General features: G+C 70.8%; 51 protein-coding genes and 1 riboswitch (2 of these 52 running past the window's edge). Of the genes, 43 read left to right on the plus strand and 8 right to left on the minus strand.

What is annotated here, in order from left to right; translation table 11 throughout:
• The 5 genes from ACQ0O7_RS01330 to ACQ0O7_RS01350 form a co-directional block, all read left to right on the plus strand.
• Positions 1-532, plus strand: the 3' portion of a protein-coding gene (locus ACQ0O7_RS01330) for an error-prone DNA polymerase (protein ID WP_430779849.1). 2,774 nt of this gene lie to the left of the window's left edge; only the last 532 of its 3,306 coding nucleotides appear in the window; its start codon lies off the left edge, out of view; the stop codon is at positions 530-532.
• A 65-nt stretch (positions 533-597) separates the two neighbouring features.
• On the plus strand, positions 598-945 hold the full coding sequence (locus ACQ0O7_RS01335) for an SSI family serine proteinase inhibitor (RefSeq protein ID WP_430779850.1): 348 nt from the start codon (positions 598-600) through the stop codon (positions 943-945).
• A 32-nt stretch (positions 946-977) separates the two neighbouring features.
• Positions 978-1,721, plus strand: a complete 744-nt coding sequence (locus tag ACQ0O7_RS01340) for a methyltransferase domain-containing protein (RefSeq protein WP_430779851.1) — start codon at positions 978-980, stop codon at positions 1,719-1,721.
• Positions 1,718-3,040 (plus strand): alkaline phosphatase family protein, encoded by a 1,323-nt coding sequence (locus tag ACQ0O7_RS01345; protein ID WP_430779852.1) that lies wholly within the window; start codon positions 1,718-1,720, stop codon positions 3,038-3,040. The genes ACQ0O7_RS01340 and ACQ0O7_RS01345 overlap by 4 nt, the downstream gene beginning before the upstream one ends.
• 317 nt (positions 3,041-3,357) lie before the next feature.
• Positions 3,358-3,747 carry a DUF3040 domain-containing protein gene (locus ACQ0O7_RS01350; RefSeq protein WP_430779853.1) on the plus strand — a complete coding sequence of 130 codons (390 nt, stop codon included), beginning with the start codon at positions 3,358-3,360 and terminating at the stop codon, positions 3,745-3,747.
• A 1,289-nt stretch (positions 3,748-5,036) separates the two neighbouring features.
• Here ACQ0O7_RS01350 and ACQ0O7_RS01355 read toward each other — a convergent pair.
• Genes ACQ0O7_RS01355 through ACQ0O7_RS01365 form a run of 3 tightly spaced genes read right to left on the minus strand, consistent with a single transcriptional unit; the run spans position 5,037 to position 9,816 of the window.
• The gene (locus tag ACQ0O7_RS01355) at positions 5,037-7,481 is read right to left on the minus strand and encodes a transglutaminase TgpA family protein (RefSeq protein ID WP_430779854.1); all 2,445 of its coding nucleotides are present in this window, start codon (positions 7,479-7,481) and stop codon (positions 5,037-5,039) included.
• Entirely contained in the window at positions 7,478-8,773 is a 1,296-nt protein-coding gene (locus ACQ0O7_RS01360) for a DUF58 domain-containing protein (protein ID WP_430779962.1), read from the minus strand. The genes ACQ0O7_RS01355 and ACQ0O7_RS01360 overlap by 4 nt, the downstream gene beginning before the upstream one ends.
• A gap of 2 nt (positions 8,774-8,775) precedes the next feature.
• Positions 8,776-9,816 (minus strand): AAA family ATPase, encoded by a 1,041-nt coding sequence (locus tag ACQ0O7_RS01365; protein ID WP_430779855.1) that lies wholly within the window; start codon positions 9,814-9,816, stop codon positions 8,776-8,778.
• Between the two features lie 438 nt (positions 9,817-10,254).
• On the opposite strand from ACQ0O7_RS01365, the gene leuS reads away from it, so the two are divergent.
• The gene (gene leuS / locus ACQ0O7_RS01370) at positions 10,255-13,047 is read left to right on the plus strand and encodes a leucine--tRNA ligase (protein WP_430779856.1); all 2,793 of its coding nucleotides are present in this window, start codon (positions 10,255-10,257) and stop codon (positions 13,045-13,047) included.
• Positions 13,048-13,507: 460 nt separating this feature from the next.
• On the opposite strand, the gene ACQ0O7_RS01375 is transcribed toward leuS, so the two are convergent.
• From ACQ0O7_RS01375 to ACQ0O7_RS01385, 3 genes are read right to left on the minus strand one after another with little or no spacing between them, the layout of a single operon-like run.
• Complete coding sequence (locus tag ACQ0O7_RS01375) at positions 13,508-14,203, minus strand: TVP38/TMEM64 family protein (protein WP_430779857.1); 696 nt, start codon at positions 14,201-14,203, stop codon at positions 13,508-13,510.
• 36 nt (positions 14,204-14,239) lie between these two features.
• Positions 14,240-14,953: a type 1 glutamine amidotransferase gene (locus ACQ0O7_RS01380; protein WP_430779858.1), complete on the minus strand. Its 714-nt coding sequence runs from the start codon at positions 14,951-14,953 to the stop codon at positions 14,240-14,242.
• On the minus strand, positions 14,943-16,163 hold the full coding sequence (locus tag ACQ0O7_RS01385; protein WP_430779963.1) for a MurT ligase domain-containing protein: 1,221 nt from the start codon (positions 16,161-16,163) through the stop codon (positions 14,943-14,945). The genes ACQ0O7_RS01380 and ACQ0O7_RS01385 overlap by 11 nt, the downstream gene beginning before the upstream one ends.
• A gap of 368 nt (positions 16,164-16,531) precedes the next feature.
• Positions 16,532-16,724, plus strand: a riboswitch (cyclic di-AMP (ydaO/yuaA leader).
• Positions 16,725-16,763: 39 nt separating this feature from the next.
• Here ACQ0O7_RS01385 and ACQ0O7_RS01390 point away from each other — a divergent pair.
• The 28 genes from ACQ0O7_RS01390 to ACQ0O7_RS01525 all read left to right on the plus strand — a co-directional run bounded on the left by ACQ0O7_RS01390 (position 16,764) and on the right by ACQ0O7_RS01525 (position 49,240).
• A complete protein-coding gene (locus tag ACQ0O7_RS01390; RefSeq protein WP_430779859.1) occupies positions 16,764-17,549 on the plus strand; it encodes a C40 family peptidase in 786 nt (261 codons plus the stop codon).
• 580 nt (positions 17,550-18,129) lie between these two features.
• A complete protein-coding gene (gene mraZ / locus ACQ0O7_RS01395; protein ID WP_430779860.1) occupies positions 18,130-18,561 on the plus strand; it encodes a division/cell wall cluster transcriptional repressor MraZ in 432 nt (143 codons plus the stop codon).
• Positions 18,562-18,707: 146 nt separating this feature from the next.
• Entirely contained in the window at positions 18,708-19,844 is a 1,137-nt protein-coding gene (rsmH, locus tag ACQ0O7_RS01400; protein ID WP_430779861.1) for a 16S rRNA (cytosine(1402)-N(4))-methyltransferase RsmH, read from the plus strand.
• A 152-nt stretch (positions 19,845-19,996) separates the two neighbouring features.
• Positions 19,997-20,767, plus strand: coding sequence for a hypothetical protein (locus ACQ0O7_RS01405; protein WP_430779862.1), 771 nt, complete (start codon positions 19,997-19,999; stop codon positions 20,765-20,767).
• 72 nt (positions 20,768-20,839) lie between these two features.
• Positions 20,840-23,263, plus strand: coding sequence for a penicillin-binding transpeptidase domain-containing protein (locus ACQ0O7_RS01410; protein ID WP_430779964.1), 2,424 nt, complete (start codon positions 20,840-20,842; stop codon positions 23,261-23,263).
• 56 nt (positions 23,264-23,319) lie between these two features.
• A complete protein-coding gene (locus tag ACQ0O7_RS01415) occupies positions 23,320-24,837 on the plus strand; it encodes a UDP-N-acetylmuramoyl-L-alanyl-D-glutamate--2,6-diaminopimelate ligase (RefSeq protein WP_430779863.1) in 1,518 nt (505 codons plus the stop codon).
• A complete protein-coding gene (locus ACQ0O7_RS01420) occupies positions 24,834-26,213 on the plus strand; it encodes a UDP-N-acetylmuramoyl-tripeptide--D-alanyl-D-alanine ligase (RefSeq protein WP_430779864.1) in 1,380 nt (459 codons plus the stop codon). Before ACQ0O7_RS01415 ends, ACQ0O7_RS01420 begins: the two co-directional genes overlap by 4 nt.
• A 4-nt stretch (positions 26,214-26,217) precedes the next feature.
• The gene (mraY, locus tag ACQ0O7_RS01425) at positions 26,218-27,336 is read left to right on the plus strand and encodes a phospho-N-acetylmuramoyl-pentapeptide-transferase (protein WP_430779865.1); all 1,119 of its coding nucleotides are present in this window, start codon (positions 26,218-26,220) and stop codon (positions 27,334-27,336) included.
• A gap of 100 nt (positions 27,337-27,436) precedes the next feature.
• Positions 27,437-28,306, plus strand: coding sequence for a collagen-like triple helix repeat-containing protein (locus ACQ0O7_RS01430; protein WP_430779866.1), 870 nt, complete (start codon positions 27,437-27,439; stop codon positions 28,304-28,306).
• Positions 28,307-28,511: 205 nt separating this feature from the next.
• Positions 28,512-29,324, plus strand: coding sequence for a hypothetical protein (locus tag ACQ0O7_RS01435; RefSeq protein WP_430779867.1), 813 nt, complete (start codon positions 28,512-28,514; stop codon positions 29,322-29,324).
• 144 nt (positions 29,325-29,468) lie between these two features.
• Complete coding sequence (locus tag ACQ0O7_RS01440; RefSeq protein WP_430779868.1) at positions 29,469-30,881, plus strand: FtsW/RodA/SpoVE family cell cycle protein; 1,413 nt, start codon at positions 29,469-29,471, stop codon at positions 30,879-30,881.
• Complete coding sequence (gene murG, locus ACQ0O7_RS01445; protein ID WP_430779869.1) at positions 30,881-31,984, plus strand: undecaprenyldiphospho-muramoylpentapeptide beta-N-acetylglucosaminyltransferase; 1,104 nt, start codon at positions 30,881-30,883, stop codon at positions 31,982-31,984. Before ACQ0O7_RS01440 ends, murG begins: the two co-directional genes overlap by 1 nt.
• Before the next feature lie 25 nt (positions 31,985-32,009).
• Entirely contained in the window at positions 32,010-33,446 is a 1,437-nt protein-coding gene (murC, locus tag ACQ0O7_RS01450; RefSeq protein WP_430779870.1) for a UDP-N-acetylmuramate--L-alanine ligase, read from the plus strand.
• Positions 33,447-33,451: 5 nt separating this feature from the next.
• Positions 33,452-34,219, plus strand: a complete 768-nt coding sequence (locus tag ACQ0O7_RS01455; protein ID WP_430779871.1) for a cell division protein FtsQ/DivIB — start codon at positions 33,452-33,454, stop codon at positions 34,217-34,219.
• Positions 34,220-34,570: 351 nt separating this feature from the next.
• Entirely contained in the window at positions 34,571-35,701 is a 1,131-nt protein-coding gene (ftsZ, locus tag ACQ0O7_RS01460; protein WP_430779872.1) for a cell division protein FtsZ, read from the plus strand.
• Between the two features lie 57 nt (positions 35,702-35,758).
• Positions 35,759-36,466, plus strand: coding sequence for a YggS family pyridoxal phosphate-dependent enzyme (locus ACQ0O7_RS01465; RefSeq protein ID WP_430779873.1), 708 nt, complete (start codon positions 35,759-35,761; stop codon positions 36,464-36,466).
• Between the two features lie 222 nt (positions 36,467-36,688).
• Positions 36,689-37,450, plus strand: coding sequence for a cell division protein SepF (locus ACQ0O7_RS01470; protein WP_430779874.1), 762 nt, complete (start codon positions 36,689-36,691; stop codon positions 37,448-37,450).
• Between the two features lie 55 nt (positions 37,451-37,505).
• Positions 37,506-37,808, plus strand: coding sequence for a YggT family protein (locus tag ACQ0O7_RS01475; RefSeq protein ID WP_430779875.1), 303 nt, complete (start codon positions 37,506-37,508; stop codon positions 37,806-37,808).
• Between the two features lie 49 nt (positions 37,809-37,857).
• Positions 37,858-38,673: a DivIVA domain-containing protein gene (locus ACQ0O7_RS01480; protein ID WP_430779876.1), complete on the plus strand. Its 816-nt coding sequence runs from the start codon at positions 37,858-37,860 to the stop codon at positions 38,671-38,673.
• A 33-nt stretch (positions 38,674-38,706) separates the two neighbouring features.
• A complete protein-coding gene (locus ACQ0O7_RS01485; RefSeq protein WP_430779877.1) occupies positions 38,707-39,489 on the plus strand; it encodes a hypothetical protein in 783 nt (260 codons plus the stop codon).
• Positions 39,486-39,815 carry a DUF167 domain-containing protein gene (locus ACQ0O7_RS01490; RefSeq protein WP_430779878.1) on the plus strand — a complete coding sequence of 110 codons (330 nt, stop codon included), beginning with the start codon at positions 39,486-39,488 and terminating at the stop codon, positions 39,813-39,815. The genes ACQ0O7_RS01485 and ACQ0O7_RS01490 overlap by 4 nt, the downstream gene beginning before the upstream one ends.
• Before the next feature lie 258 nt (positions 39,816-40,073).
• Complete coding sequence (locus ACQ0O7_RS01495) at positions 40,074-40,490, plus strand: TraR/DksA family transcriptional regulator (RefSeq protein ID WP_430779879.1); 417 nt, start codon at positions 40,074-40,076, stop codon at positions 40,488-40,490.
• Complete coding sequence (gene lspA / locus ACQ0O7_RS01500) at positions 40,463-41,062, plus strand: signal peptidase II (protein ID WP_430779880.1); 600 nt, start codon at positions 40,463-40,465, stop codon at positions 41,060-41,062. The genes ACQ0O7_RS01495 and lspA overlap by 28 nt, the downstream gene beginning before the upstream one ends.
• A gap of 41 nt (positions 41,063-41,103) precedes the next feature.
• Positions 41,104-41,988: an RluA family pseudouridine synthase gene (locus ACQ0O7_RS01505; RefSeq protein WP_430779965.1), complete on the plus strand. Its 885-nt coding sequence runs from the start codon at positions 41,104-41,106 to the stop codon at positions 41,986-41,988.
• A 16-nt stretch (positions 41,989-42,004) separates the two neighbouring features.
• Positions 42,005-43,012 carry a hypothetical protein gene (locus ACQ0O7_RS01510; RefSeq protein ID WP_430779881.1) on the plus strand — a complete coding sequence of 336 codons (1,008 nt, stop codon included), beginning with the start codon at positions 42,005-42,007 and terminating at the stop codon, positions 43,010-43,012.
• Positions 43,013-43,199: 187 nt separating this feature from the next.
• Positions 43,200-44,774, plus strand: a complete 1,575-nt coding sequence (locus ACQ0O7_RS01515; RefSeq protein WP_430779882.1) for an AAA family ATPase — start codon at positions 43,200-43,202, stop codon at positions 44,772-44,774.
• Between the two features lie 50 nt (positions 44,775-44,824).
• Entirely contained in the window at positions 44,825-48,361 is a 3,537-nt protein-coding gene (gene dnaE, locus ACQ0O7_RS01520) for a DNA polymerase III subunit alpha (protein WP_430779883.1), read from the plus strand.
• Between the two features lie 30 nt (positions 48,362-48,391).
• Positions 48,392-49,240 carry a hypothetical protein gene (locus tag ACQ0O7_RS01525; RefSeq protein WP_430779884.1) on the plus strand — a complete coding sequence of 283 codons (849 nt, stop codon included), beginning with the start codon at positions 48,392-48,394 and terminating at the stop codon, positions 49,238-49,240.
• A gap of 103 nt (positions 49,241-49,343) precedes the next feature.
• Here the strand turns inward: ACQ0O7_RS01525 and ACQ0O7_RS01530 are convergent, their stop codons facing one another.
• A complete protein-coding gene (locus tag ACQ0O7_RS01530; protein WP_430779885.1) occupies positions 49,344-50,057 on the minus strand; it encodes an LON peptidase substrate-binding domain-containing protein in 714 nt (237 codons plus the stop codon).
• A 109-nt stretch (positions 50,058-50,166) separates the two neighbouring features.
• Between ACQ0O7_RS01530 and hisD the strand changes: the two genes are divergently transcribed.
• From hisD to priA, 7 genes are read left to right on the plus strand one after another with little or no spacing between them, the layout of a single operon-like run.
• On the plus strand, positions 50,167-51,528 hold the full coding sequence (gene hisD, locus ACQ0O7_RS01535) for a histidinol dehydrogenase (RefSeq protein WP_430779886.1): 1,362 nt from the start codon (positions 50,167-50,169) through the stop codon (positions 51,526-51,528).
• A complete protein-coding gene (locus tag ACQ0O7_RS01540; protein WP_430779887.1) occupies positions 51,525-52,676 on the plus strand; it encodes a histidinol-phosphate transaminase in 1,152 nt (383 codons plus the stop codon). The genes hisD and ACQ0O7_RS01540 overlap by 4 nt, the downstream gene beginning before the upstream one ends.
• Complete coding sequence (gene hisB, locus ACQ0O7_RS01545) at positions 52,673-53,284, plus strand: imidazoleglycerol-phosphate dehydratase HisB (protein ID WP_430779888.1); 612 nt, start codon at positions 52,673-52,675, stop codon at positions 53,282-53,284. Before ACQ0O7_RS01540 ends, hisB begins: the two co-directional genes overlap by 4 nt.
• Positions 53,281-53,442, plus strand: coding sequence for a hypothetical protein (locus ACQ0O7_RS01550; RefSeq protein ID WP_430779969.1), 162 nt, complete (start codon positions 53,281-53,283; stop codon positions 53,440-53,442). The genes hisB and ACQ0O7_RS01550 overlap by 4 nt, the downstream gene beginning before the upstream one ends.
• Positions 53,439-54,056, plus strand: coding sequence for an imidazole glycerol phosphate synthase subunit HisH (gene hisH / locus ACQ0O7_RS01555; protein ID WP_430779966.1), 618 nt, complete (start codon positions 53,439-53,441; stop codon positions 54,054-54,056). Before ACQ0O7_RS01550 ends, hisH begins: the two co-directional genes overlap by 4 nt.
• Positions 54,057-54,074: 18 nt before the next feature.
• Positions 54,075-54,395, plus strand: a complete 321-nt coding sequence (locus ACQ0O7_RS01560; RefSeq protein WP_430779889.1) for a hypothetical protein — start codon at positions 54,075-54,077, stop codon at positions 54,393-54,395.
• Positions 54,396-54,431: 36 nt separating this feature from the next.
• Positions 54,432-55,151, plus strand: coding sequence for a bifunctional 1-(5-phosphoribosyl)-5-((5-phosphoribosylamino)methylideneamino)imidazole-4-carboxamide isomerase/phosphoribosylanthranilate isomerase PriA (gene priA / locus ACQ0O7_RS01565; protein ID WP_430779890.1), 720 nt, complete (start codon positions 54,432-54,434; stop codon positions 55,149-55,151).
• On the opposite strand, the gene ACQ0O7_RS01570 is transcribed toward priA, so the two are convergent.
• Positions 55,117-56,025: a LysR family transcriptional regulator gene (locus tag ACQ0O7_RS01570; protein WP_430779891.1), complete on the minus strand. Its 909-nt coding sequence runs from the start codon at positions 56,023-56,025 to the stop codon at positions 55,117-55,119. The two genes, priA and ACQ0O7_RS01570, sit on opposite strands and share 35 nt — an antisense overlap.
• 73 nt (positions 56,026-56,098) lie before the next feature.
• Here ACQ0O7_RS01570 and ACQ0O7_RS01575 point away from each other — a divergent pair, with 73 nt between their 5' ends.
• Together ACQ0O7_RS01575 and hisF are read left to right on the plus strand one after the other, a co-directional pair.
• A complete protein-coding gene (locus tag ACQ0O7_RS01575) occupies positions 56,099-56,974 on the plus strand; it encodes an EamA family transporter (RefSeq protein WP_430779892.1) in 876 nt (291 codons plus the stop codon).
• Positions 56,971-57,671, plus strand: partial view of an imidazole glycerol phosphate synthase subunit HisF gene (gene hisF, locus ACQ0O7_RS01580; RefSeq protein WP_430779893.1) — the 5' portion only. Its footprint extends 61 nt past the window's final position; 701 of the gene's 762 nt are visible here — the first part of the coding sequence; it begins with the start codon at positions 56,971-56,973; its stop codon lies off the right edge, out of view. Before ACQ0O7_RS01575 ends, hisF begins: the two co-directional genes overlap by 4 nt.

Below are 57,671 nucleotides of genomic sequence, written 5' to 3' on the forward strand. Positions count from 1 at the left end.
CGCGGGTTTCGGGCTCTCCCGCCGGGAGGCGCTGTGGGCCGCCGGGGCGGCCGCCCAGGACCGCCCGGACCGCCTCCCGGGGACGGTGACCGGCACCGAGGCGCCCACCCTGCCCGGCATGAGCGACGTGGACGTGCTGGTCGCGGACGTGTGGGCGACCGGGTTGTCGCCGGAGACGCATCCGGCCCGGTTCCTGCGGGCCGAGCTGGACCGGGCCGGGGCGCTGCCGATCGACCGGCTCGCCGGGGTGGAGGGCGGCACCCGGGTCCGGGTCGGCGGGATCGTCACGCACCGGCAGCGGCCGGCCACCGCGGGCGGGGTGACGTTCGTGAACCTGGAGGACGAGACCGGGATGCTCAACGTGACCTGTTCGCCCGGCCTGTGGCAGCGGTACCGGAAAGTGGCCCGGACCAGTGTGGCGCTGCTGGTGCGCGGCCGGCTGGAGAAGGTGGAGGGGGTGCTCAATCTGGTGGCGGACCGGCTCGACGCGGTTTCCCCACCGGTCGCCACGACATCCCGCGATTTCCGATAATTTGCCCGATTTATCGTATAGGGTGCACATCCGAAGTCATCCGGGGGTGCATCATGATCCGAACGATGATCGGCCTCGCCACGGCCATCGCGGTGCTCGGCGGCACCGCGGGACCGGCGGCGGCAGCGGCCGACTCGAAACTCACACTCACCTACGCGTCCAAGACCGTCCGGCTCACCTGCGGCCCGGTCGGCGGCGGACATCCCAAAGCCGGCGAAGCGTGCGCCACCCTGCGCGGCATCGGCGGCAACCCGGCCAAACTCAAAGGCGGCGACTCCCTGTGCGTCCTGCTCTACCGGCCGGTCACCGCACGGCTGAAAGGGACCTGGCGCGGCAAGGTGGTGAACTGGCAGCGCACCTACGGCAACAGCTGCGAGATGGGGCGCGCCACCGGGGTGCTGTTCCAGTTCTGACCGGTGGACGGCGCTGCGGTTAGGCTGCTCGCGTGGAAACTTCTGCGCGCACCGGCCGCCCGCACGTCACGGCCCGCACCGCCGCCGTCTGGGCCGTGCTCCGGCGTGAACTGCACCGGCAGGACGGCCGCGAGCTGACCGTGCTCGACGTCGGCGGCGGCACCGGCGGCTTCGCCGTACCACTCGCCGAAGCCGGGCACACCGTCACCGTCATCGACGCCAGCCCCGACGCGCTCGCCGCCCTCACCCGCCGCGCCGCCGACGCCGGAGTCGCCGACCGGGTCCGGGCCGTGCAGGGCGACGGCGACGCGCTCGCCACCCTCGTCGAACCCGGCAGCGCCGACCTCGTCCTCTGCCACTCCGTCCTCGAAGTCGTCGACGACCCGTCCGGCGTGGTCACCGCCATCGCCGCCGCACTCCGCCCCGGCGGCGCCGTCAGCGTCCTCGTCGCCAGCCGGGCCGCGGCCATCCTCGGCCGGGCCGTCAACGGGCATCTGCGCGCGGCGGCCGCCCTGGTCACCGATCCGGCCGGCCGGGCCGGGCCGCGCGACACCCTGCTCCGGAGATACGACGCGGCCGGGGCGGGCGACCTGCTCACCGCCGCCGGATTCCAGGTCGAGGAGACCCATGGGGTACGCGTGATCGCCGACCTGCTGCCGGCCGCCGTCCTGGAGGAGGACTCGCAGGCGGTTCTGGAACTGGAGATGGAACTCAGCTCACGGGAACCGTTCCGGGACATCGCCTCGCAGCTGCACCTGTTCGCGCGCCGGTCATGAGCGGGGCGCCCGGCTCGCCGTCACCGTCGTCCGGGCTTCCCGCCCTGCCACCCTCCGATGATCTTCCGGACGAGGCGTTCCGGGCCGTCGCGCCCGCCTACGGCAGCGGCAGCCTCGCCGACCTGCTGCCGAGCGTGTGCGCGGTGCTCGGAGTACCCGGAACCGCCGACACCCTGGGACTCCGGGCCCGGCTCGACGGGGTGGACCGGATCGGCGTGCTGCTGGTGGACGGGATGGGGGCGTACCAGCTGCCCCTGATGAAACCGCTCGCACCGGTCCTCGGTGACCTCACCGGCGGCACCCTGACCGCAGCCTTCCCCTCAACCACGCCGGTCAGCCTGGTCACCGTCGGCACCGGGGCGCCGCCCAGCGCGCACGGCGTCCTCGGATTCACCGTGCGCCGGCCGGACGGGCGGGTCCTCAACCACATCGCCTGGTCCGACGACCCCGACCCGCGTCAGTGGCAGCCGGTGCCGACCGTGCTGGAGACCGCCGCGGCCGCCGGAGTGCCGGTCACCGTGGTCAGCCGCGGCCTCTACCAGGGCACCGGGCTCAGCGTCGCGGCCCACCGGGGCGGCCGCTACCAGGTCGCCGACGACGGTCCCGCCCTCGCCGAGGCGATGCTCACGGCCTTGAGATCAACACCCGGATTGGTGTACGGCTACCATCCCGACCTCGACAAAGCCGGCCACGAGGACGGAGTCGGCGCCCCGTCCTGGGCCGAGGCAGCCCGCGGCGTCGACCGCATCCTGGACCGTCTGGCGCACGGGCTCCCGCCCCGGTCGGCCCTGCTGGTGATCGCCGATCACGGGCAGTTCAACGTGCCCGCCTCCGCCCGGTACGACGTGACCGCCCTCGGCCCGGCCGTCATCGGCGTGGCCGGTGAACCGCGGGCGCGCTACCTGTGGGCCGCCGACGGTGCCCGGGACGATCTGATCGCCACCTGCCGGTCGGTGCTCGGCGACGACGCCTGGGTCCTGACCCGCGACGAGGCGATCGCCGACGGCTGGTACGGCCCGGCCGTCTCCCCCGGTCCTTCCGCCGGCCCTTTGCCGGGTCCTTTCTTCAGTCCTTCCGCCGGTCCTCTGCGCGGTCCTTCCGCCGGTCCTTTTTCGCCGGGCTCACCCGGCTCCTTCGGCCGGCCCGGTGCGATGTCGAGCGCGTACGCGTCCCGGATCGGCGACGTGGTGATCATTTGCCGGAACCGGGCGATCGTCACGGCCTCCGCCTGGGAACCGGAACGAGCCGGCCAACTCGTCGCCTACCACGGGTCGGTGACGGCGGCCGAGATGACGGTGCCGCTGCTGATCGTCCGGTAAGGTGGATTTGCGTCAGTCGATTTGGCCGCCGTCCGCCGCCGACTTTCCGGATCATGTGTTGGAGCAGGTCACAGGCCGTGATCAGGGCCACAAGCTGCCGTGACGGACCCGTTGTGCGGCCGGACGATCGGTCTTTTGGGACGAACCGATCTTACGGACACGGAAAATCACCCGCACTCGGCGGTCGTCCCGCTTTCCGACCCGCCAACCCGCTCGTAGACTTGCGTGATAAGGCAGCCGACGGCTGCCCCGCATCACCACACCTGCACCACCCCGACCCCGCCGCGGGGCCGGACATGCGCCCGGGGAGGAATGCCGTGCCGCTCTCGGAGCACGAGCAGCGGCTGTTCGATCAGATCGAGCGGTCGCTTGCCGAGGACCCCAAGTTCGCCTCGGCTGTGCGGGCCAGCGACCCGCGTTTCCACGCACGGCGCCGGCTTCTCATCGCCGCGTTCGTGATCGTCCTTGGTCTGACAGTGGTCGTCTACGGGACCGTCAGTCAGAACCCGCCGCTCGGCGTGGCCGGATTCGTCATCATGCTCGGCTCGGCCGCTTTCGCGATGCAGTCGCGACGCCGGGTCCAGACCCCCGACCTGAAATCGGTCGGCGGCACGGCATCGAGGCGAACCCGTTCAAGCCGCAAGAGCGGAGGCTTCCTCGATCGTCTCGAGGACCGGTGGCGCCAGCGCCCCGAAGGACATCGCTGACCCAGGCCGAGCCGGCCTAGTAGCCGGCTCCCGACGAACGGCGGCCGTAACCCGGCCGCCTTCGTCGTCTCCACGCCTCGATTCCCTCACGCCTCGATCCTCCGCGTGTCCGCGTCTTTCGCATCTCCGCGTGTCGGCATCCGGAATGTCCGTATCTCCGCATCTCCGCGTGTCCGCATGTCCGCGTGTCCGCGTGTCCGCATGTCCGCGTGTCCGCGTGTCCGCATGTCCGCGTGTCCGCGTCCCGGCATGTCCGCGTGTCCGCGTCCCGGCATGTCCGCGTCTTCGCGTCTCCGGCTCGCCGTTCCTCCGCCGCGGCTGACCATGCCCGGCTGTCCTCGGTACAGCCCCGGCATGCCGTGTACTCACCGGCAACCGCATTCGGCGGGCGTCATGGCCTCCACATTCGCCGGCCGGTCTCGGTGAGCGGGTGTTGACATCGAATAGCAGTGCTGGGCTGGCCGGATTTGGCGGTCGGGTGTTGACATCGACCCGGGTGATGGATCGGAGCGTTCGGGTCAGCGAGTGCTCAGGGCGCCGCCACGATCCGCCCGGATGACACTGACAGCGGCGGTCAGGTCCGTTGGACGTCCACGATCGCGGATTCGTGTTCAGGTACCGGTGTTGGGCGTCCGCGCAGGGCGCACACAATGCGGATCGTGATCGCCTGCGGGGGAGAGTGCGCATGACAGCTCATTGTGCGCGGCTGTCGGGCCGGTGCGTGGCAGCGAACGCTGATGTAGGTCCTGAGCGGGGGGCAGCTTCCGGTGGGTTCTCGCCGACAGGATCGACCGGCACCCGGGAATCGACCGGTAGCCGGGGCAAGAGTGGTTGCCGATATCCGTGGGCAAGGGCGGATGCCGCTTCTGAATGTCTGTGGTGTGGCCCGATCGTTGAGGCGCGAGATGTGGCGGCGTTCTCGGGTTGCTGACAGCGCGGTGGTGGTTCCGCGGCCGGAACGGTGGCCGAACCGGCGGTGGGGAACGGCGGTGGGGACCGGCGGTGGCGCGATGCGGGACGGCAATGGGACCGGCGGTGGGGACCGGCGGTGGCGCGATGCGGGACGGCAATGGGAACTGCGGTGGGGGCCTCGGTGGGTGTGTGCGATGTGGGACGGCGACGGAACTGCGGTAGCTGTGGGGACTGCGGTCGGTGTGGGTGCTGCGGGGCGACGCGGACTGCGGTGGGTGTGTGGGCGATCGGGATGGTGACGGGACTGCGGTGGGGACGGCGAAGCGGCGCAGACCTCGGTGCGAGGTGGGCGCCGCTTCGCCGTTGGTGGATGGGGGTCAGCGGGGCTTGGAGAGCAGGCGTCGTGGGTTGAAACGGGTCAGGAACTCCGCGGTGCGGGTCAGGCGTTCGGCGGCTCGGGTGGACCACTCGCTGATGCCGGCTCGCCAGCTCAGCAGCACCGAGCGGGGGAGCAGGGCGGCCTGTAGACGGGTCCTGGTGGGGGCCGACGCGGACATGCCGGCCCGGACCCGGGTCAGGGCTGTGGTCAGCTCGGCGCCCTGGAGAGGCTGCCGGGCGTAGCGGGCCCGTTCCTCCGCGGTGCCCAGCAACGTCGCCGCCTCGGCTGGGTCGCCGGTCAGGGTGGACTCGCGGATCAGGCGCTGGGCGGTGATCCGCGGGGTCTCGGTCGGGTCGACCGGCACCCGGAAGTCGATCATCGAGTCGATGAGTTCGTCCCAGGCGGCGTGGGCGTCCTCGCGGGCCTGACCCACATCGCCGGTGACGGTGATGTCGGCGTCCGGGCCGCCTCCGCTGACCGCGACGACCGACGGGGCGGGCGGTGCGGTGGCGGCATGCCGGCGGCGCCGGACCAGGACCCGGCGCAGGGCCGGGATCAGCAGCAGGGCGAGGAACAGGGAGACGCCGGCGGCGATCCACAGGCCGGTCCAGTCGATCTTCTCCTCGACCGGGCCGGTGGTGCCGGACAGGGCACCCGGGTCGGTGTCGCGGTCCACCCCGTTGGCCGCGCCGGGGTCACCCGACGAGTCGGGGCCGGCGGTGGGGTCGTCGGTCGACGACGTCGGGGCCTGGCTGGGCTGGTCGACGTCGGGCGCCCACAGGGACCGGGCGTTGCCGAACACCCCGGTGGCCGGGGTGGCGTCGAACGGCACCCAGCCGTAGCCCTCGAACCACACCTCGGTCCAGGCGTGCGCGTTCCGGTTGGTGATGGTGTAGACGCCCTGGCCGTTCGGGGTGCCCCGGGTGAAACCGAACGCCACCCGGGCCGGGATGCCCGCCGCCCGGACCATCCAGGCCATCGCCGCCGCGTACTGCTGGCAGTAGCCGACCTTGTTGGTCAGGAACGCGGCGATCTCCGAGGCGTTTCCGCTGTTCTGGGTGGTCAGGCTGTATTGGAACCCGTTCTTCGTGGAGAACGAGTCGTAGATCGCCCGGACCTTGTCGTAGTCGGTCGACTTGCCCCGGGTCAGCCGCGCCACCTCGGACTCGACCTTGTCGTCGGCGGGCGCGGTGGTGTACGCCGCCATCGCGTTTGTCGCATCGATCGGCTCGACCCGCCGTAGTTGGTTCGGGGTGTAGCGGGCGCGCTGGTAGGTGATGTCGTACGACTGGGCGCGCGTGGTGGTCCGGTTGGAGAACAGGACGAGCTGGTTCGGGTCGTACGACCAGGCGCCGTTCAGATCGCTGACCTGGGTGGCGTACGAGTAGAGGGGCGCCATGTTCTGTTGGAGGTTCTCGGTGACCTCGACCCGCGCCTGGTGGGTGCTGAACGTCGCGTCCGGTGCGGTGGACCGCGCCGGATCGGGCAGGCCCTGGGAGAGCGACCCGCCTTTCGGTGTCTCGTTGCCGAAACCGCTCTCGGTCAGCACGTCGGCGACCCCGAACCGCAGGTAGAACGGCTCGGTCTCGTTGGTGGTGACCTTGAGCAGCGGCACCGTGGCGGTCTGGTTGAGCTGGCCACTCAGCGAGGCGAACAGGTTGATCCGCCCGCCACTGCCGTTGCCCTGGCCGGACCCGGCACCGGGGCCGGTCTGGGTGAGCTGGGTGAGCAGGCCTCCGGTGACGGTCGGCACGGCCAATGGCAGCAGCACCGCCACCAGCACGCCGACCACGCCGATCCGCCGGCCGGCCGAGGCCAGCGGAGACGGCTCCCAGACGTCGACGTCGCGCCCGTCGCCGGTGAACCGCCTGCCGAACCGGCGGACCCGGTCGACGTTGTCGGCGACCAGCAGCCACATGAAGCCGGCCGCGCCGACCACGAACGGCAGTGCGGGCACGCTGTCCAGGTAGACGGCGACCGGGATGGAGTAGATGGCGAGCATCGGCAGCCCGGCCAGGGCCGGGCGCCGGAACACCGCGGTCAGCAGGTCGACCACGATGGCGACGGCACCGATGCCGAGGACCGCCACGAACAGCAGGCCGTCCCGGTCGGGGACGGGCACGCCATACGTCCGGGTGTCCTCACCGGCCTGCGAGAGCAGGTCGGCGAAGTGCCCGAAGGTGCTCAGCGACGGGATGATCATCTCGTCGCCGGAGGGGAACATCCAGGTCAGGGCGAGCAGCAGGGCGAGCACCATGCTGACCGCCTGTGCCCAGGTGGGGAACCGGAAGGTCCGGGTGGCGACCGCCGCGCCCTCGATCAGGAACACCGCCAGCAGACACTGGATCATCCAGGTCCACGTCTCGAAGATCGCCGACAGCGGGGCGGCGGCCAGCAGGGTGGCGGCCGCGGCCACCAGCCCGAGACGACGTCGGCCGGTCATCGGATCACCCCACTGACGGTCTCCGCCATCGCCGCGCGGTAGGCGAAACCCTGCGAGCCCCGGCCCACACTCGGCCACAGGGCCGGCAGCGTGTCACCATGCGTCACCGGCACTGATTTCCAGCCGCTGCGCACCAGCGCCAGCGACGCGGCCGCGTGCTCCCGGTCGCCCTCGGCGGTGGAACCGGACGACGGCACCCAGGTGGAGCTGTCGACGGCGAAACCGATGCAGGTCGCACCGTTGCCGCGGATCTGCCCGAGCAGCTCGGCCTCGGCGACGGTGAGCGCGCCGAACAGCCCGATCACCAGCCCGCCGTCGTTGCGCCGCCGGACGTGCTCGACCAGGACCGACACGTCACTGTTCTGATCGGCCTTCACATCGGCCAGGGTGTCCAGGATCAGGCCCTCCCCGCCGGACTCGGCGGCGTCGATGTCGATGCCAGAGCCGGTCACCAGCCGCAGCTTGTAACCGGACTCGCGCAGGTGGACCGCGATGCTGGCGGCGGCCGCGACGGCCCACTCGAAGCTCGCGGTCGGGCCCTCACCCCGGTGCGCGTAGGCCCGGGTGTCGAGGACCACGGTGGCCCGGCTCTCCCAGGGCTGCTCCTCGCGCCGGACCATCAGCTCGCCGGTGCGGGCGGTGGACCGCCAGTGCACCCGGCGCAGGTCGTCGCCGCGACGGTACTCCCGGGTGGCGGCGTCGTCCTCGCCGTGCACCGCCACCGAGCGGGCCCGGCTCTCACCGGTCCCGGCGTACTCGCCGGCCAGCCGCACCCGGGGCAGCGCCGACACCTGCGGGATCACGGTCAGCCGGTCCACGCTGGGGAACGATCGGGTCAGCTCGCACAACCCGAACGGATCGGTGAGCCGGACCATCAGCGGGCCGATCGAGTAGCGGCCGCGGATGTCGGCGCGCACCGTGTAGGCCACCGAACTGGCCTGGTGCGCGCCGAGCCGCTCCAGCACCACCCGGGGGCGGCTGCCCAGCGCATAGGGCAGGCGGTCCTCCAGGAGCATGGTGCCGGTCGGGAGCCGGGACATGTTCTGCAGGCGCAGGATGACCCGGGCGCTGGACCCGACCGGGGCCCGGCCCGGCTCCAGCGACCTGGTGCAGGCCAGCTTGTAGCGGCTGCGCCCGACATACCACGCGGCGAGCAGCGGCAGCACGGCCAGCAGCACCGCGACCCGGAGCAGGTCGCGCTCGCCGAGGATGAGGGCGGAGACCGCGGCGGCGATCGCCGCGGCCAGGAACGAGCGGCCGCGCGTGGTGAGCCCCCGCAGCGCCTCCCGCATGCTCACCGCCCCCGGGACTCGAACGAGGCGCGGCCGTCGCGGGTGTCGTAGGGGTTGCGGTTGCGGTCCTGCGGGAGCGGCAGCCGGTGCACGATCTCCGACACGATCGCGTCGGTGGTGCGCCGGTTGAGCTGCGCGTCCGCCGTCGGGATCAGGCGGTGCGCGAGCACCGGCACGGCCAGAGCCTGCAGATCGTCGGGGAGCACGTAGTCCCGGCCCTCCAGCGCGGCCACCGCCTTGGCGGTGCGCAGCAGCTGCAGCGTGGACCGGGGCGAGGCACCGAGCCGGATCTCCGGGGCCTCCCGGGTGGCGGTGACCAGGGCGATCGCATACTGCTGGACGACGTCGGCGGCGTGCACCGCGCGGGCCGTCTCGATCAGCCGCCGGACCATCGCGGCGTCGGCCACCGCGCGCAGGTCGTTGAGCGGGTCGTGGTCGCCGTGGGTGGTCAGCATGGCCAGCTCGGCCCGTGGGTCCGGGTAGCCCATCGCGATCCGGGCGGTGAACCGGTCCCGCTGCGCCTCGGGCAGCGGGTAGGTGCCCTCCATCTCGATCGGGTTCTGCGTGGCCACCACCATGAACGGCGACTGCAGCTCATAGGTGGTGCCGTCGACGGTGACCTGCCGCTCCTCCATGCACTCCAGGAGGGCGGACTGGGTCTTCGGCGAAGCGCGGTTGATCTCGTCGCCGACCACCAGGTTGGCGAAGACGGCGCCCGGCTTGAACTCGAAGTCGCGCGTCTCCTGGTTGTAGACGCTGACTCCGGTCACGTCGCTGGGCAGCAGGTCGGGCGTGAACTGGATGCGCCGCACCGAACAGTCGATGGAGCGGGCCAGAGCCTTGGCCAGTTTCGTCTTCCCGACGCCCGGCACGTCCTCGATCAGCAGGTGGCCCTCGGCCAGCAGCACCGCCACGGCCAGTCGCACCGTCGCGCTCTTGCCCTCGATGACCTGCTCGATGTTGGCCATGATGGCTTGGGTCGCGGTGCGGAACTCGGCGCTCGTCAGCGGGCCTGCCGGCTCACCCCAGGTCGGCGTTGTCACGGGCCTCCTCCATAACGTGTCTGCCCCGTCATGCGGTGATCACCCACCGTCAACGGGCACCTAAGGTCGCGGGCGCCCAGCGGCCGTTGGCCTCCGGCGCTCGCCGCCCGTCCTGACAGGTTATCCCCGTCCCCACGCATCACCGAAAGCCCTGATCGCGGCCCTGTGGATAATGCTTTCGGGGGAATTCGGACGAACGGGATCCTTTCCGCCGTCCCAGGCCGGTCGCCTGTGGACAGCGGGGAGTATGTCACGCGCCCGCTATACCGGTCGCCGTGAGTGATGGGCGAGGGGTATCATCCATGCCATGGCTCGGTCCGTTCTGCTCCTTAGCCGGCCGTGCTGATCCGCTGACCGCGGGCCAGGCACGGCAACCCCTCCTGTGCGAGGGGCTTTTTTATGCCCTTCGAAAGACGAGACGTAGACGAGATGGTGAAGATGAGCGAGACCGAGACCCCGCCTTTCCGCTACACCGCGACCATGGCCGGCGAGATCGAGCGCCGCTGGCAGGACCACTGGGACGCGCACGGGACGTTCCACGCGCCCAACCCGGTCGGTGCGCTGGCCGATCCTGATCATCCCCGGGCCGGTGCTCCCAAGCTGCACGTTCAGGACATGTTCCCGTACCCGTCGGGTGCCGGCCTGCACGTCGGGCACCCGCTGGGCTACATCGGCACCGACTGTTACACCCGCTTCCAGCGGATGGCCGGTTACAACGTGCTGCACCCGATGGGCTTCGACGCGTTCGGCCTGCCCGCCGAGCAGTACGCGGTGCAGACCGGCACCCACCCGGCGGTCACCACCGCGGCGAACGTGGAGCGCTACCGGCAGCAACTGCGCCGCCTGGGCCTGGCCTACGACGACCGCCGGTCCTTCTCGACCACCGATCCGGAGTACTACCGCTGGACCCAGTGGATCTTCCTGCAGGTCTTCAACTCATGGTTCGACCCGTCGGTGGGCAAGGCCAGGCCGATCAAGGACCTGATCGCGTCGTACGAGTCCGGCGAGCGCGGCCCGGAGTGGGCCGGGCTGTCCGCCACCGAACGCCGCAAGGTCATCGACGGCCACCGTCTGGCCTACATGAGCGAGGCCCCGGTCAACTGGTGCCCCGGCCTGGGCACGGTCCTGTCGAACGAGGAGGTCACCCCGGACGGCCGCTCCGAGCGGGGCAACTTCCCGGTCTTCCAGCGCAGCCTGAAGCAGTGGATGATGCGGATCACCGCGTACGGTGACCGGCTGATCGAGGACCTGGACAGCCTGGACTGGCCGGAGCCGGTCAAGCTGATGCAGCGCAACTGGATCGGCCGCTCCCAGGGCGCGCACGTCGACTTCACCATCGGCGACGACCTGATCACCGTCTTCACCACCCGCCCGGACACCCTGTTCGGCGCCACCTACATGGTCCTGGCGCCCGAGCACGGGCTGGTCGACAAGATCGTCCCGGGCAACTGGCCGGCCGCCACCAAGGAGGTCTGGACCGGTGGGTATGCGACTCCGGTCGAGGCGGTCGTCGCCTACCGGGCCGCCGCGGCCGCCAAGACCGAGGACGAGCGCACCGCCGACGGCAAGGTCAAGACCGGTGTCTTCACCGGCGCCTACGCGACCAACCCGGTCAACGGCGAGCACGTCCCGGTCTTCATCGCCGACTACGTGCTGGCCGGCTACGGCACCGGCGCGATCATGGCGGTGCCCGGTCACGACGAGCGGGACTTCGACTTCGCCACCGCGTTCGCGCTGCCGGTGATCCGGACCATCGAGACCCCGGCGGACTTCGACGGGGCGTACGTGGGCGACGGCGTGGTGATCAACTCGGGCTTCCTGGACGGGAAGAACAAGGACGACGCCAAGGCCGCCATGATCGCCTGGCTGGAGGAGCAGGGCACCGGCAAGGGCGCGACCACGTACCGGCTGCGGGACTGGCTGTTCAGCCGGCAGCGCTACTGGGGTGAGCCGTTCCCGATCGTCTACGACGAGACCGGCCTGCCGATCGCGCTGCCCGACTCGATGCTGCCGGTCGTGCTGCCGGACACCGACGACTTCTCGCCGCGCACCTTCGACCCGGACGACGCGGACACCGAGCCGGAGACCCCGCTGTCCCGCAAGAAGGACTGGGTGCAGGTCGAGCTGGACCTGGGCGACGGGCTGAAGACGTACACCCGCGAGACCAACACCATGCCGCAGTGGGCCGGTTCCTGCTGGTACGAGCTGCGCTACCTGGACCCGCACAACGAGTCGAAGCTGGTCGACCCGGCCAACGAGGCGTACTGGATGGGCCCGCGCGGTGCGGGTGACAGCGGTGGCGTCGACCTGTACGTCGGTGGCGTCGAGCACGCCGTGCTGCACCTGCTGTACGCCCGTTTCTGGCACAAGGTGCTGTTCGACCTGGGTCACGTCTCGTCGTTCGAGCCGTTCAAGAAGCTGTTCAACCAGGGCTACATCCAGGCGTACGCGTTCCGGGACGCCCGCGGCGTGATCGTGCCCGCCGAGGAGGTCGTCGAGCGCGACGGCAAGTGGTTCCTGGGTGACCAGGAGGTGCAGCGGGAGTACGGCAAGATGGGCAAGTCCCTGAAGAACGTCGTCACCCCCGACGAGATGTGCGAGCAGTACGGGGCGGACACCTTCCGGGTGTACGAGATGGCGATGGGCCCGCTGGACGTCTCCCGCCCGTGGGAGACCCGTGCCGTGGTCGGCTCGCAGCGGTTCCTGCAGCGCGCCTGGCGCCTGGTGATCGACGAGGAGACCGGCGCCGTCAAGGTGTCCGACGAGCCGCTGGACCCGAAGAGCCGCAAGGTCCTGCACAAGGTCATCGCCGGTGTCCGGGAGGACATGGCCGAGCTGCGCTTCAACACCGCGATCGCCAAGCTGATCGAGCTGACCAACACGCTGACCCCGCTGCCGGTGGTGTCCCGGGAGGCGGTCGAGCCGCTGGTGCTGATGATGTCGCCGTTCGCGCCGCACATGGCCGAGGAGCTGTGGAGCAAGCTGGGGCACACCGGCTCGCTGGCCTACGCGGACTTCCCGGTCGCCGACCCGGCCCAGCTGGTCGCCGACGCGATCACCTACCCGGTGCAGGTGAACGGCAAGGTCCGCGGCCGGGTCGAGGTCTCCCCGGACACCCCCGAGACTGAGGTACGGTCGGCCGCGCTGGCCGCCGTGGCCGAGGTGCTGGCCGGCAAGGAGCCGAAGAAGGTCATCGTGGTGAGGGGCCGTCTGGTCAGCGTCGTGATCTGACCCGAACCCGGAAACGGCCCGCCCCTCATCGAGGGCCGGGCCGTTTCCGCTGTGCCGCGTTCCGGTGCGTTGCGGACCGCAATGCGGCACGCGGTTGCTGGTTGGCCGTTTCGTGCCGCGTTGTGGTGTGTTGCGGACCGCAATGCGGCACGCGGTTGCTGGTTCGTCGTTTCGTGCCGCGTTCCGGTGCGTTCCGGACCGTTGCGCGGCACGCGGTTGCTGGTTGGCCGTTTCGTGCCGCGTTGTGGTGCGTTGCGGACCGCAACGCGGCACGCGGGTCGTGGTTCGTTGTTTCGTGCCGCGTTGTGGTGCGATTCGGACCGGAAGTTGGCACGCGGGTTTGGGGGGCCGCATTCGCCCGGCGGGCGCCGGACGGTCCGGTGCCGGGACCTCCTCGCGCGGACGAGACAGGGCGGTCCGTTGCGGTCGGGGGCCCCTGGGGCGTACCGGATGAAGAGGGTCAGGCGGGAACGGCGGCGGCCGCGGCGCGCCGGGAGGTGTGGCGCCAGCGCAGGATGATCGCGGTGGAGAGGACGAAGCTGAAGGCGGCCGGGACCAGGGTGACCAGGTTCATCTCGCCGGGGGCGACCACCGCGGCGCCGATCACGGCGTAGGTGATGGTGGACGGGATGGCGGCGATCGTGGTGCCCAGGATGTACCGCTTCTGGCAGACGCTGGTGGTGCCGTAGGCGTAGCCGACCAGGCCGAACGGGGCCAGCGGAAGGAACCGGACCAGCAGCACGGCGGCCAGGCCACGACGGTTCAGCCAGCCGTCCAGCCGGGCCAGACGGCTGCCGGCCCGGGCCTGGAGAGCGCCGCGGCCGGCCCAGCGGCCCGCGTAGTAGGTGGCGACCGCGGCGATCACCGCGGCGGCCAGCGCGGCCGCCATCCCGGGCGCGGCGCCCAGCAGCGCGCCGCAGGTCATCGTGATCAGGGTGCGCGGGACCAGCGCCGACAACAGCATGCCGCCCAGCACCGCCACCGCGACCACGGCGGCCGGGCCGAGCGACACCACCGTGTCACCGATCTCCCGCAGCGGCAGGACCGCCGCACCGACGGCGAGAGCGCCGACACCGAGCCCCAGCAGGGTGAAGCGGACAGCACGCCGCTTCCAGCCGGAGGAACTCGGCGCCGAGGCGTTCAGGTTGTCGGTCATACAGGCCTACCGCCCCATCGTCGTCGATTCAGGAAGTCATGCCGGGCTCGCCGCGGCCAGCCTCTCGTTGCGGAGTTTCTCGCTCCACGTGTCGTCGAGCGGCGTGAGCCTATCCGCGCCGGTGGACCATTTCAGGAGCAGATCGGCGATGGCTGGGTTGCGGGCCAGCGCCGGGCCGTGCGAATACGTCCCGAGGATCTTGCCGGCCCAGGCGCCCTCGGTCTGACCGTCGTTGCCGATGCCCGCGGTGACCCGGGCCAGCGGTGCGGCGTGCTGGCCGACGTGGGTGCGGCCGCCGTGGTTCTCAAAACCGGTCAGCGCCGGCAGCCCCAGCCGGGGGTCGATGTCGCCGCGCAGCTCGCCCACCGCCCGGGTCTCACCCCGGTCCGAGTGGACGTCGAGCAGGCCCAGCCCGGCGCACTTCGCCCCCTTGGCGAAGAACGAGTGACCGAGCAACTGGTAACCCGCGCAGATCGACAATACCGCGGCGCCCTGGTGGACCGCCTGGTGCAGACCGCCGTCGGCGAGCAGGCGCTGGGCGGCCAGCGCCTGCGGGCCGTCCTCGCCACCGCCGATCAGGTAGATGTCGGCCGAGTTGGGCATCCGCTGATCCGAGCGGACCTCGTAGGTCTCCACCGGGATGCCCCGGGCCGCCGCCCGGGCGGCCAGGATCAGCAGGTTGCCGCGGTCGCCGTAGGTCGAGAGCAGATCGGGGTAGATCCACACGATCCGCAGGGCCTCAGTTGACACGGTCCAACTCCGCTCGGATGTCCTGGAACGCCGTGTAGTTGGCGATCACTTCGAGACGGCCGGGCGGCACGGACCGGAGCGCCTCGTCGAAAGTCTGTACGTGCCGGAACTGCACCTGGTTCACCTGGAGGCGGACGGCCAGGTCGTACGCCCGGTCCCCGGTGATCAGCACCGGCCGGTCGCGCAGCGGGGAGAAGTCGACGTCCCAGAGCCACGACGTGTCCAGCCCGTCGGGGTCCCGGGCGTTGATCGAGAGCAGTGTCGGCGCCTGGTCGGCCATGTCGAAGGCCTCCAGCCAGCTCGCCGGGTTCTTCGCCAGCAGCAGCCGGATGTTGCGGCCGTCCTTGTCCACCTGGGCGTAGCGCCCGGCGATCGACGCCACCCCGGCGAGCGGGCGCAGCGCCTCGATCGGGCGGACCCCGAACTCGGCGGCGACGGCCAGCGCGGTGGCCGCGTTGCCCACGTTGACCCGGCCGGGCAGCTGCAGCTTGACCAGGTGCCAGTCACCGCGCGGGTCGATCACACCCTCGTCCTCGACCACCCACTGCGGGCGCGGCCGGCGCAGCGGGCAGCCGGTGCACCACCAGTCGCCCTGGGCGCGCTCGATCGGGTGGCCGCTCTCCGGGCAGACGAACGAGTCGTCCAGCCAGCGCTGGCCGGCGCTGAACCAGGTGGCCTGCGGGCTGCCGCTGGCCGCCCACACCACCAGCGGGTCGTCGCAGTTGGCGACCACCTTGATCTCCGGGTGGGAGGCGAGCTTGGTCTTCCACATCTGCGCCATCATCGCCACCTCCTTCGCCCGGTCCAGCTGGTCGCGGGAGAGGTTGAGCAGCGCCACCACCTTGGGCTTGGTCTGGTCGATGACCTGGGCCAGGTAGTGCTCGTCCACCTCCAGCACGGCGAACGGGGTGTGCCCCTCCTTGGCCAGCGCCGAGGTGTGGCCGGTCGGCATGTTGGCGCCGTAACCGTTGGTGGCGACCCGGCCGAGGACCCCGACGGCGGCCGCGGTGAAGCGGGTCGTGGTGGTCTTGCCGTTGGTGCCGGAGACCAGCGCGACGGCGCGTCCGGCCGCGAGGTGGGCGAGCAGGTCGGGGTCGATCTTGAGGCCGATCCAGCCACCGATCACCGAACCGTCGCCGCGGCCCGCGGCCCTGGAGAGCGCCGCAGCGGTCTTCGACACCGAGGTCGCGACCTTGGCGATGAGAGGCATTCCGTCCGTCACGCCAGCGAGGGTACCGGACTCGAAGGTTACGTCGCGTTGCCAGACCATCAAGATCACGGCCTATTCGGAGTTTTCCCCGGTCCGGGCTTTTCGGACGTGGTGCTCAACTAATTGTGTGTTCTGATTCACCCGTAACCTTCGACTGCTTGTAGTGAACCGATCACTTTGCGTCGCGGCATTTGTTTTCCGGAGCTTACAAATTGGACATGAGCTTTTGTGTCGATTACCTAGGGTGATCGTCCTCATGCTGACGATCATGGGCCGAGTCGGGTACCAAGGATCAGCCGGCAGCACACCGCCGCCGGCCGCACCGGATCGGTTCACGCCGAGCCCTGCCCCGGGCCGGACGGTGCGACACAGCAAGCAAGCCGACAACCAAGGCAATCGGGGGCAGGGACGGGGGACCCATTCGCGGTCTCTCCCCGCGACTCGCTTCACGGCGAGCCGCACCCAGGGAGAAACCTTGGGGTGAAGCCGCCCACCCGCGGCCGGGCAAGCCCTTCCGCCCGAACCCGACAGCTAACCTCGCAGGCGTGCCGGAGGGAAATCTCTACCGTGCACGAACACAGTTCGAGCCGTCGCCGCCGCATGCCCGCATTCGGCCCCGGCACCGTCGCACTGTCTCTGGGTCTCTGCCTCTGTGCCGGCCAGTTGATCGCCGCCTCGCCCGCCGCGGCCGCGTCGACCACCGCCGTCACCCCGGTCGCCGCCTCGTCGGCCGCCGCGAAGGTCACCCCCAAGCTGGCCGCCACGACCAGCACCCGGAACCTCAAATGGGGTTCCACCCTCAAGGTCACCGCCAAGGTGATCGACCCGGCCACCGGCAAGGTCGCCAAGGGCACCGTCCGTCTCCAGGGCTACAGCAACGGCGCGTGGCGCAACCTGGACAGCGGCAAGGTCGGCAGCAAAGCGGTCACGCTGACGGCCAAGCCCAAGAGCACCCTCTACGTCCGGACCGTCTTCACCGGCTCCGGGTACAACCAGAAGGTGACCTCCAAGGTCAAGGTCAAGGTCGTCGCCAGTGGCGCCAAGATCCTCGCCGAGGCCAAGAAGCACAAGGGCGCGCTCTACAAGTACGGCGCGTCCGGCCCGAAGCGCTTCGACTGCTCCGGCTTCACCAAGTACGTGTACAAGAAGGCCGCCGGCAAGAAGCTGCCGCACAAGGCCAACTCGCAGCAGAAGTACGGCAAGTCGGTCGCCAAGAAGAACAAGAAGGTCGGCGACCTGATCATCTTCCGTAACGGCTCGTACGGCTACCACGCCGGTATCTATGCCGGCAACGGATACATGTACGACTCGCCGAGCACCGGCAAGCGCGTCGGCAAGCACAAGATCTGGAGCAAGAACTACGTCGTGAAGCGGCTGGTCGCCTGACCGTCGCGCAGCGGCACGTAGTTGAGCACTGTCGCGCAGCGTCTCTAGTGGGGACTGTCGCGCAGCGTCTCTAGTGGGGACTGTCGCGCAGCGTCTCTAGTAAGTAAGGAATAGCAACGCCTTCTGTGGGGCGTGACCCGGGCGCGGGTCACGCCCCACAGGCATGTCCGGGGGCTGCTTCAACACCCCGATCGGGTACGCGCCCCGAGGGTCCTGTCTCGACCCTCCGGCACTCCACTTTCCTCCCCGGGGTCGCTCCACTTTCCTCCACCCGAGCGTGGGCCCGGACTTTTCCGGGGGACAAGTCGGGGGATTTGCGACCTGGAGCGCTCGATGTCGGAAACTGGACGGAGTGGATCATGGTCCGGGCCCCCATTCCCCTCCACCGCCGTTGAGCTGCGACAACGTCTGCGAAAACGGCTCGGGAGTGGACGCGTTCGGGTTGCAGGTGGAGGGAAGTGGAGTAGAGTGGAGCGCAGTGGCAGGGCGGAGGAGCGACGCCGGACCTGCCGGCCCGAGTTGACACGGCGGTCCACTCCCTCCGCGATGGAGCGGTCGCCACGGCAAAGGGTGGGGGCCGATGTTCCTCGGCACGCACACTCCGCGCCTCGACGAGAAGGGCCGGCTGATCCTTCCGGCTAAGTTCCGTGATGAGCTGGCGGGAGGTGTCGTGATCACGAAGGGGCAGGAGCGCTGTCTTTACGTGTTCCCGATGCCGGAGTTCCAGCGCATCGCCGGTCAGCTACGTGAGGCTCCGGTCACCAACAAGGCCGCTCGGGCTTATAGCCGGGTGTTCTTCGCGAGTGCCCACGATGAAGTGCCCGACAAGCAGGGCCGGGTGACGATTCCGGTCCATTTGCGGGAGTATGCCAGTCTTGGTCGCGATCTAGTGGTGATCGGTGCGAGCACCCGGGTCGAGATCTGGGACAAGCAGTCCTGGGACGACTACCTCTCGGCGAGCGAGGAAGACTTCGCCGACATCGAGGAGGGGGTGCTGCCCGGCGGACTGTAGGGCGTGGCACTCGGTGGGCCGTCGGTTCGGCCCGGAAGCCACTCTCGCCGTACCTCGAGATCTCCAGCCGCTCCCGCTCCTGGCGCCTCTTCCCCGGCGCCAGGCGCGTGTCCGGGCCGGTTCGCCGGCGCGGGTCATGAGAGCGGATGGGGATCTGGCGGTACGGACGGGCGACCGGGCCGGACAGCAACATGGAACAGACGAGTGAGACGCGAGCCGGTACGGCATGGGGGTTTGACATGGGGGAGCCGCGAGGCACACACGTGCCGGTGCTGCTCGAGCGCTGCTTGGAACTGCTCGATCCCGCCCTCAGGCTGCCGGGTGCCGTCCACGTCGACTTCACGCTGGGTCTGGGCGGGCACGCCGAGGCGGTTCTGCAGCGGTACCCGGATGTCGTCCTGATCGGACTGGACCGGGACACCGAGGCGCTGGAGCACGCACGGCACCGGCTGATCCGGTTCGGTGACCGGGCGCACCTGATGCACGCCGTCTACGACGAGCTGCCGCGGGTCCTCGCCGAGCTGGACGTTCCGGCGATCCACAGCGGCCTGTTCGATCTCGGGGTGTCGTCGTTGCAGCTGGACGAGGCGGACCGGGGTTTCGCGTACGCGCAGGACGCTCCGTTGGACATGCGGATGGACCAGTCCCGCGGCGTGACGGCCGAGGAGATCGTCAACTCGTACGAACCGGGTGATCTTGTTCGCGTTTTGCGGCAGTACGGCGAGGAGAAGTTCGCCTCGCGGATCGTCCAGTCGATCGTGCGGGAGCGGGCGAAGGGGCGGATCACCTCCACGGCACGACTGGCCGAGCTGGTGAAGGACGCCATCCCAGCCGCCGCGCGGCGAACGGGTGGAAATCCCGCCAAACGCACCTTCCAGGCACTACGCATTGAGGTCAACGCCGAGCTGGACGCCCTGGAAGGGGCTGTTCCGGCGGCTTTGGACGTGTTGGCACCGCACGGGCGACTTGTGGTGATGAGTTATCAATCGTTGGAGGACAGGATCGTCAAACGCGCGCTCACCGCGAGGGCGCGCAGCACCGGGCCGATCGACCTTCCGGTCGAGCTGCCCGGCAGCGGTCCCAGCCTCAAGCTCCTGACCAGGAGCTCGGAGCTGCCCAGCGAGGCCGAGGTGGCCGCCAATCCGAGGGCGGCCTCGGTGAAGTTGCGCGCGGTGGAACGGATCGACGAGCAGGAGCAGGTGAGGAATTCGGACAGGGCGTTCGGAGCCGGCCGCGAGCGGCCCCGGACGACCGGGCGTCCCCGGCGGGGGAAGCCCGAGTAGCACCGAGTTCCCAACGCATGGGGGACCACGGCGGTTACGCCTCGGGGGCGAACAGAAGAGGGGGAGGGAAGAGCATGAGCGAGCGATCCGAAGCGTCGCGGTCGGGGGGCCGTACGCAGACGCGCGGTACGGCCGGGGGGCCGCAGCGCCGGGTGAGCCGCGATGCCGACACCGGGACCGGTGCGCGGGCGGCGCGCCGATCCGAGGGGGCCGACACGCGCCGGTCAGGGATCCGGGGCGGGGCGGGCCGGGAGACGGTCGCACCCGTCGACGGCGCCACCGCGCTCTCCATCGAGGTGACCGGCGACGCCGCACCGGCTCCACAGGCCCGGCCCCGCCTCTGGGTGGCGCCACCACTGCCGATCCGGGCACCCCGCGCCACCTTCGCCGCCGCGATCATCGCCGTCGTCCTGATCGGGGTCGTCGGCATCCTGCTGGTCAACACCAAGACCATGGAGCAGTCGTTCCGGCTGAACGCCCTCCGCGAGGAGAAGGCCGTCCTCGACAAGCAGCAGCAGGAACTGCAGCGGCAGCTGGTCGAGGCCTCCGGGCCGGGCAACCTGACCGCCGCGGCCCGCCGGCTGGGCCTGGTCCCGGCCGAGGACCCGGCGGTCCTCTGGCTGCCGGACGGCACCGTCGTCGGCCCGCTCAACCCGGCCAAGGGCCGGACCTCCCCGACCACCCGGGACGGCCTGGGTGAGAAGGCCGCCGACGGCGGGACCACCGCGGGTGGCGGCGACTCAGCCACGGCGGGTGGCGGCGACGCGGCCAAAGCCGGTGGCGGCGACCCGGCCACGGCGGGTGGCGGCGACGCGGCCACCGCCGGTGCCGGCGACGGGAACGCCGCCGGGGAGAAGACCCCCGGTGCGGTCGGTGCGGAGCCGGGCACGATCGTCGGGGAACTCACCCCGGCGCAACGGTAGGCCATCGTGTCGCCGCGAGACGACGAGACACCGCGCCGGGGGAATCAGCCCCGGCGCGGTTCGTCACGTGACCTGACCGGAGACGAGCCGGGCGACGGCCGTGAGGTCCGCCGGGGCCGCACCAGCATCGGCGACGCGCGGGCCTACACGCCGCGCGGGCGGACCGTGGCCGAGCGCGGCCGGGTGCCCCGTGACTCCGGCCGCAACGCCGACCCGTTCCGGCCCGCGCTGCAGGTGCTCGACGGTGGCGACGGCGCCCCGCGCGCCACCCGGGGCCGGGGCCGGGCCACCGAACAGCCTCCGGCCCAGCGCGACAGCGAGCAGCCACGCGCCCGGAGCCGCGCCAAGGAGACCGACGAGCCGCGTACCCGTGGGCGGGCCAAGGACAGCGACGAGCCGCGTACCCGTGGCCGGGCCAAGGACACCGGGGAACCACGCGGCCGTGGTAAGGCCCGGGAGACCGCGGAACCGCGGAGCCGCTCGACGGCGCGGGACCGGGAGGACGGCCGTACCCGGGACAGCCTTGCCCGGGACAGCCTTGCCCGGGACAGCCGCGCCCGGGAGAGCCGGCCGAACCGGGAGACCAGGGAACGGCGCGACGATCGGGAGCGGCGCTCCGGCCGGCGCGAGCGCCCCGAGTCCCCGAGTGGTGGCCGCCGGGTCACCGACCGGGGGCGGGGCCCCTCCCCGCGTACGGCGAAGGAGAGAAGGCCGGTCCCCGCCGAACCGCCGAAACTCGCCAACAGCAACCGTCGCCTGCGTCTGGGCACGGTCTTGGCGCTCTCGCTCTTCGTCACCATCGGTGTGCGCCTGGTGGTGCTGCAGGTGGCGACCTCCCCGGCCGAGGCGGCGAGCCTGATCGAACTGCGGGAGAAGCGGCTGAGCAGCGTGACGCTCCCGGCGCCGCGCGGCAGCATTCTGGACCGCAACGGCAACGTGCTGGCGCACAGCGTCGAGGCGCGGTATGTCTACGTCGACCCGGAGAACCTGGAACTGCAGAAGGACATCCCCGGTACGGCCGCCAAGCTCGCGCCGCTGCTCGGGGTGGCCCAGTCCGAGCTGGTCGCGGACATGCAGCGGACCAAGCTGGTGGAGGGCTGGCTGAAGTTCCGCTACCTGGCCCGCGGTGTGAACGTGGCGGTCGCCGACAAGATCGACGCGTTGAAGCTGCCCGGCATCTACACGCACCTGGACGAGCGCCGGGACGTGCCCGGCCGGGACCTGGCGTCGAACCTGATCGGTTTCACCGGCGCCGGTGACGAGCAGCGCGGTCTGGAGGGGCTGGAAGCACGGTACGACGACCTGCTGCACGGCACCGACGGCAAGCGGGTGTTCGAGGTCGGCGCCGGCAAGGGCCTGTCCAACAAGCCGATCCCGGGCGGGTTCCAGCAGGACACCGCGGCCCGGCCGGGCAGTTCCCTGCAGCTCACCATCGACCAGGACATCCAGTACGAGGTCCAGCGGGTGCTGGACGCCGAGGCCAAGAAGCGCAGCGCGACGATCGCCGGCGCGGTGGTGCTGGACGTGCGGACCGGTGAGGTGCTGGCGCAGGCGAGCTATCCGTCGTACAACGCGGCGAACTGGCAGAAGGTGAAGTCCTCGGACCGCATCGACGTGCCGTCCAGCGTGGTCACCGATCCGGGATCCACGCACAAGGCGTTCATCTTCGGGGCGGCCCTGCAGGAGGGGCTGACCCAGCCGGACGAGCTGATCACCATCGGCCGGGGGATCAAGAAGGGGGACACCACCTTCACCGACACCCACCCGCAGGACAACGGCACCCGGATGACCCTGCCGGGGCTGCTCGCCTACTCGTCCAACGTGGGCACGATCCTGCTCGCCGACCGGCTCGGCAAGGAGAAGGTCTACCAGTACCAGCAGAAGTTCGGGCTGGGCCAGGCGACCGGGGAGGGCATGCCCGGGGAGGCGTCCGGTCAGTTGCTCAAGCCGGAGGACTGGAGTGGATCGTCGCACGGGTCGGTGCCGATCGGCCACAGTGTCGCGGCCACGCTGATCCAGATGGCCGCCGGGTACGGCGCGATCGCCAACGACGGCGTCTACATCCAGCCACACCTGATCAAGGCCACCATCTCCGGCGAGGACGGCGAGGTCACCCCGGCCACCGCGCCGCGTACGCACAAGGTGCTGGATCCCGAGGTGGCCGCCCAGCTGCGCCTGATGATGGAGGCGGTGATCGACGTCAAGGACGGCACCGGCAAGGCCGCCGCGGTGAACGGCTACCGGGTGGCGGGCAAGACCGGCACCGGTGACCTGCTCATCGAGGGGCAGTACACCAGCCACGACGCCGGTTCGTTCGTCGGGATGGCGCCGGCCGAGGACCCGCGGTTCGTGATCGCGGTGACGATGGACACCAGCAAGGGCGGCGGCGGTGTGGTGGCGGCTCCGGCGTTCAGCGAGATGATGTCGTACACCCTTCGTCATAACCATGTGCCACCGTCCGGTAGCACGCCGCCTACCTTCAAGATCAAGGAATGACACCTGCCGCATGGCGTTGACAGCAAGCTCCCAGAGACGGGGTAGGGTCTGACGCCGTGTCCGGCATTCCACGTCCCGAGACCGTGGAGCCGTGCCTGGTGGCGCGGCTCGCGGTGCTGTTACCGGCAGATCTGACCGGCGGTGACGTCCCGGTCACCGGTGTCACTCACAGCAGCCGAGAGGTTCGCCCGGGTGACCTCTACGCCGCCCTGCCCGGTGCGAACCGGCACGGCGCCGAGTTCATCGCGGACGCCGCCCGCTCCGGTGCGGTGGCCGTCCTGACCGATCCGGCCGGGCGCGACCGCGCGCTCGACGCCGGGCTGCCCGTCCTGGTGGTGAACGACCCACGGGCGGTGCTCGGTGCGGCGGCGGCGGCCGTCTACGGCGAGCCGTCCCGGCGGCTCACCATGATCGGCATCACCGGCACGGCCGGGAAGACCTCCACGTCGTATCTGGTCGAAGCCGGCCTGCGGGCCGCCGGCCGGGTCACCGGCCTGGTCGGCACGGTGGAGACGCGGCTCGGTGACCTGGTGGTCAAGAGCGTGCGCACCACCCCCGAGGCCACCGACCTGCAGGCCATCCTCGCCGCCGGGGTGGAGCGCGGCGTCCAGGCCGTGGTGATGGAGGTGTCCAGCCACGCGCTGGTGATGGGCCGGGCCGACGGCATCCGGTTCGCGGCCGGCGGCTACACCAACTTCGGCCAGGACCACCTGGACTTCCACCCCACCTCGGAGGACTACTTCGAGGCCAAGGCCCGGCTCTTCGACGGCCGGTCCGCGGTGGAGGTGCTGAACTTCGACGACCCGGCGCTCCGTCCCCTGTTCCGGGAGGGCACGGTGTCCTACTCGGCCGCCGGCGCACCGGACGCCACCTGGTGGGCCGCCGACATCCGGCCGTCCGATTTCGGTCAGCGCTTCACCGCGCACGGCCCGGACGGGCTGACCGTCGACACCGGCGTCGCCCTGCCCGGCCTGCACAACGTGGCGAACGCGCTGCTGGCGCTGGCACTGCTGGTCGCCACCGGGGTGGACCCGGCCGTCGCCGGCCAGGGCATCGCGGCCTGCCGCGGGGTGCCGGGCCGGCTGGAGCAGGTCGCGGCGCCCGGCGACATCCTCGGCGTGGTCGACTACGCGCACAAACCCAACGCGATCGTCGCGGCGCTGGCCGCGCTGCGGGGCCTGGCCGACACCCGCGGTGGCCGGCTGATCTGCGTGATCGGCGCCGGTGGCGACCGCGACCAGGGCAAGCGCCCGCTGATGGGGGAGGCCGCCGCGCACGGTTCCGACCTGGTGATCGTCACCGACGACAACCCCAGGACCGAGGACCCCGCTCATGTACGGGCGGCGGTGCGCGCCGGAGCCGAAGCCGCCCACACCGCCTCGGCGTCGGCCGGCAAGGTCATCGAGGTCGCGGGGCGCCGCGCGGCGATCGACGAGGCCGTCCGGATGGCGTCCGCCGGTGACGTGATCGCCGTGCTCGGCAAGGGCAGCGAGCAGGGCCAGGAGGTGAACGGCGAGGTGCTGCCGTTCGACGACCGCATCGAACTGTCCGCCGCACTGGAGGCCCGCGCATGATCCCTCTCTCCCTGGGCGAGATCGCCGAGATCACCGGCGGCCACGTCGTCGGCGACCCGGCCCTGACCGTGACCGGCGGTGTCGAGTACGACTCCCGCAAGATCGGCCCCGGTGGGCTGTTCGTGGCGTTCCCCGGCGAGAAGGTGGACGGGCACGACTTCGCGGGCACCGCCGTCGACCTCGGCGCGGCCGGGATCCTCAGCACCCGCCGGACCCCGTTCCCCGGCGTGGTCGTCGAGGACCCGCTGGCCGCCCTGGCCGCGCTGGCCCGGGTGGTGGTGACCCGGCTGGACAAGCTGACCGTGGTCGGGCTGACCGGCTCCTCCGGCAAGACCACCACCAAGGACTACATCGGGCAGCTGCTGGCCCGGCTCGGCCCCACCGTGGCGCCGGCCGGATCGCTCAACAACGAGCTGGGATTCCCGTACACCGTGCTCCAGGCGACCGAGGAGACACGGTTCCTGGTGCTGGAGATGGGTGCCCGCGGTCCCGGGCACATCAGGTACCTGACCGACATCGCCCGGCCGTCGATCGGCGTGGTGCTCAACGTCGGTGCCGCGCACCTGGGCGAGTTCGGTTCCGTGGAGGGGACCGCGCTGGCCAAGGGTGAGCTGGTCGAAGCGCTGCCGCCGGACGGGGTGGCGATCCTGAACGCCGACGATCCGTTGGTGGCGGCGATGTCCACGCGTACGGCGGCGTCGGTGGTCCTGACCGGTCTTGCCGGTTCGGCCTCGGTCCGCGCTACGGATGTGGATGTTGATAACTACGGAAAAGCCTCATATTCTCTGATCTCCGGCGAAAAGGTCGGCCAGGTGCGACTCGCGGTAGCGGGCGAACACCAGGTGGCGAACACCCTCGCCGCCGCGGCCGTCGCCCTCGTCGCCGGAATGGAGTTCGGTGACCTGGTCGTCGCACTCGGCCAGGTCGGCATCGTCTCCGGCCGCCGGATGGACGTCGTCACCCGCCCCGACGGCGTCGTCCTCATCGACGACTCCTACAACGCCAACCCGTCGTCGACCGCCGCCGCCCTGCGCGCGCTGGCCGCGATGGGAACGCGACGACGCACCACCGCCGTGCTCGGCTACATGGCCGAGCTCGGCGAACACGAGACCAGCGGGCACGCCGAAGTCGGGCGGCTCGCCGCCGAACTGGGCGTGGACCGGCTGATCGCGGTCGCCGAGAACGCCCGGCCCATCCTGGACGGCGCCGCGAGCGTGCCGGACTGGACGGGCACCGCCCGATTCGCCGCCGACCAGGCCGGCGCCATCGAGATTCTGCAAGCCGACCTGCGCGCCGACGATGTCGTGCTGGTCAAGGGTTCCCGGTACCGCACATGGGACGTCGCCGACTGGCTGCGGCGTTCCGAGGAGGTTTGAGCCCGTGAGGGCAGTAATCGTCGCGGCCGCGGTCGCCTTTCTCATCTCGCTGTTCGGCACCCCGATCGCGATCAAGGTCTTCTCGGCGCTCAAAGCCGGCCAGCCGATCCGCACCATCGGACCGCAGACGCACCTCGGCAAGCGGGGCACCCCCACCATGGGTGGCGTGGCGTTCATCATCGCCACCGTCTTCGCGTACGTGGCCGGTCACCTGGCGCTGACCACCCTGCCCGAACGGCAGATCGCCCAGGAGAAGCCGACCATGACCGCCCTGGTCCTGCTCGGTCTCTTCGTCTTCTGCGGCGCCGTCGGCTTCCTGGACGACTTCCTCAAGGTCCGCAAGAAGAACTCGGACGGCCTCAGCGCCAAGGGCAAACTCCTCGGCCAGCTGCTCATCGGCACCGCGTTCGGCATCGCCGCGCTCAACTTCCCCAGCACCAACGGCCAGACCGTGGTCAGCGAGAACATCTCCTTCATCCGGGACGTCGACTGGCTCAACGTCGGCAAGGTCGGCTCGGTCATGGTCTTCGTCTTCGTGATCATGGCGATGTCCAACGGCGTCAACCTCACCGACGGCCTCGACGGCCTCGCCACCGGCGCGTCCATCCTGGTCCTCGGCGCGTACTCGCTGATCGGCTTCTGGCAGTACCGGCACTGGTGCGGCGACGACGACTACGTGGGCGAGGCCGGCTCCCTCACCGCGCAACACTGCTACCAGGTCCGCGACCCACTGGAGATCGCGATGATCGCCGCAGCGGCGGCCGCCGCCTGCGTCGGCTTCCTGTGGTGGAACACCAACCCGGCCCGGATCTTCATGGGCGACACCGGAGCGCTCGCCCTCGGCGGCCTGATCGGCGGCCTCGCCGTGGCGACCCGCACCACGCTGCTGTCGGTCATCATCGGCGGCCTGTTCGTCATCATCACGATGTCCGTGGTCATCCAGATCATCTCGTTCAAGACCACCGGCAAGCGCGTCTTCCGGATGTCCCCCCTCCAGCACCACTTCGAACTGGCTGGCTGGAGCGAGGTCAACATCGTGGTCCGCTTCTGGATCATCGCCGGCATCTGCGCCGCGATCGGCCTGGGCCTCTTCTACAGCGAACACCTGGCGGTCATGGGCTGATGATTGATTTTGCCCTGTAAGGACGCGATTCGTTCCTAGTCTGGCGATGACTGCTGACCAGCAGTCATCGCCAGACTTTTGTTAGGACGAACCTCCGATGATGCGAAGTGCACTGGTCACCACGACCGGGGTGGCCGCGCTGGCGGTGGTACTGACCGGCGCCTCCGCCGCGATCGGCTCCAGCCGAGGCGCCGAGCCGGCTCCCGGCGCCTCGCCCCAGCCCGGCCTCAGCCCCGGCGCGAACGCGATCAAGGCGGCCGCCGACACCGACGTGATCACGGTCTGCGTGACGGCCAAGGGCGGCGTGGTGCGCTGGGTCCTGCCCAGCACCACACAGTGCCGTCCGGGCGAGGTGCTGCGCTCCTGGATCGACGGCACCCAGCCCGGCCCGCCCGGCCCCACCGGCGAACCGGGCCCCGCCGGTCCACAGGGCACCGTCGGCGAACCCGGCCCCGGTGGCCCGGCCGGTTCCGCCGGACCGCTCGGCCTGCAAGGGCCGCCCGGCCCTGCCGGGCCTGCCGGTCCCCCCGGCCCGTCCGGAGCACCCGGTCCTTCGGGATCGCCCGGTGCGGCCGGCCCTCCCGGCATGATCGGCCCTCCCGGCATGATGGGCCTGCCCGGGATGCCGGGCCTTCCCGGGCCTGTCGGTCCAACCGGTCCGTCGGGTCCGGCCGGACCCTCCGGGCCCGCCGGCCCGTCCGGCCCGGCCGTGGCCCAGTTGATCTATGCCCTCGTTCCGGCGCTGCCGGGCACGCCCACCATCGTGCTCTCCTGTCCAGGTCCCGGCCTTCGGGTGGTGGGAGCGGGCTACGAACTCGGTCTGATCGATGCCGGGAACCCCTCGCTTCGTTTGGTCAGTAGCGTGCCGGATTTGAACGGGACTACGTGGATCATGACCTTCAGCGGCAACCTGAACATCGATTCCACCGGACACGCGGTCTGTGTGCGTGGACAGGATTACGTGCCCTGACCAGGACGGGCGCGGTCGGGCCGGCTCAGCGGAACGCGTTCGGCCGGCCCGGCCGGGCCGCACCCTCACCGGAGGCTCCCGGGGGCCGATATCGGGTCGGCCGTTATGCGGATTTCGGCCCGAGCGAGATTGGTTCGTCCCTAGGCTCGGGGTGACTGAGGGTGATCTCGCCGCAGTCTCAAGACTCGCGAAGGATTAATCTTTCATGATCTCTCGTACCCTGCTCGCGTCCACCGGGGTGACGGCGGCGGTCTTCGCGGTGGCCGGTGTGGCCACCGCGGCCGCCGGTGCCGTCGGCAGCTCACCGGAACCGAAAGTCGCTCCCAGCCCGACACCGGACGCGGTCCAGGCGGCCGCGGACCCGGAACTCATCAAAGTGTGTGTGCTCGCCAAGGGCGGCACGGTGCGCTGGGTCCTGCCCAGCACGACCACCTGTCGTCCCGGTGAGGTGCTGCGCTGGTGGAACGCCGCCGGCGAACAGGGGCAGGACGGCCCCGAGGGCGCTGAGGGCTTGCCGGGCCCGGCCGGTCCGGTCGGTGCGCCCGGTCCCGCCGGGGCGGTGGGTCCCGCCGGCCCCATCGGCCTGGTCGGCCCGCCCGGCCCGGCCGGACCCGCAGGACCCGCCGGCAACGGCTCTGCCGGTCCGTCGGGTCCGGTCGGTCCGTCGGGTCCGGTCGGTCCGTCGGGTCCGGTCGGCCCCTCCGGTCCGGTCGGCCCCTCCGGTCCCGTCGGCCCCTCCGGTCCAGCCGGCCCGGAGAACCTGATGCCGATGAGCGAGTGGCTGCCCACCGCCATGCCCACGGTCACAGCGTCGTGCCCGACGGACTGGGCCGCCATCGGCGCTGCTCACAAGGTGTCCCCGACCGAGACGGTCGGCGTGCTCGGCAGCTCGCAGAATCCCGCCGTCTCCAGGGAGTGGATCGTCACCATCGACAGTCCCGGCTTGGCCGCCGACCAGGAGTCGTATCTGACCGTGTACTGCGCGGCGCCCGGAACCACGCCGCCGATCGTTCCGTAGGTCGGCAGACAGGTGTGACCGGAGACCGGTGGGCGGGGAACCGTCCGCCGGTCTCCGGTTTTTGGTGTCGTACGTGACAAAGGCTCGTGCGACACGCCATCGACGGTGAGTGGCGTCGTGTGGGTGGGCGGCGATGATAAGGGCATGGCGGACGACCGAGCGCAAAAGGACCGCCCGTCGCTGAGCCGGCAACTGTTGCCCGCTGTGCACGGGATGCTGGCACGGCCCCTGTCGTCGTACTACCTGCTGATCGCCAGTTGTGCGCTGTTGCTGCTCATCGGGCTGACCATGGTGTTCTCGGCGACGTCGGTGAAGTCGTTCGCGGCGAACGGGAACGCGTTCACCGACATCAGCAGTCAGTCGGTGTACGCGTTGCTCGGCCTGGTGGCGTTCTGGGTCTGTCAGCGGCTGCCGGCGGTGAGTCTGCGGATGCTCGGCCGGGTGCTGCTGGTGGTGTCGCTGCTGCTGCTGACGTTGCTGGCGGTGCTGACCGCTCTCCAGTCCGCCGGTGTGCTGCCCAGCGGCAAGATCGGGCCGGTCGAGGCGTACAAGGGCAACTGGCTTCTCTTCGGTCCGGTCAGCATGCAGCCCGGTGAGCTGGCCAAGCTGGGCATGGTGTTGTGGGGGGCGGAGGTGCTGGCCCGGAAGGGGCCGGCGCTGGGGCACTGGCGGGAGCTGGCGATGCCGCTGTTCCCGGTGGTCGGGCTGCTGTTCCTGCTGGTCGGCTACAACGACCTGGGCACCATGCTGGTGCTGCTGGCGCTGATCGTCGGTCTGCTGTGGGCGGCCGGGGTGCAGATGCGGGTGTTCGGCGCGCTGGGGGTGCTGGGCCTGGCCGGTGTGGGCCTGCTGATCGCGGCGGCGTCCCGGGGCGCCGGGTCGGGTACGGCCGGTGAGGCGAACTACCGGTGGATGCGGTTGACGGCGTTCACCCAGAAGCTGGAGGACTGTGACACCACCAGTCTGGCCGGCCAGTACTGCTATCAGCTGGTCCAGGGGCGTTCGGCGATTTTCGAGGGCGGCTGGTTCGGGGTCGGCCTCGGTAAGAGCGCGCTGAAGTGGGGCTGGGTGCCGGAGGCCGGTAACGACTTCATCTTCGCGATCGTGGCCGAGGAACTGGGCGTGATCGGGTGCGCGGTGGTGCTGGCGTTGCTGTCGGTGATGGCGTACTCCGGGTTCCGGATCGCCCGCCGGGTCGGTGACCCGTTCCGGCGGCTGGCGGCCACCGCGATCACCACATGGCTGGTCGCCCAGGCCGTGATCAACATGGGTGGCGTGGTCAAGCTGCTGCCCATCACCGGGCTGCCACTGCCGTTCATCTCCGCTGGTGGAACGGCCCTCGTGGTGACCATGGCGGCGATCGGCATGCTGGCCTCGTTCGCCCGTGCGGAGCCGGATGCGGCGCGAGCCCTGAACGCCCGTCCGACCCCTCGATGGGTACGGCTAGTCTGGGCCCCGCTGCCGCCGGTCCCCCCGCCGAGGCGGCCGGGACAACCGCGTTCTTCCTCTTCCCCGAAGAAGGCGCCCGCTGACTCCGGGGTGGGAAGGAGACGGTGATGGCACCGCTGCGGTCGATCGTTCTCGCCGGAGGGGGGACCGGCGGACACATCTATCCGCTGCTCGCCTTCGCCGATGCGCTGCGGCGTCACTTCCCGGACATCCGGATCACCACGCTGGGCAGCCCGAAGGGCATGGAGAACCAGCTGATCCCGGCGGCCGGCTACGACCTGCGGGTGATCCCGGCGTTCCAGCTGCCCCGCTCGCTGAATCTGGATCTGCTGCGCACCCCGGACCGGATGTACAAGTCCGCGGCCGCCGCGGGTGAGATCATCGACGAGACGCAGGCCGAGGTGGTCGTCGGGTTCGGCGGCTACGTGTCGGTGCCGGCCTACCTGGCCGCCTGGCGGCGGGAGATGCCGATCGTGATCCACGAGGTGAACGTGCCGCCGGGTGTCGCGAACCGGATGGGCATGAAGTTCACCAAGCGGGTGGCCGTCGGGTTCCCGCACCAGCTGGAGCAGTCCGAGGCGCTGCGTAACGCGCGCCTGGTCGGGGTGCCGCTGCGGACCGGGATCACCCGGATGGACCGGCCGGCGTTGCGCCCGCAGGCGCTGTACCACTTCGGGCTGCGCCCGGACCTGCCGGTGCTGTTCGTCTCCGGTGGCTCGTCCGGGGCCCGCACGATCAACCTGGCGGTGGCCGCGGCGGCGAAACGGCTGGCGCACGCCGGCATCCAGGTGCTGCACGTGCAGGGTGGGCGCAACGATCCGTTCGATGTGCCGAACGACCTACCGGTCCCCTATGTCGTTGTGCCCTACCTGTCGGACATGCAGCTCGGCTACGCTGCCGCCGACCTGATGCTGTGCCGGGGCGGCGCGATCACGGTGGCCGAGACGACCGCGCTCGGCATGCCGGCGATCTACGTGCCGTACCCGTTCAGCAATCAGGAGCAGCGGCGTAACGCGCTGCCGGTGGTGGAGTCCGGTGGTGGCCTGCTGGTGGACAACAGCGAGCTGACGCCGGAGTGGATCGAGCAGAACATCATTCCGCTGGCCCGCGACCGGCAGCGGCTGGCCGCGATGGGTGGCGCCGCCGCCCAGTACGGCCGCCGGGACGGTGACGAGCAGTTGCTGCGCTTCGTTGTGGAAGCCGTGAGCTGATGATCTTTATAGAGGGAGTGGAACTGTGAACACGGCGGAGCTGACGCCGGCCGGTGTAATGACCGCCGAGGACCTGGGCAGTGTGCACCTGATCGGGATCGGCGGGGTCGGCATGGCCGGCCTGGCCCGGCTCCTGCTCACCCGGGGCGTGCCGGTCTCCGGCAGCGAGCTGCGGGAGTGGCCGGCGCTGGCCGCGCTGCGCGCCCTCGGCGGCACGGTGCACATGGCCCATGAGGCGTCCAACCTCGACGGCGTCGACACGGTCGTCTACTCGACGGCGATCCCGCGCGACCACGTGGAGATGGTGGAGGCGCGCCGCCGCGGGCTGCGCGTGCTGCACCGGTCCGAGGCCCTGGCGGCGGCGATGACCGACCGGCAGACCATCGCGGTGGCCGGCACCCACGGCAAGACCACCACGACGTCGATCATGACGGTGATCCTGCAGCACGCCGGGCAGGATCCGTCGTTCGTGATCGGCGGCGAGATGTCGGCGGCCGGGTCGAACGGGCACCACGGCACTGGGCCGCACTTCGTGGCCGAGGCGGACGAGCACGACCGGACGTTCCTGATCTACCGGCCGCATGTCGCGATCATCACCAACATCGAGGGTGACCACCTCAACAACTGGGGTGACCTGGACACGCTGAAGGCCGGGTTCCTGGAGTTCGGTTCGCTTGCCGACGGGTTCGTGGTGACCTGCGCGGACGGTCCCGGCACCGAGGAGCTGATCGCGGGGCTGAGGGCGGCCGGCAAGACCGTTTACACGTACGGCGAATCGGCGGGGTCGGATCTTCGGATCTTCGATGTCACCTCCTCGACCAGTGGGGTCCGCTACCGGGCCGAGCTGCACGGGGAGCCGCTCGGCGAGTTCAAGCTGGCGCTGCCCGGCACCCACATGGGCCTGAACAGCGCGGCCACCGTGCTGACCGCGATCAAGCTGGGCATCGACGTGACGAAGGTGGGCGAGGCCCTGGAGTCGTTCCCGGGGGTGCGCCGCCGGTTCGAGCGCAAGGGGGTCGCCGCGGGCGTGCGGGTCTACGACGAGTACGCCTACCACCCGACCTCGGTGAAGGCCGCGCTGCGCACGCTGCGCGAGGTGGCCGGGGACGGGCGGCTGCTGGTGGTGTTCCAGCCGTACCGGGTGTACCGCACCCGGGATCTGCAGGCCGAGCTGGCCGACGGGCTCGCGGTCGCCGACGAGGTGATCTGCATGGAGGTGTTCGGTCCGGGGGAGACCCGCGGGCCGGGTGAGGGCGGCCGGGCGCTGACCGCCGCGATCGAGCTGCCGGGCGAGCGCAAGGTCTTCGTGCCGGACTGGGAGGACGTGCCGGCCGAGGTGGTCCGCCGCAGCCGTCCCGGTGACGTGGTGGTGACGATGGGCGCGCCGCCGATCTCGCTGATGGGTGACGAACTGCTGGCCGCGCTCGCCGAGGCGGATCACCAGCCGGGCCTGGTGGAGTAGCACCGGTGGCGGGCGGGGGCACGCGCAACTGGCGGCTGGTACGCGCCGACACCGACGCGGTTCCGCCGTCGGCCCGGCGGTTCATGGCCCGGGCCCGGCAGCGGCGCCTGCGGGCCGCGATGCCGTGGCTGATCGGCGCCGGCGTGCTGCTGGCGGTCGGCGGTCTGACCTGGATGGTGTACGGGACGGCGGTGCTGGGTGTCCGCGAGGTGCGGGTGGTCGGCACCGAGATCCTGACCGCCGATCAGGTACGCGGCGCGGCGGCCGTACCGCCGAAGCTCCCGCTGGCCCGGGTGGACCTGTCCGGGGTGGGCGCCCGGGTGCGCGGCCTGCCCGCGGTGGATCACGTGGTGGTGAGCCGGAGCTGGCCCTCGGCCGTGGTGATCGAGGTGGTGGAGCGGACCCCGGTGGCCGTGGTGCCGGTGGGTGAGCAGTTCCTGCTCCTGGACGGCGAGGGGGTGGGGTTCCGGACGGTGGCGACCCCGCCGGCCGGCCTGCCGCTGGCCCGGCTGTCCACGCCGGGCGGGGCGGACGCGAACACCGTGTCGGCGCTGACCGTGCTGGCGGCGCTGAGCGACGAGCTGCGCGATCAGCTGGTGGCGATCTCGGTGGAGTCGGCGGTGAAGATCAATCTGGAGCTCCGCAAGGGGCGGACGGTGATCTGGGGCGACGACACCGAGAGCGAGCGCAAGAGCATGGTCGCCACCGCGCTGTTGCGCCAGACGGGCGACGAGATCGATGTGAGCGCGCCGTCCGTGGTGACGATTCGTTGAGTTCGGTGTGGCGGATCCGGGGGATTCGCCACATGAACCCGGACCGCCCGGAGCGCGACTTCCGGTTAAACGGACATAGCGTGATGAACGCTACAAACGGTACGAGGTTACGGGTGAGTCGGATACTCACTCGGTTAGCGGACGCGACACGCCGCCTCGGGTCTTTGGCTGAGGCGGCATGTCCGCATACGTTGCCTCGAGAGGTTCGAATGGTTGACATAACTCTGAACCTCTAGTAGAGGGTGAGGGTTTCCTCGCCCTCCCTTGTACGGCAGCGGATGTCGAAGTGCGGTTCCCGGGACCGCAGGGGCCGTCGACATCCGCCAACCCCGGAAGGGAAGGCTGAGCCCGATGACACCTCCGCACAACTATCTTGCGGTCATCAAGGTCGTCGGCATCGGCGGTGGCGGCGTGAACGCTGTCAACCGCATGATCGAAGTTGGGCTCAAGGGTGTGGAGTTCATCGCGATCAACACCGATGCCCAGGCGCTGTTGATGAGCGACGCCGACGTCAAACTGGACGTCGGCCGGGAACTCACCCGTGGGCTGGGCGCCGGCGCCCAGCCCGAGGTCGGCAAGAACGCCGCCGAGGACCACCGGGACGAGATCGAGGAGGTCCTCAAGGGGGCCGACATGGTCTTCGTCACCTGTGGCGAGGGCGGCGGCACCGGCACCGGCGGCGCGCCGGTGGTCGCCAACATCGCCCGCAAGCTGGGCGCGCTGACCATCGGCGTGGTGACCCGCCCGTTCAACTTCGAGGGCAAGCGCCGCCAGGTGCAGGCCGAGGCCGGCATCGACGAGCTGCGCAACCAGTGCGACACGCTGATCGTGATCCCGAACGACCGGCTGCTCGCGCTCGGCGACCGCGGCATCAGCATGATGGACGCGTTCCGCCAGGCCGACCAGGTGCTGCTCTCCGGTGTGCAGGGCATCACCGACCTGATCACCACCCCCGGTCTGATCAACCTGGACTTCGCCGACGTGAAGAGCGTCATGAGCAACGCCGGCAGCGCCCTGATGGGCATCGGCAGCGCGCGTGGCGACAACCGGGCGGTGGAGGCCGCCGAGAAGGCGATCTCCAGCCCGCTGCTGGAGCAGAGCATGGACGGCGCCCGCGGTGTCCTGCTCTCGATCGCCGGCGGCTCGGATCTCGGCCTGTTCGAGATCAACGACGCCGCACAGCTGGTGACCGATGCCGCCCATCCGGACGCGAACATCATCTTCGGTGCGGTCATCGACGACGCTCTCGGTGACGAGGTGCGGGTCACGGTGATCGCGGCGGGCTTCGACGGGGGCTCGCCCTCCTACAAGCCGGCCGAGACGGTGCGTTCCAAGGTTCCGGCGCCGTCCACCGGTGGCACCACGCTGCCGCCGGTGCCGCCGCCGGTCACCCCGCCGCCGGTGGCCACCACCCCGCCGCCGCGCAGCCGGGTGCTCTTCGACGACGTCGACGTGCCGGACTTCCTGAAGAACGGTTCCTGACGACGTCATCCGCGCCCGCGCGCGTTCTCCCCTCGTACCCCTCAAGAAGGTTGAACCTTGACCGACTCCGGACGGCGCGCTGAGCTCGCCGCCTCTCTCGAACGGGTGCGGGAACGCATCACGCGCGCCTGCGTGGCGGCCGGCCGGCCGCCGGACGCGGTCACCCTGACCGCGGTGACCAAGACCTACCCGGCGAGCGACGTCCTGTCGCTCGCCGGGCTCGGCGTCACCGACGTGGCGGAGAACCGGGACCAGGAGGCGTCCGCCAAGGCGGAGCTGGTGCGGGCCGAGGGGGTACGCCTGCGCTGGCACTTCGTCGGTCAGCTGCAACGCAACAAGGCCCGGTCGGTGGCCGGGTACGCCGACGTGATCGAGTCGGTCGACTCGGTGCGGCTGGCCGAGGCGCTGGGCCGGGCCGCGGCCGCTCGGGAGACACCGATCGACGTCCTCCTCCAGGTGAGTCTGGACGGTGATCCGGCTCGCGGTGGCGTGTTCGGAGACGATCTCTGGCGGGTATCCGACGCGGTGACCTCATCGGAGGGTCTGCGCCTGGGCGGGGTGATGGCCGTCGCACCACTCGGCGAGGACCCCCGGCAGGCGTTCGCTCGTCTGGAGGTCCTGGCTGGTCAGATGGCCGTCCGGTATCCCGGCGCGACCACCGTCTCGGCGGGGATGAGCGGGGACCTGGAGGCCGCCGTGGAGCACGGGGCGACACACGTACGGATCGGTACATCTTTACTCGGGATGCGAAACTCGCTGCGGTAGCCTTGCGGCGGGCAGCAAACTACACAGGTGTTGTTTAACGCGACGCGCCGAGCGGGGACATTCGCATCGGCGCGGGCGTGTTCGATGACGCGGCGTCGCAGCGGGTCGAGGGTCCGAAACGGATCCCTTCGACCCGTGTAAGGGGGGACGCGGCACGCCAGGGGGCGCGGGCCGCACAGCGGACGGAGGTGGGGGCATGGACTCTCGACAGGGAGAGGTGGCATGAGCGGCGGCGCGTTTCGCAAGGCGGGCGTCTGGCTCGGCCTCGTCGAGGAGGACGACGACCGCGGGTACGACGACCGCGGTTACCGGGAGAGCTCCTACCGCACCCGGGAGCGCGAGCGTGACCGCGACCGGGATCGTGACCGGGATCGCGACCGTGACCGCTACTCCACCGACCGGTACTCCGACGAGTTCGCCGACGACGAGGACGAGGACGAGCGTTCCGTCCCGCGGGCCCGTGCCGAGCGCCGCGACCGCGACCGCCTCGCCGGCTCCCGCGCCGACCACCTGGACCGCGACCACCACGACCGGGACGAGAGCGAGCGCCACGATCGGGCGAGCGTCCGCTCCATCACCCGGCCCACCACGGCGGCCGAGCAGTCCAACGCGCTGACCTACCCGACCCGGGACAACGTGGCCCTCAAGCCGGAGCCGGTGCGCCCGCAGCCGGTGGTGCACCAGCGCCCGGCCGAGGAGGAGCAGCGCTACCAGATCACCACGCTGCACCCGACCACCTACCGGGAGGCGCGGACCATCGGCGAGCACTTCCGCGACGGGGTGCCGGTGATCATCAATCTCACCGAGATGGACGAGTCGGACGCGCGCCGCCTGGTCGACTTCGCCGCCGGGCTGGCCTTCGGCCTGAGGGGTACGATCGAGCGCGTCACCAATCGGGTCTTCCTGCTCTCTCCGGCGAACGTCCAGGTCACCGCGGAGGACAAGGCCAAGATCGCTGAGGGTGGCTTCTTCACCCAGGGCTGACCGGGCTCTGGGCCGCCTTCGACCGTGATTGACCCGAACGAGGGATCCACCTGACGTGCTGTCGATCGTGTTACAGATCCTCTACATATTGCTGTACCTCTTCACCATCGTGCTGCTAACCAGGTTCGTGCTGAGTGCGGTGCTCCAGTACGGACGCCGTTGGCAGCCGGGCCGGGGCGCGTCCGCCGCCCTGGAGACCGTGTGGAGCGTCACGGATCCACCCCTCAGGGCGTTGAGGCGTGTGATCCCACCGCTGCGCATTGGTAACGTGAGTTTGGACCTGGCTTCCATCGTGCTGCTGGTTATCCTGTTCGTGCTCACGGATCTGGTTCTGGCACGACTGATCCTGCGGCAATAGCGCTAGACAGCAGCCTCAACCGCGGCCGCGACTGACCCGAGGAGTTTCGATGCCGCTGACCCCGGCCGACGTTCATAACGTCGCCTTCAAGAAGCCCCCGATCGGCAAGCGGGGGTATGACGAGGAGGAGGTCGACGCCTTCCTGGACGAGGTGGAGCGCGAGCTCGCCCGTCTGATCGAGGAGAACAACGAGCTGCGCGCCCAGGTGGAGCGCGGCGGCCGGGGTGGCGCGCCCGCCGGTCCCGGTGCCGACCCCCGACTCGCGGCCGAGCTCAACGACCTCAAAGCCCAGCTGGACCGTGTGCAGCGGGACAAGACCGCCGCCGAGCAGGCGGCTCGCCAGATGCAGGCCGAGCTGGAGCAGGTTCGTGCCCAGGGCCCCGGCCCCGGTGCCGGCCCGGCCGGTGCGGACGGCGAGCAGCAGGCCCTGCGCGTGCTGATGATGGCCCAGCGCACCGCCGACGACCACGTCGCCGACGCCCGGCGCGAGGCCGACAAGCTCCTCTCCGACGCCCGCTCCAAGGCGGAGGAGGTCACCCGGGAGGCCCGGGCCAAGGCGGATGCCCTGGAGCGCGACGCCCGTCAGCGTCACCAGGAGGCCATGGGCGGCCTGGACGCGAAGCGGACCGCGCTGCAGAAGCACATCGAGGAGCTGAAGCAGTTCGAGCGGGAGTACCGCACGCGGCTCAAGGCCTACCTGGAGAGCCAGCTCCGCGACCTGGACGGTCGTGGGCAGGGCCTCGAGGCCGAGCTGACCCGCGCCGACTCCAGCCGTGCCGTGGGCGGCTCCGGTGGTCTCGCCGCCGCCGGGCTGGCGAGCTCCTACAGCGGCGGCCGCACCCCCTCCATCGAATCGGGTCGCTGACCACAGCCCCCCGCACCGCGACGAGGATGAGCCATGATCGTTGCTAGTCTCCTGCTCATCCCCGTCGCGGTTCTGTTTCTCGCGCTGGGCCTGGTCAACGGGTCGAGCAGCCTTCTCATAACGTCGATCGTGGTCAGCCTGCTGGCCGCGGTCGCCCTCGTCATCGGCACCCGTCAGGCCGCCGCCCGCCGTGTGGACGCCGACTCCGGCGCCCGGTCCGGCCGCCGTGATCCCGAGTTCGACGAGCCGGTCGTCGCCGAAGATTCTGCCTTCGCCCCGCCCGGCCCCGCAGGTGAATACCGCAGGTGGAAAGAGCCCTCCGAGGCCGAGGTGGCGCGGGCCCGCGCGGCCGGCGCCCGGGACGCCACCACCCGGACGGGTGACCGCCGGGAGCCCGCCGCAGACTATGCCGATTCCGACTCCGCGCCCGATTCCGGCCCGGCCGCCCCCGCTCCCGCCCCGGCCCCGGCCGGTGAGCCGGTGCGGTCCGATTCGGACGAGCAGGCCTGGCGCGCCGCCACCGCGGACACCACCGAGCAGCCGGACGAGTTCGACGAGCCGGACGACGACGATCCCGACGACGAGCCGTTGCCGCAGTCGGTGCGGCCGGCCGACGCGGTGCTGGTCGCCCGGCTGGACACCGAGGTGCTGGTGGTCGACGGGCGGCCGCGCTACCACATGGCCGACTGCCCGCACCTGGTCGGCCGGCTGACCGAGCCGCTGCCGGCCAACGAGGCGGTCGAGCTGGGTTTCAGCCCGTGCGGGCTGTGCCGGCCGGTGGACCGTCTGGTCGCCGCCGTGGCCCAGCAGCGTTGAGCGCCCGCCGTCCGGCGTCGTCCGGAAAGGGCGCGGAGGGGACGTCGGTGGTGGTGCGGGTGCGGCCGGGCGCCGGGCGGACCCGGGTCGGTGGCCGGTACGAGGGCCCGCACGGTCCCGCGCTGATCGTCGCGGTGGGTGCGCCCGCGGTGGACGGCAAGGCGACCGAGGCGGTGCGCAGGGCGCTCGCCGAGGCGCTGCGGGTGCGGCCCGGTGAGGTGTCGCTGCGGCTCGGCGCGACCAGCCGGGACAAGGTGTTCACGGTGACCGCGCCGGCGCCCCAGTGGCAGCCGCGGCTCACCGAACTCCGCGACAGCGCCGGGTGACTATACGGTCACGACGGGTTTATCCGTGGTTATCCGGCATAATCTCGGGTGGTTTACGACGTTCTGCCGCTTCTACCGTCCCGCGTAGGTTGTCGGTGTACTTCACGTTCCGTATCCTTGCCACCCTCGCCCGCCGTTCCCGCTGGTGGGCACCAGTTGACGACCGACCAGGGGACACGACGGACGGCCCGGCGAGCCGCCCGGGAGGTCCCGCAGACCGCTGATCGCCGCGCCCCACGCGCGGCCGAGGGAGCGACGATGGCCAAGGCATCCGACATCCGGCCCGGAACGACCACCGCCGCGGATCGCGACCGCAGCCCGGCGGAGACCGAGGAGATCCGCGTGGCTCTGGTCGCGCGGCTCGACGAACTGCAGGCCGAGTACGATCAGGCGCTCAGCGAGATCACCGAGTTGCAGCGCGAGCGGGTCATCGACTCGGCCGGGGACGACCAGGCCGACACCGGGACCAAGACGTTCGAGCGGGAGCAGGAGATCACGCTGGCCAACAACCTGCTCGAGCGGATCAATCAGGTCGAACGTGCGATCGATCGGCTCGGGTCGGGCAATTACGGTTGGTGTGAGCGGTGCGGTGAGCAGATCCCGGTCGAGCGGCTGGCGGCGTTCCCCTCCGCCACCCTCTGTGTCTCGTGCAAGCAGTTGGAGGAACGACGCTGAACGCCGACGAGCAGGCCGCCCCGCGGGGGTTCGCGCCCCGTGCGGTGGCCGTCCTGGCCACGACCATGCTGGTCGCCGTGGCCGTCGACCAGTGGACCAAGCACCTGTCCACCGAGAACCTGGATCCCGGCGAGCCGGTCCGCATCCTGGGCGGGCTGGTCTACCTGTCGCTGCTGCGCAACCCCGGTGCCGCGTTCAGCATGGGCAGTGACTACACCTGGATCTTCCCGGTGATCACCCTGGTGGTGGTGGGTGTGATCGGGTGGATGGCCACCCGGCTGCGCTCGGTGCCGTGGGGGGTGTCGCTCGGCCTGGTGCTGGGCGGCGCGATCGGCAACCTGATCGACCGGCTGTTCCGCGCGCCCGGTCCGCTGCACGGCCACGTGGTCGACATGATCAGCGTGTTCGGGCCGCGCGGGGAGTACTTCGCGGTGTTCAACATCGCCGACAGCTGCCTCTCCGTCGGTGTGGTGCTGGCCGTGCTCCTGGAGCTGACCGGCCGCCAGCGCGACGGCACCCGGCTGACCAAGGAGAAACCGGTCGAGACCGGTGCGAAAGAGGAGACGGCGTGAGCGGGCAGCGATCCCTTCCGGTGCCGGACGGGCTGCACGGCATGCGGCTGGACCAGGCGGTGTCCCGGCTGTTCGGGCTGTCCCGGACGGCGGCGGCCACCCTGGTCGAGTCCGGTGACGCGATGGTCGACGGGGTGCCCCGGCTCAAGTCCGAGAAGGTGGTGGCCGGCTCCTGGCTGGAGGTGACGCTGCCGTCGCCGGTGGCGCCGCCCACGGTGGTCGCCGAGCCGGTGCACGGCATGGGCATCATCTACAGCGACGACGACATCGTGGTGGTGGACAAGCCGGTCGGCGTGGCCGCCCATCCGAGCCCCGGCTGGACCGGCCCGACCGTGATCGGCGGGCTGGCCGCGATGGGGCAGAACGTGGCGACCAGCGGCGCGGCCGAGCGGCAGGGCGTGGTGCACCGGCTGGACGTGGGCACCACCGGGCTGATGGTGGTGGCCAAGAGCGAGGTGGCGTACACCTTCCTGAAACGCGCTTTCAAGGAACGTGAGGTGGAGAAGCGCTACCACGCCGTGGTCCAGGGGCACCTGGACCCGCTGCGCGGCACCATCGACGCGCCGATCGACAGGCACCCGACGGCCGACTGGAAGTTCGCGGTGATGTCGAGCGGCAAGCCGAGCGTCACCCACTACGACACGCTCGAGGCGTTCCGTTCGGCGAGCCTGGTCGACGTGCGGCTGGAGACCGGGCGGACGCACCAGATCCGGGTGCACATGTCGGCGATGCGGCATCCGTGCGTGGGTGACACCGCGTACGGTGCGGACCCCACCCTGGCCGCCCGGCTCAAACTGGACCGGCAGTGGCTGCACGCCCGGGAGCTGGCGTTCCTGCATCCGCGTACACACGATGGGGTCCGGTTCGTCAGCGACTACCCTGACGATCTGGCATACGCGCTGGACGTCCTCCAGGACGCCGGCTGACGGTCGGGAGTGACCCGTGGACCCCGCGCACCGCATGCGGGCTGTCCTCGTCCGGTTCGGGGGCGGCTCGCTCCGGTTGCAGGTGATGACCGGAGTGGCACTGGCCGCCACCCTCGTGCTGGCGCTGCTCGTCTTCTGGGTGGACCGGGAGGTCCCGGCCGGTGACGAGGCCGGCGACGTGCTCCGGGTGGGCGTGGTCGAGGGGCAGTCGGTCAACGGCTATCTGCGGTCGTCCCAGGACGAGCTGGACCGGCTGGCCGACCCGTCCGGCCCGACCGCCGGGGAGACGTGGGCGCTCGTCGCGTTCCACGCCTACACGGCCGCCGGGCGGTTGCCGGAGATGCTGACCGGCAGTCAGGTGGCCCAGGTCTACACCCGGGTTCCGCTGTCCGGCGCCCGTACCCCGGTGACCCGGATCCCGGTCTTTCAGCTGCCGGCCGATGTGACCGCGGGCATGCTGGCCGCGGCCGCCGCCCGGGACCGGGAGCGGGCCGACTATCTGCGGCTGACCGAGGGGCTGACCGGGGAGGGGCGCAACCAGGCGCGGCTGCGGACGGCTTACGCCGACGCGGCGCGGGTGGCCGCCGAGGAGGCGGCCGCCTACCGGGCCGGCTGCGAGTGCGTCTTCGCCGCGGTGGTCCGGGCCACACCCGACGTGCTGGACGGCATCTCGGCGCGGCCCTGGATCCGGGTGGTGGACCCGGCCCCGGAGGTGCGCACGCTGGACCGGACCGAGTTCCGGCCGCCGCTGCCGGAGGAGGTGGACGTGGTCTCGCCGGACCCGTCACCGGCGGTCGTGCCATCCACCGTGGTGAGCGTTGCACCGGGCACCCCGGCACCGTTACCGTCGTCGATCGAGACCGGTGTGACATCTGCCTCACCCACGAGTTCGGGCGCCACGCCGCCGGCTGCCGTATCCCCCTCCGAGGGGCGGGTTGCCGTACCCTCGGCAGCAGACGCGAGTCCTGCTCATGAGGGGTCGAGTGAGTCGCCGGGAGTGTCCAGCAGCGGCGCTGACCGGTGAGTTTCTCCGTCGCTGGAACGCCCGGTCGATTGCACGTGCACGACCGGGATGTCGTCATGTGATCAAGAACGTCCGGGGGATGGGCGCCGGGCCGGTGGCCCGAATAGGGTTCTCATCCGTAGCCTGTCAGGTGCGAGCGAGACCGACGCCCGCGATTGACATCGGGTAGGCGCAGAAAGGACGAGCCGTGGACGGGACCGAGACCGGCTGGGGCCGGCCTGCGGAACCAGCCCCGCGCTGGCGGGCGCTGCTCGACCGTGCCCGGCATGGTGGCCGCAGCGAGGAGCCCGACGAGGCTTCGCAGCAGGCGGAGACGCCTCAGCAGCAGTGGAACCAGCAACAGCAGCAGCCGACCCGTGGCTCGGCCCAGGTGGGCCGCCCGGTGAACCCGCTGGACCAGCGGCAGCCCCGCCAGGACGGCTTCGGTCGCCGCGGCCCCGAGCAGCAGCCCCCGGCCGAGCAGCGCGCGGTCCCGCAGCGGCCGATCAACCCGCTCGACCCCCGGTGGCAGCACCGGGAGGCGGAGCAGCAGCCGCACAGCTTCTTCGACCCGTCGCCGCGGGCCACCCCGCCGCAGCCGCCGGCCCCACAGCCGCAGCAGTACGGCGGATATCCGCCGGCGCCGGCCCGGGAGTACCCGCCGAACGGCTACCAGCAGCCCCAGCAGCCGCCGGCCAACGGGTACGCCCAGCCCGCCCCGGCGTACCCGCCGCAGGCGCCGGCCTATCCGCCTCCGGTGGCGCCGCAGTCCGCGCCGCCGACGATGGCCCCGCCGCCACTGCCCACTCGGACCCCACCGTCCGCGCCGCCACTGCCCACCCGCACCCCGCCGGCGCCACCGATGCCACCGGCGCCGGCTCCCGCACCGCTGGCCTCGCCGGCCCCGGTCTCCCCGGCGCCGTCCCCGGCCACCACCGGCGCCCGCATCGAGTGGCGGCAGAGCCGCACCGAGGACGGCATGGACCGGGCCGTCTCGATCATGCGGCGCAAGCTGGGCAAGCCACGGGTGCTGGCGTTCGCCAACCCCAAGGGCGGCGTGCACAAGACCACCGCGACCGTGCTGGCCGCGGCCACCATCGGCAGCGTCCGCGGCCGTGGCGTGCTCGCCTGGGACGACAACGAGCTGCGTGGCACGCTCGGGCTGCGGGCCGGCAGCGCCCGGCACGCCCGGACGATCAAACACCTGCTGGCCGATCTGATGCGGATCGAGAGCCTGCACGGCGACGACCTGCTCCAGGAGCTGGACGCCTACCTGCGGCACGCCTCCGACGGGTCGTACGACGTGCTGGCCGGCGAGGAGAACCCACGCTTCGCCCAGCGCCTCGACCAGGGCACCGTGCGCCGGGTGATGGACCTGCTCCGGCGTACCCACGATGTGATCTGTGTCGACACCGGCAACAACGTGGAGAGCGTGAACTGGCAGACCGTGATGCGGTCGGCCGACCAGCTGGTGATCACCACGGTGCCCCGGGAGGACGCCGCCTTCACCGCCGACTGGATGCTCGACGTCCTGGAGGAGAGTGGGATGGGCGACATGGTGGCCAACGCCGTGACGTTGATCTCCTGCCCGTCGCCGGGTCATCTCCCGCTGCTGGGTGACTTCCAGAAGCACTTCGCCACCCGGACCAGGGCGGTCGCCGTGGTGCCGTACGACCCGGCCCTGGAGGTCGGCTCCTCGATCGAGTACGGCGACCTGCAACAGGAGACCCGCCAGGCGTGGCTCCGCGCGGCGTCGGTGATGTTGGAGCCCTTCGCGGAGTAGGTTCGATCGGGCTAGGCTTCACGGCGCCGTCGGCGATTAGGGGGTTCCGGGTGTCTGACTCGTTCGTGCATCTACATGTGCACACAGAGTATTCAATGCTCGACGGGGCGGCCCGGATCAAGGAACTTCTCGCCGAGGCGAAACGGCTCGGCATGCCGGCCGCGGCGATCACCGACCACGGCAACATGCACGGTGCCTACGACTTCTACACGCAGGCCACGAAGGCCGGCGTGACCCCGGTGATCGGGGTCGAGGCCTATGTCGCGCCGGAGTCCCGGCTGGACAAGAAGCGCATCAAGTGGGGCCGTCCGGAGCAGAAGTCGGACGACGTCTCCGGTAACGGTGCGTACACGCATATGACCATGTGGGCGCGTAACGCGGTCGGTCTGAAGAACCTGTTCCGGCTCAACTCGCGCGGCTCCATGGAGGGCCAGCTCGGCAAGTACCCGCGGATGGACTTCGACATCATCGCGGAGCACGCCGAGGGGATCATGGGCACCACCGGCTGCCCGTCCGGCATCGTGCAGACCCGGCTGCGGCTGGGCCATTTCGACGAGGCGCTCAAGTCGGCCGCGCGCTACCAGGAGGCGCTCGGTAAGGAGCACTACTTCCTGGAGATCATGGACCACGGCCTGTCGATCGAGCGGCGGGTCCGCGACGGCCTGCTGGAGATCGGTAAGAAGCTCAACATCCCGCCGCTGGTGACCAACGACTCGCACTACGTGCACGAGGAGCAGTCCGCGGCCCACGACGTGCTGCTGTGCGTGCAGACCGGCAGCAACGTGGCCGACCCGAACCGGTTCCGCTTCGACGGATCCGGCTACTTCGTGAAGTCGGCCGACCAGATGCGTGCCGTGGACTCCTCCGAGGCCTGGCAGGAGGGCTGCCGCAACACCCTGCTGGTGGCCGAGAAGGTGGACACCGAGGGGATGTTCACGTTCAAGAACCTGATGCCCCGGTTCCCCATCCCGGACGGCTTCACCGAAGAGGAGTACTTCCGGCACATGGCGTTCGAGGGGCTGCGCAAGCGGTTCCCGGACGGCATCCCGGAGACCCACGTCAAGCAGGCCGACTACGAGCTCGGCGTGATCATCTCGATGGGTTTCCCGGCGTACTTCCTGGTGGTCGCCGACTTCATCCAGTGGGCCAAGGACAACGGCATCGCGGTCGGTCCCGGCCGTGGCTCGGCGGCCGGTTCGCTGATCGCGTACGCGATGGGCATCACCGACCTCGACCCGCTCCCGCACGGGCTGATCTTCGAGCGGTTCCTCAACCCCGAGCGTGTCTCAATGCCCGACGTCGACATCGACTTCGACGACCGGCGCCGCGCCGAGGTGATCCGCTACGTCACCGAGAAGTGGGGCGAGGACAAGGTCGCCCAGATCGCCACCTTCGGCACGATCAAGGCCAAGGCCGCCATCAAGGACTCGGCCCGGGTGCTGGGTTACCCGTTCGCGGTCGGCGACAAGATCACCAAGGCGATGCCGCCGGACGTGATGGGCAAGGGCATCACCCTCGGCGGCATCTTCAACAAGGACGACAAGCGGTACAACGAGGCGGGCGAGGTCCGCGGCCTGTACGAGACCGACCCGGACGTCAAGAAGGTCATCGACACCGCCCGCGGCATCGAGGGCCTGATCCGGCAGACCGGTGTGCACGCCGCCGGCGTCATCATGTCCGCCGAGCCGATCATCGACCACATCCCGCTGATGCGCCGGGCCAGCGACGGTGTGATCATCACGCAGTTCGACTACCCGACCTGCGAGACGCTCGGCCTGCTGAAGATGGACTTCCTCGGCCTGCGCAACCTGACCATCCTGGACGACGCCAACCGCAACGTCGAGATCAACCACGGTCAGAAACTCGACCTGCTCAAACTGCCGCTGGACGACCCGAAGGCGTACGAGCTGCTGGCCCGCGGCGACACCCTGGGCGTGTTCCAGCTCGACGGCGGGCCGATGCGCTCTCTGCTGCGCCTGATGAAACCGGACAACTTCGAGGACATCTCCGCCGTCCTGGCGCTCTACCGCCCCGGCCCGATGGGCGTCGACTCGCACACCAACTACGCGCTGCGCAAGAACGGCCTCCAGGAGATCACCCCGATCCACCCGGAGCTGGAGGAGCCGCTGCGGGAGATCCTGGAGCCCACCTACGGCCTTATCGTCTACCAGGAGCAGGTGCAGCGCGCCGCGCAGATCCTCGCCGGCTACAGCCTGGGCCAGGCCGACCTGCTGCGCCGCGCCATGGGTAAGAAGAAGAAGGAGATCCTGGACCAGGAGTTCATCCCGTTCCGGGACGGCTGCCGCGAGCACGGCTACTCCGACGAGGCCATCCAGGCGGTCTGGGACGTGCTGGTCCCGTTCGCCGGCTACGCCTTCAACAAGGCCCACTCCGCCGCGTACGGGCTGGTCTCCTTCTGGACCGCCTACCTCAAGGCGCACTACCCGGCCGAATACATGGCCGGCCTGCTCACCAGCGTCGGCGACGACAAGGACAAGATGGCGATGTATCTGGCGGAGTGCCGCCGGATGGGCATCCAGGTCCTCCCGCCCGACGTGAACCAGTCGTCCGGCCCGTTCACCCCGGTCGGCAAGGACATCCGCTTCGGCCTCGGCGCGGTCCGCAACGTCGGCGGCAACGTGGTCGAGGCGATCGTCCGCTGCCGCAAGGAGAAATCCGAGTACAAGGACTTCTACGACTTCCTGTCCAAGGTCGACGCGGTCGCCTGCAACAAGAGGACGATCGAATCGCTGATCAAGGCGGGCGCGTTCGACTCGATGGGGCACAGCCGCAAGGGCCTGCTCGCCGTGCACGCCGAAGCGATCGACGCGTACGCGGACGTGAAGAAGAACGAGGCGGCCGGCCAGTTCGACCTGTTCGGGGCGTTCGGCGACGACACCGGTGGCACCGGCTCAGCCGCCGTCACCATGCCCCCGATCGGCGACAGCGAGTGGGACAAACGCGACAAACTGGCCTTCGAGCGGGAGATGCTCGGCCTGTACGTCTCCGACCACCCGCTCGCCGGCCTGGAAGCGATGCTGGCCAACGCGGCCGACACCTCGATCGCCGCACTCAACGAGGAGGGCTCCGTCCCGGACGGCGCGGTGGTCACCCTCGCCGGCATCCTGACCGGAGTGCAGCGCCGCATCACCAAGCAGGGCAAATCGTGGGCGTCGGCCACCCTGGAAGACCTGGCCGGCGGGGTCGAGGCACTGTTCTTCCCGAACACGTACGAACTGGTCGGGCAGTACATCGCCGAAGACGCGATCGTGGTCGTCAAAGGCCGGATCGACAGGCGCGACGACCAGGCCCGGATCATGGCGATGGACATGTCCATCCCCGACATCTCGCACAACCCGGACAACAAGCCGGTCACCCTGACCATGCCGATCACCCGGTGCACGCCGCCGATGGTCGACCAGCTCAAGGAGATCCTGGTCAGTCACCCGGGCGAGACCGAAGTGCACGTCCACCTGCAGAACGGCAGCCGCACCACGGTCATGCGGCTCGGCGCCTTCCGGGTCGCGGCGACGCCGGCCCTGCGCGCCGACCTCAAGATGATCCTGGGCCCGGCGGCCGTCGCCTGACCGAGCATCCGGATCTGGAAGGATCGTAGGGTGGCGTACCCGCATGAGCAGTCGGCGCCGGCCGAACCGGCCCCCGCCGGCCCTGTTCCGCCCGGCCCCGCGTTCTTCGGCGCCGGGCCGGAATGGCAGCAGTGGTTCCGGATGCGCCAAGGCAGCCGGCGGCCGTTGCGGCGCAGCCTCGCCGTCGCCGCCGGCAGCGCGACCGCGATCAGCGTCCTCGGCGTCCCGCTCGGACTCCTCTGGGCATGGCTGACACCGTCCGTGCCGGTGGTCAACGCCGGCCAGTCCAGGATCCTCGTCACCGACCCGTCGCCGGAGCAGTACATCGCCGCCGACGGCTGGTTCACCCTCCTCGGCCTCGGCTTCGGGCTGATCGTGACGATCGTGGCCTGGCTGGTGATGCGCCGCGACCGGGGGCCGTTCCTGCTGCTCGGCGTGGTCGGCGGCACACTGCTGAGCGGGTTCCTGGTGGCGCCGATGGCCGGTGAGTTCCTCGGGCGCGGCGCCTACGACCAGTGGCGGGCCACCGCGGCACAGGGGGCGACCTATCTGGCGCCGCCCGAGGTGCAGGCGCTCGGGCCGAAACTGGTGCCGGCGTTCGTGGCCGCGATCGTGCTCACCCTGCTGGCCGGCTGGTCCAACGACCCCGACCTGGACCATCCGGGCGCGATGCCGGGCTATGCCGCCAACCACCCGGAGACCGGCATGACCGACCATCCGGGGTACGGCGGTGCGGTCGCGTCCGGGGCGGAGACGGACTTTCCGCGGTACGGGGGAACCACCACCGGGTTCGGGCCGGAGCATGGATTCCCCGGGCAGCCGCCGAGATCACCCGACGTGCTCGGTAACCCGGACGGGACACCCACCGGGGATCGGTGACCGCCGCATTCGGCCCGGCGGTCGCGGGCCGGTCCCGCGCCGCGCCCACCTCGCGGGGTGGACGCGGTAGGTGTGGATCGGCGGGGGCCGACGATCGTACCGGCTAATTGGGGCTTGCGGGTCTGGCCAGGTCGGACAGTGGGACCGGGACCGCTCGGACCCGCGCCAGCAGGCCCGCCTCGCGGTTCAGCAGGCGCAGCTCGGCCCGCAGCCGGGCCGCCGTGTCGGGGCTGGACAGCAGCATCTGGCGTTCCTCGACGGTGAGCTGGGCGGTCGCCGCGACCAGATGGGACAGCACGGTCGGATCGTCCGGCACCTGGTCGAGGACCTCGCTGTTGGGGCGCAGCAACTCCAGGTAGGAGCGGAACGCGGTCAGCACCCGCGGCGCCAGGATCTGCGCGGTCTGACTCGGCTCGTCCTCCTCCGGCAGCCACTCGACACGCGCCGTCAGGTACGGCTCGGCGCCCTGCTCGACACCGAGCACACTGAACCGGCGCCGCCCCACGGTCATGATGTCGAACCGGCCGTCCGGCAGTTCGGTGACATGCCGCAGCTCGGCGGTGCAGCCCACGTCGTAGAGATCGTCGGCGCCGACCGGGGGAGCGGGGGGGACCGCACCGTCCTCCCCGGGGTCGGGCGCGACCTCGCTGCCGTGGCGCAGCGTGACCACGCCGAACTCGTGCGGTGTCGTCCCCTCCGGCCGGGCCACCAGCTCACGCACGAGGGCGCGGTAACGCTCCTCGAAGATGTGCAGGGGCAGGACCAGGCCGGGGAAGAGCACCGTGCTCAGCGGGAAGACCGGTAGCCGATCGCTCACGCGTTCAGCCTAGTCGTCCGACGACCTTGGTCAACCCGCCGACATCCCAACGCCTGGGCCGGGTCACTCGGCGCGGAAACCCGGTTGGCCGGGCGCATAGACTGGGCGGGTGCTGAATCGGATCGACCTGCGCAGCTCCACCGACGGGCTCAGCTCCACCGACGGGCCCAGCTCCACCGAGGGGCACGGCTCCGGCCGGGACCCGCGCGGACTGCTGCCCCGTGCCCAGCTCGACGTCTCCGTGGCCGTCGAGAGGATTCGACCGCTCGTCGAGGCGGTCCATGAGCATGGGTTCAGCGCGATCCGGGAGGCGACGGAGAGGTTCGACGGTGTCACCCTGGAGCGTCTGCGGGTGCCGGCCGAGGCGATCGCCGCGGCCGCCGAGTCGCTGGAGCCGGAGGTGCGCGCCGCCCTGCTCGAGGTGATCAGACGAGCCCGCAAGGTGCACGCCGACCAGCGCCGCACCGACGTCACCACCCAGGTGGTGGACGGCGGCACGGTCACCGAGCGGTGGGTTCCGGTGCGCCGGGTCGGGCTGTATGTCCCGGGTGGCCTGGCCGTCTACCCGTCGACCGTGGTGATGAACGTGGTGCCCGCCCAGGAGGCCGGCGTCGAGGCCCTGGTGGTCACGTCGCCGCCGCAGACCGCCAACAACGGCCTGCCCGACTCGCGGGTTCTCGCCGCGTGCGCCCTGCTCGGGGTGACCGAGGTCTACGCGGTCGGCGGCGCGCAGGCGATCGCCATGCTGGGCTACGGCTCGGACGGCGCCGGCGAGGGCGACAGGTGTGAGCCGGTGGATGTGATCACCGGGCCGGGCAACATCTGGGTGACCGCGGCCAAGCGGCTGCTGCAGGGCCGGGTCGGCATCGACGCGGAGGCCGGCCCGACCGAGATCGCCATCCTGGCCGACGACACCGCCGACCCGCGGCACGTGGCCGCCGACCTGATCAGTCAGGCCGAGCACGACCCGCTGGCCGCCAGTGTGCTGGTCACGCCGTCGGTGGAGCTGGCCGACGCGGTCGAGATCGAGCTGGCGAAACAGGTGGCCGCCACCCGGCACGACGAGCGGGTGCGCACCTCGCTGACCGGTGAGCAGTCCGGCATCGTCCTGGTCGACGACCTGGAGCAGGGCTTGCGGGTGGTCGACGAGTACGCCGCGGAGCACCTGGAGATCCAGACCCGGGACGCCCGGGAGTGGGCGATGCGGGTGCGTAACGCCGGTGCGATCTTCGTTGGCGCGTGGGCGCCGGTGTCGCTGGGTGACTACGCGGCCGGGTCCAACCACGTGCTGCCGACCGCCGGTTGTGCCCGGCATTCGTCGGGGCTGTCCGTCCAGTCGTTCCTGCGGGGCATCCACGTGGTGGAGTACACCGAGGACGCCCTGCGTGACGTCGCCGGCCACGTGGTGGCCCTGGCGAACGCGGAGGATCTCCCCGCCCACGGCGACGCGGTGCGGGCCAGGTTCTCGTGACCACCGTCGACGACCTTCCGATCCGGGACGACCTGCGTGGCCAGACCCCCTACGGCGCGCCGCAGCTCGACGTGGCGGTGCGGCTGAACACCAACGAGCACGCCTTCGCGGTGCCGGCGCCGGTGATCGAGGAGATGCGCAAGCGGCTCGACGCCGAGCTGCCCGAGCTGAACCGCTATCCGGACCGGGACGCGGTCGGGCTGCGCACCGATCTGGCCGGCTATCTGGGTCACGGCCTCGGCTTCGAGCGGGTGTGGGCGGCCAACGGGTCCAACGAGGTGCAGCAGCAGCTGTTGCAGGCGTTCGGCGGCCCGGGGCGGACGGCTCTCGGGTTCGGCCCGTCCTACTCGATGCATCCGCTGCTCGCGGCCGGCACCGGCACCCGCTGGATCGGTTCGCTGCGTGACCCGGACTTCGGGCTGCGGGCCGACGCGGCGGTCGCCGAGATCCACCGGCACGACCCGGATCTGGTGTTCCTCTGTTCGCCGAACAACCCGACCGGCACCGCCCTGGACCCCGCGGTGATCGACGCGGTGCTGGGGGCGGCGCGCGGCATGGTGATCGTCGACGAGGCCTATTTCGAGTACGCCCGGGTCGGCACCCGCAGCGCCATCGAGTTGCTGCCGGGGCACCCGCGCCTGGTGGTGACCCGGACGATGAGCAAGGCGTTCGGGTTCGCCGGTGGGCGGCTGGGCTATTTCGCGGCCGATCCGGCGGTGGTGGACGCGGTCCAGCTGGTGCGCCTGCCGTACCACCTTTCGGCGTTGACCCAGGCCGCCGCCCGGGCCGCGGTGTCGCAGAGCGCGGCGTTGCTGGCCACGGTCGAGAAGATCAAGGTCCAGCGGGATCGCATCGTTGACACCTTCCGCGAGTCCGGCATTCCAGCGGCGGAGAGCGATGCGAATTTTGTCCTTTTCCGTGTCGACGATGATCAGAAAGCCGTCTGGCAGCGGTTCCTGGACCGGGGTGTGCTGATCCGGGACGTCGGGCTGGCCGGCTGGCTGCGGGTCACCGCGGGCACCGAGGAGGAGACCACCGCCTTCCTGAACGCCGCCGGGGAGATCCTCGGCGAGCGGGGCGAGACCAGTGAACACAGTGCGGCGAAGTCGGCTCGCGGCACTGACGAGCGAAGCGAGGAAGCGCTGTGAGCCGTGTCGGCCGCATCGACCGTGTCACCAACGAGACCAAGGTGCTCGTCGAGATCGACCTCGACGGCACCGGCAAGGGCGACCTGCACACCGGGGTCGGCTTCTACGACCACATGCTCAACCAGCTCGCCAAGCACGGCGGTTTCGACCTGACCGTGCGTACCGAAGGCGACCTGGAGATCGACTCGCACCACACCATCGAGGACACCGCGATCGCGCTCGGTGAGGCGTTCAGCCAGGCGCTCGGTGACAAGCGGGGCATCCGGCGGTACGGGTCGGCCACCATCCCGATGGACGAGGTCCTGGTCCGGGCCGCCGTCGACCTGTCCGGCCGGGCCTACGTGGTGCACGACGAGCCGCTGCTCGTGCCGTACATCGGGCCGGTCTACGCGACCAGCATGACCCGGCACATCTTCGAGGCGTTCGGGCACGCGGCCAGGGTGACCCTGCACGTGGACGTGCTGCGGGCCTGCCGTCCGGGTGGGCACCCGGACGCCCACCACGTGGTGGAGGCACAGTTCAAGGCGTTCTCCCGGGCGCTGCGCGAGGCCGTCGAGATCGACCCGCGCAACGCCGGCGCGCTGCCCTCCACCAAGGGGGTGCTGTGATCTCCATGGTGCTGTTCGCGCTGGCCGGTCTGCTGATCGGCGGCGTGCTCCAGCTCGTCAGATCGCAGGCGACGAAGTTCAGCATCGGGATCACCGCGGTGCTCGCGGTGCTCGCCGCGGCGGGCGGGTTCGCCTGGTGGCCGTCGGGGGAGGCGTGATGAACGTCGTCATTCTGGACTACGGATCCGGCAACCTGCGGTCGGCCGAACGCGCCGTGGCCCGGACCGGTGTGACGGTGACCGTCACCAGCGATCTGGGCCTGGCGGCCGAGGCGGACGGGCTGGTCGTGCCGGGTGTCGGCGCCTATGCCGCGTGCATGGCCGGGATCGAGGCGCTGGACGCCGGGCCGGTCATCGCCGCCCGGGTCGCCGCCGGTAAGCCGGTGCTGGGCATCTGTGTGGGCATGCAGATCCTGTTCGAGTCCGGGGTCGAGCACGGTGTGGAGACCAAAGGGCTGGGGCTGCTGCCCGGTTCGGTGACCCGGCTGTCCGCCGAGCGGATCCCGCACATGGGCTGGAACACGGTGGCGGTGCCCGACGGGTCGGCGCTGTTGGCCGGCCTGGCGCGGGACGCCCGGTTCTACTTCGTCCACTCGTACGCCGCCCAGGATCTCGATCTTTTGAACGGTGCCCTGGTGACCACCGCCAGCCATGATCAGCCGTTCGCCGCGGTGGTGGAGGCGGGCGCCCTCAGCGCCGCGCAGTTCCACCCGGAGAAGTCCGCCGATTCCGGGTTCGCGCTGCTGAAGAACTGGGTGGCGACCCTCCGGTGAGCCTCCGGTGAGCCTCCAATGAGCAAGGAGCGCGCTAGGCGGCGGGCCGAGCGGCTCGCCGTCCTGGAACGGGAGAAGGCCGGCCGGGCCCGTAAGGCGGCCCGGCACGACCGGCTTCAGGCGCTCCGGAAACGCCTGACCCCGCGGTTCGGGCGGGACGGCCGGATCTATCTGCGCAGCCTGCGGCAGCGGATCGGGATCGCGGGCGCCACGCTGGCGGCCATCATCCTGGTGTGGACGTTCGTCCCGGAACTCGCGCTCCGGATCATTCTGACCGCCATCATCATCCTGGCCGTGCCGGCCCTCGTCGTCGTGGTGCTCGGACGCCGTGCCTCATGAGCCGTGCCTCGTAAGTAAAGCTTTCCAAGGAGACAGATGACCCTGCAACTGCTGCCCGCCGTGGATGTCGCCGACGGTCAGGCGGTCCGCCTGGTCCAGGGCGCCGCCGGTTCGGAGACCGCCTACGGCGACCCCCTCGACGCCGCGCTGGCCTGGCAGAACGACGGCGCCGAGTGGATCCACCTGGTCGACCTGGACGCCGCGTTCGGCAAGGGCTCGAACGCCGAACTGCTCGCCGAGGTGGTCCGCCGCCTGGACGTGAAGGTGGAGCTGTCCGGTGGCATCCGCGACGACGAGTCGCTGACCCGGGCGCTGGCCACCGGCGCCCAGCGGGTCAACATCGGCACCGCCGCGCTGGAGGACCCTGAGTGGTGCGACCGGATCTGTGGTGAGTACGGCGACCGGGTCGCGATCGGCCTGGACGTGCGCGGCCGCACCCTGTCCGCGCGCGGCTGGACCCGGGACGGCGGCGACCTCTACGAGGTGCTGGCCCGGCTGGACTCCGCGGGCGCGTCGCGGTATGTCGTCACCGACATCACCAAGGACGGCACCATGCGCGGCCCGAACCTGGATCTGCTGCGGGAGGTGTGCGCGGCCACCGACAAGCCGGTGATCGCCAGCGGTGGCGTCTCCACGCTGGACGACCTGCGTGCCCTGGCGACGCTGGAGCCGATCGGGGTGGAGGGTGTGATCGCGGGTAAGGCGCTCTACGCGGGGGCGTTCACCGTACGAGAAGCGCTTGCCGTTCTCGGTTGATCTGCCAGGCCTCACGTAGCGCCTGTTCGGCGGCCCGGATCGCGGGCCGGGCCGCCGAGGAGTCGCGCCAGGCGAGCACCACCCGGCGGGTAGGTGCCGGATTTATCCGGACGATCCGCGTCCCGGCCGGCAGGTCGCCGCGCGCCAGCCGCGGGATCAGCCCGACCCCCAGCCCGGCCGCGATCAACGTCAGCTGCGTCTCGAACTCGCCGACCTGGAAGTCCGGCACCACCCCGGGCAGGCTGCGGATCAGGTATTCGTAGCAGACGTCACCCGCGCGCACGCCGATCCAGCGCTCGTGCCGGGCGTCCTCCAGGGTCGCCTCGCCGACGAGACGATGATCATCGGGGACCACCAGATCTGCATGATCCTCACCGATCTGGATTTTTACTACAAAATCCGGATACGTGAGGGCGACCTCCGGCCAGTCGTCCAGCACCGCCAGATCCACATGCCCCCGGCGCAGCAGCTCCAGACCCTCGTGCGGATTCACCTCGATCAACCCGGTGGTCAACTGCGGATGCTCAGTGGCCAGACGGCGCAGCGCGTGCGGCATCAACGCCCGGCACGCGGTGGCGAAAGCGGTCATGGTCAACCGCCCGGTGACCGTGTCCCGATGCGCGGCCAGTGCCGTCTCCGCCTCGTCCAGGCTGCTCAGCACCCGTTCGGCGTGACCGGCGAGGACCCGCCCGGCCTCGGTCAGGCGCAGCCGGCGGCCGTCCTTCTCGACCAGCGTGGAACCGGTCTCCCGCTCCAGCTTGCTGATCTGCTGGGACACCGCCGACGGTGTGCAGTGCAGGGCCTGCCCGGCGGCCAGAACGGTCCCATAGCTGGCCACGGCATGGAGGGCGCGCAATCTCCCCACGTCGATCATGTAGCGATGCTACATCGTCGGTGTAGAACATTTCGCTGGTGCTTAACGGTCCCGCCGGGTCAGGCTGACTGCCATGAGACCGCGTGACCTCCTCATCGCCGTCGGCGTGGCGGCCGTCTGGGGATTCAACTTCGTCGCCATCGACGCCGGGCTGCGGCACTTCCCGCCACTGCTCTTCTCGGCGCTGCGGTTCGCGCTCGCCGCCTTCCCCGCGCTGCTGTTCGTCGGCCGCCCCCAGGTCGCCTGGAAATGGCTGATCACCGTCGCGCTGGTGCTCGGCGTGTGCAAGTTCAGCCTGCTCTTCATCGGCATGCACGCCGGGATGCCGGCCGGCCTCAGCTCCCTGGTGCTGCAGAGCCAGGCCATCTTCACCATGCTGTTCGCGGTGCTGTTCCTGCGGGAGCGCCCCCGGCCCGTACAACTCGCCGGTCTCACCGTGGCCGTCGGCGGCATCGCCGTGGTCGCCACCCGGATGACCGCCAACCTGACCGCCTTCCTCCTGGTCGTCGCGGCGGCCGCGTGCTGGGGAGTGGCCAACGTGGCGACCCGTAAGGCCGCCCCGCCGGACACCCTGCGCTTCATGGTCTGGGTCAGCGCGCTCGCCACCGGCCCGCTGCTGATGCTCACCCTGATCGTCGACGGGCCGTCCACCGGCCTGGCCGCACTGCGCGCCGTCAACACCGAGGCGGTCCTCGCACTGCTCTACATCGCCCTGATCTCGACACTCGCCGGCTTCGCCGGATGGGGCCACCTGATGCGGCGGTACGGTGCCGCCACCGTCGCGCCGTTCTCCATGCTGGTGCCGTTCTTCGGCATCGCGTCGGCCGCCGTCCTCCTGGGCGAGCGGGTGCACACCGTCGACGTGATCGGTGGCGCGCTGGTGGTCGGCGGAGTGCTCCTGGGACTGGTCCGGGCACGCAGGCCCGCCCTGGTTAGGGTGGGGGCATGACGGTCGCGGTGCGTGTGATTCCCTGCCTGGACGTGGATGCCGGACGGGTGGTGAAAGGGGTCAACTTCGTCGACCTGCGCGACGCCGGCGACCCGGTCGAGCTGGCCGCCGCCTACGACGCGGCCGGTGCCGACGAGCTCACCTTCCTCGACGTGACCGCCTCCTCCGACGATCGCGGCACGATGCTGGACGTGGTGCGGCGTACCGCCGAAACGGTCTTCATCCCGCTCACCGTCGGCGGCGGCGTCCGCTCCCCGGAGAATGTGGACGTGCTGTTGCGGGCCGGCGCCGACAAGGTGGGCGTCAACACCGCCGCCATCGCCCGGCCAGAGCTGATCTCCGAGATCGCCGAGCGGTTCGGCAACCAGGTGCTGGTGCTCTCGCTGGACGTGCGCCGCTCGGCGGAGCAGCCCAGCGGCTGGGAGGTCACCACCCACGGCGGGCGGCGCAGCGCCGGGCTGGACGCCATCGACTGGGCGGAGCGGGTCGCCGCGCTGGGCGCCGGGGAGATCCTGCTCAACTCGATGGACGCCGACGGCACCAAAGCCGGCTTCGACCTCGACCTGATCCGCGCGGTCCGGGCCGTCGTCGACATCCCGGTGATCGCCAGCGGCGGCGCCGGCACCGTCGGCCACTTCCCGCCCGCCGTCGAAGCGGGCGCCGACGCGGTCCTCGCGGCCAGCGTCTTCCACTTCGG

The organism is Actinoplanes sp. G11-F43 (assembly GCF_050589265.1).
In the GTDB taxonomy this organism is placed as follows: domain Bacteria; phylum Actinomycetota; class Actinomycetes; order Mycobacteriales; family Micromonosporaceae; genus Actinoplanes.

What these genes read in the sequence shown, in the direction of transcription:
- ftsZ (WP_430779872.1), top strand. Translation starts at nt 34,571, where the DNA reads ATGACACCTCCGCACAACTATCTTGCGGTCATCAAGGTCGTCGGCATC.
- ACQ0O7_RS01390 (WP_430779859.1), top strand. Translation starts at nt 16,764, where the DNA reads ATGCCCGCATTCGGCCCCGGCACCGTCGCACTGTCTCTGGGTCTCTGC.
- ACQ0O7_RS01375 (WP_430779857.1), bottom strand. Translation starts at nt 14,203, where the DNA reads ATGACCGACAACCTGAACGCCTCGGCGCCGAGTTCCTCCGGCTGGAAG.
- ACQ0O7_RS01470 (WP_430779874.1), top strand. Translation starts at nt 36,689, where the DNA reads ATGAGCGGCGGCGCGTTTCGCAAGGCGGGCGTCTGGCTCGGCCTCGTC.
- ACQ0O7_RS01485 (WP_430779877.1), top strand. Translation starts at nt 38,707, where the DNA reads ATGATCGTTGCTAGTCTCCTGCTCATCCCCGTCGCGGTTCTGTTTCTC.
- ACQ0O7_RS01560 (WP_430779889.1), top strand. Translation starts at nt 54,075, where the DNA reads ATGAGCAAGGAGCGCGCTAGGCGGCGGGCCGAGCGGCTCGCCGTCCTG.
- ACQ0O7_RS01440 (WP_430779868.1), top strand. Translation starts at nt 29,469, where the DNA reads ATGGCGGACGACCGAGCGCAAAAGGACCGCCCGTCGCTGAGCCGGCAA.
- ACQ0O7_RS01345 (WP_430779852.1), top strand. Translation starts at nt 1,718, where the DNA reads ATGAGCGGGGCGCCCGGCTCGCCGTCACCGTCGTCCGGGCTTCCCGCC.
- ACQ0O7_RS01435 (WP_430779867.1), top strand. Translation starts at nt 28,512, where the DNA reads ATGATCTCTCGTACCCTGCTCGCGTCCACCGGGGTGACGGCGGCGGTC.
- ACQ0O7_RS01505 (WP_430779965.1), top strand. Translation starts at nt 41,104, where the DNA reads ATGCGGCTGGACCAGGCGGTGTCCCGGCTGTTCGGGCTGTCCCGGACG.
- ACQ0O7_RS01360 (WP_430779962.1), bottom strand. Translation starts at nt 8,773, where the DNA reads ATGCGGGAGGCGCTGCGGGGGCTCACCACGCGCGGCCGCTCGTTCCTG.
- ACQ0O7_RS01575 (WP_430779892.1), top strand. Translation starts at nt 56,099, where the DNA reads ATGAGACCGCGTGACCTCCTCATCGCCGTCGGCGTGGCGGCCGTCTGG.
- ACQ0O7_RS01570 (WP_430779891.1), bottom strand. Translation starts at nt 56,025, where the DNA reads ATGATCGACGTGGGGAGATTGCGCGCCCTCCATGCCGTGGCCAGCTAT.
- ACQ0O7_RS01430 (WP_430779866.1), top strand. Translation starts at nt 27,437, where the DNA reads ATGCGAAGTGCACTGGTCACCACGACCGGGGTGGCCGCGCTGGCGGTG.
- ACQ0O7_RS01495 (WP_430779879.1), top strand. Translation starts at nt 40,074, where the DNA reads ATGGCCAAGGCATCCGACATCCGGCCCGGAACGACCACCGCCGCGGAT.
- ACQ0O7_RS01335 (WP_430779850.1), top strand. Translation starts at nt 598, where the DNA reads ATGATCGGCCTCGCCACGGCCATCGCGGTGCTCGGCGGCACCGCGGGA.
- ACQ0O7_RS01420 (WP_430779864.1), top strand. Translation starts at nt 24,834, where the DNA reads ATGATCCCTCTCTCCCTGGGCGAGATCGCCGAGATCACCGGCGGCCAC.
- rsmH (WP_430779861.1), top strand. Translation starts at nt 18,708, where the DNA reads ATGGGGATCTGGCGGTACGGACGGGCGACCGGGCCGGACAGCAACATG.
- priA (WP_430779890.1), top strand. Translation starts at nt 54,432, where the DNA reads ATGACCCTGCAACTGCTGCCCGCCGTGGATGTCGCCGACGGTCAGGCG.
- ACQ0O7_RS01385 (WP_430779963.1), bottom strand. Translation starts at nt 16,163, where the DNA reads ATGCCTCTCATCGCCAAGGTCGCGACCTCGGTGTCGAAGACCGCTGCG.
- ACQ0O7_RS01480 (WP_430779876.1), top strand. Translation starts at nt 37,858, where the DNA reads ATGCCGCTGACCCCGGCCGACGTTCATAACGTCGCCTTCAAGAAGCCC.
- ACQ0O7_RS01355 (WP_430779854.1), bottom strand. Translation starts at nt 7,481, where the DNA reads ATGACCGGCCGACGTCGTCTCGGGCTGGTGGCCGCGGCCGCCACCCTG.
- murG (WP_430779869.1), top strand. Translation starts at nt 30,881, where the DNA reads ATGGCACCGCTGCGGTCGATCGTTCTCGCCGGAGGGGGGACCGGCGGA.
- leuS (WP_430779856.1), top strand. Translation starts at nt 10,255, where the DNA reads ATGAGCGAGACCGAGACCCCGCCTTTCCGCTACACCGCGACCATGGCC.
- mraZ (WP_430779860.1), top strand. Translation starts at nt 18,130, where the DNA reads ATGTTCCTCGGCACGCACACTCCGCGCCTCGACGAGAAGGGCCGGCTG.